At 48.6% G+C, this 57671-nt stretch carries 54 protein-coding genes, 1 other RNA gene and 2 pseudogenes (1 of these 57 running past the window's edge); 24 read left to right on the forward strand and 33 right to left on the reverse strand.

Features of this window, described 5'->3' with window-relative positions; genetic code table 11:
• From AC3WTP_RS19280 to AC3WTP_RS19290, 3 genes are all read right to left on the reverse strand, one after another.
• Positions 1–2254 (reverse strand): AAA family ATPase (locus AC3WTP_RS19280; protein ID WP_492396262.1); only part of this gene is annotated, 2254 nt, incomplete at its 3' end.
• On the reverse strand, positions 2251–3609 hold the full coding sequence (locus tag AC3WTP_RS19285; RefSeq protein WP_492396263.1) for a metallophosphoesterase family protein: 1359 nt from the start codon (positions 3607–3609) through the stop codon (positions 2251–2253). The genes AC3WTP_RS19280 and AC3WTP_RS19285, both read right to left, overlap by 4 nt.
• A 122-nt stretch (positions 3610–3731) precedes the next feature.
• Positions 3732–4868 carry a glycosyltransferase family 4 protein gene (locus AC3WTP_RS19290; protein ID WP_492396264.1) on the reverse strand — a complete coding sequence of 379 codons (1137 nt, stop codon included), beginning with the start codon at positions 4866–4868 and terminating at the stop codon, positions 3732–3734.
• A gap of 99 nt (positions 4869–4967) precedes the next feature.
• Here AC3WTP_RS19290 and AC3WTP_RS19295 point away from each other — a divergent pair, with 99 nt between their 5' ends.
• On the forward strand, positions 4968–6131 hold the full coding sequence (locus AC3WTP_RS19295; protein WP_492396265.1) for a GGDEF domain-containing protein: 1164 nt from the start codon (positions 4968–4970) through the stop codon (positions 6129–6131).
• Positions 6132–6198: 67 nt separating this feature from the next.
• Here the strand turns inward: AC3WTP_RS19295 and AC3WTP_RS19300 are convergent, their stop codons facing one another.
• The gene (locus AC3WTP_RS19300) at positions 6199–6960 is read right to left on the reverse strand and encodes an ABC transporter permease (RefSeq protein WP_492396266.1); all 762 of its coding nucleotides are present in this window, start codon (positions 6958–6960) and stop codon (positions 6199–6201) included.
• Positions 6957–7889, reverse strand: a complete 933-nt coding sequence (locus AC3WTP_RS19305) for an ABC transporter ATP-binding protein (RefSeq protein ID WP_492396267.1) — start codon at positions 7887–7889, stop codon at positions 6957–6959. Before AC3WTP_RS19305 ends, AC3WTP_RS19300 begins: the two co-directional genes overlap by 4 nt.
• Positions 7890–8089: 200 nt before the next feature.
• Here AC3WTP_RS19305 and AC3WTP_RS19310 point away from each other — a divergent pair, with 200 nt between their 5' ends.
• Both AC3WTP_RS19310 and AC3WTP_RS19315 read left to right on the forward strand, forming a co-directional pair.
• Complete coding sequence (locus AC3WTP_RS19310) at positions 8090–9553, forward strand: RsmF rRNA methyltransferase first C-terminal domain-containing protein (protein ID WP_492396268.1); 1464 nt, start codon at positions 8090–8092, stop codon at positions 9551–9553.
• A pseudogene (locus tag AC3WTP_RS19315) lies at positions 9554–9649 on the forward strand (exosporium protein C); the annotation flags it as partial.
• Between the two features lie 438 nt (positions 9650–10087).
• On the opposite strand, the gene AC3WTP_RS19320 reads toward AC3WTP_RS19315, so the two are convergent.
• The 3 genes from AC3WTP_RS19320 to AC3WTP_RS19330 are packed head-to-tail and all read right to left on the reverse strand — an operon-like array spanning position 10088 to position 13215.
• Positions 10088–10894: a Cof-type HAD-IIB family hydrolase gene (locus AC3WTP_RS19320; RefSeq protein WP_492396269.1), complete on the reverse strand. Its 807-nt coding sequence runs from the start codon at positions 10892–10894 to the stop codon at positions 10088–10090.
• Between the two features lie 35 nt (positions 10895–10929).
• Positions 10930–11670: a pseudouridine synthase gene (locus AC3WTP_RS19325; protein WP_492396270.1), complete on the reverse strand. Its 741-nt coding sequence runs from the start codon at positions 11668–11670 to the stop codon at positions 10930–10932.
• Between the two features lie 3 nt (positions 11671–11673).
• Positions 11674–13215 carry an RsmB/NOP family class I SAM-dependent RNA methyltransferase gene (locus AC3WTP_RS19330; protein WP_492396271.1) on the reverse strand — a complete coding sequence of 514 codons (1542 nt, stop codon included), beginning with the start codon at positions 13213–13215 and terminating at the stop codon, positions 11674–11676.
• Between the two features lie 199 nt (positions 13216–13414).
• Here AC3WTP_RS19330 and AC3WTP_RS19335 point away from each other — a divergent pair, with 199 nt between their 5' ends.
• The 3 genes from AC3WTP_RS19335 to AC3WTP_RS19345 are packed head-to-tail and all read left to right on the forward strand — an operon-like array spanning position 13415 to position 16618.
• Positions 13415–14152, forward strand: a complete 738-nt coding sequence (locus AC3WTP_RS19335; protein WP_492396272.1) for an ABC transporter ATP-binding protein — start codon at positions 13415–13417, stop codon at positions 14150–14152.
• Positions 14149–15504, forward strand: a complete 1356-nt coding sequence (locus AC3WTP_RS19340; RefSeq protein WP_492396273.1) for an ABC transporter permease — start codon at positions 14149–14151, stop codon at positions 15502–15504. The genes AC3WTP_RS19335 and AC3WTP_RS19340 overlap by 4 nt, the downstream gene beginning before the upstream one ends.
• A 31-nt stretch (positions 15505–15535) precedes the next feature.
• On the forward strand, positions 15536–16618 hold the full coding sequence (locus AC3WTP_RS19345; RefSeq protein WP_492396274.1) for an efflux RND transporter periplasmic adaptor subunit: 1083 nt from the start codon (positions 15536–15538) through the stop codon (positions 16616–16618).
• A gap of 66 nt (positions 16619–16684) precedes the next feature.
• Here AC3WTP_RS19345 and yjbM read toward each other — a convergent pair whose 3' ends face one another.
• Positions 16685–17500, reverse strand: a complete 816-nt coding sequence (yjbM, locus tag AC3WTP_RS19350) for a GTP diphosphokinase (RefSeq protein WP_492396275.1) — start codon at positions 17498–17500, stop codon at positions 16685–16687.
• Positions 17501–17563: 63 nt separating this feature from the next.
• Entirely contained in the window at positions 17564–18658 is a 1095-nt protein-coding gene (locus tag AC3WTP_RS19355) for a quinone-dependent dihydroorotate dehydrogenase (protein ID WP_492396276.1), read from the reverse strand.
• Between the two features lie 230 nt (positions 18659–18888).
• Here AC3WTP_RS19355 and AC3WTP_RS19360 point away from each other — a divergent pair, with 230 nt between their 5' ends.
• Complete coding sequence (locus tag AC3WTP_RS19360) at positions 18889–19026, forward strand: hypothetical protein (protein ID WP_492396277.1); 138 nt, start codon at positions 18889–18891, stop codon at positions 19024–19026.
• Positions 19027–19102: 76 nt separating this feature from the next.
• Here the strand turns inward: AC3WTP_RS19360 and AC3WTP_RS19365 are convergent, their stop codons facing one another.
• The 3 genes from AC3WTP_RS19365 to AC3WTP_RS19375 all read right to left on the reverse strand — a co-directional run bounded on the left by AC3WTP_RS19365 (position 19103) and on the right by AC3WTP_RS19375 (position 22343).
• Positions 19103–20509, reverse strand: coding sequence for a L,D-transpeptidase family protein (locus tag AC3WTP_RS19365; RefSeq protein ID WP_492396278.1), 1407 nt, complete (start codon positions 20507–20509; stop codon positions 19103–19105).
• A gap of 176 nt (positions 20510–20685) precedes the next feature.
• Positions 20686–20919 carry a ferredoxin gene (locus tag AC3WTP_RS19370; RefSeq protein WP_492396279.1) on the reverse strand — a complete coding sequence of 78 codons (234 nt, stop codon included), beginning with the start codon at positions 20917–20919 and terminating at the stop codon, positions 20686–20688.
• A 116-nt stretch (positions 20920–21035) separates the two neighbouring features.
• Positions 21036–22343 (reverse strand): DNA polymerase IV, encoded by a 1308-nt coding sequence (locus tag AC3WTP_RS19375; protein ID WP_492396280.1) that lies wholly within the window; start codon positions 22341–22343, stop codon positions 21036–21038.
• A 298-nt stretch (positions 22344–22641) separates the two neighbouring features.
• On the opposite strand from AC3WTP_RS19375, the gene cimA reads away from it, so the two are divergent.
• The gene (cimA, locus tag AC3WTP_RS19380; RefSeq protein WP_492396281.1) at positions 22642–24255 is read left to right on the forward strand and encodes a citramalate synthase; all 1614 of its coding nucleotides are present in this window, start codon (positions 22642–22644) and stop codon (positions 24253–24255) included.
• 112 nt (positions 24256–24367) lie between these two features.
• Here cimA and AC3WTP_RS19385 read toward each other — a convergent pair whose 3' ends face one another.
• Together AC3WTP_RS19385 and AC3WTP_RS19390 are read right to left on the reverse strand one after the other, a co-directional pair.
• Complete coding sequence (locus AC3WTP_RS19385; RefSeq protein WP_492396282.1) at positions 24368–25228, reverse strand: phosphotransferase; 861 nt, start codon at positions 25226–25228, stop codon at positions 24368–24370.
• Between the two features lie 435 nt (positions 25229–25663).
• Positions 25664–26218 (reverse strand): TlpA family protein disulfide reductase, encoded by a 555-nt coding sequence (locus AC3WTP_RS19390; RefSeq protein WP_492396283.1) that lies wholly within the window; start codon positions 26216–26218, stop codon positions 25664–25666.
• Between the two features lie 147 nt (positions 26219–26365).
• On the opposite strand from AC3WTP_RS19390, the gene AC3WTP_RS19395 reads away from it, so the two are divergent.
• The 4 genes from AC3WTP_RS19395 to AC3WTP_RS19410 all read left to right on the forward strand — a co-directional run bounded on the left by AC3WTP_RS19395 (position 26366) and on the right by AC3WTP_RS19410 (position 29581).
• The gene (locus AC3WTP_RS19395; protein ID WP_492396284.1) at positions 26366–27580 is read left to right on the forward strand and encodes an MFS transporter; all 1215 of its coding nucleotides are present in this window, start codon (positions 26366–26368) and stop codon (positions 27578–27580) included.
• Between the two features lie 42 nt (positions 27581–27622).
• A complete protein-coding gene (locus AC3WTP_RS19400; RefSeq protein WP_492396285.1) occupies positions 27623–28051 on the forward strand; it encodes a M67 family metallopeptidase in 429 nt (142 codons plus the stop codon).
• A 372-nt stretch (positions 28052–28423) separates the two neighbouring features.
• Positions 28424–28861 carry a MerR family transcriptional regulator gene (locus tag AC3WTP_RS19405; protein ID WP_492396286.1) on the forward strand — a complete coding sequence of 146 codons (438 nt, stop codon included), beginning with the start codon at positions 28424–28426 and terminating at the stop codon, positions 28859–28861.
• Between the two features lie 39 nt (positions 28862–28900).
• Positions 28901–29581, forward strand: a complete 681-nt coding sequence (locus tag AC3WTP_RS19410) for a zinc metallopeptidase (protein ID WP_458566595.1) — start codon at positions 28901–28903, stop codon at positions 29579–29581.
• Between the two features lie 57 nt (positions 29582–29638).
• Here the strand turns inward: AC3WTP_RS19410 and gltC are convergent, their stop codons facing one another.
• Together gltC and AC3WTP_RS19420 are read right to left on the reverse strand one after the other, a co-directional pair.
• On the reverse strand, positions 29639–30568 hold the full coding sequence (gltC, locus tag AC3WTP_RS19415) for a glutamate biosynthesis transcriptional regulator GltC (protein WP_492396287.1): 930 nt from the start codon (positions 30566–30568) through the stop codon (positions 29639–29641).
• Positions 30569–30643: 75 nt separating this feature from the next.
• Positions 30644–31246: a rhomboid family intramembrane serine protease gene (locus tag AC3WTP_RS19420; protein ID WP_492396288.1), complete on the reverse strand. Its 603-nt coding sequence runs from the start codon at positions 31244–31246 to the stop codon at positions 30644–30646.
• A 144-nt stretch (positions 31247–31390) separates the two neighbouring features.
• On the opposite strand from AC3WTP_RS19420, the gene tpx reads away from it, so the two are divergent.
• Positions 31391–31909 carry a thiol peroxidase gene (gene tpx / locus AC3WTP_RS19425; protein ID WP_492396289.1) on the forward strand — a complete coding sequence of 173 codons (519 nt, stop codon included), beginning with the start codon at positions 31391–31393 and terminating at the stop codon, positions 31907–31909.
• 69 nt (positions 31910–31978) lie between these two features.
• On the opposite strand, the gene AC3WTP_RS19430 is transcribed toward tpx, so the two are convergent.
• The 3 genes from AC3WTP_RS19430 to AC3WTP_RS19440 all read right to left on the reverse strand — a co-directional run bounded on the left by AC3WTP_RS19430 (position 31979) and on the right by AC3WTP_RS19440 (position 33672).
• Positions 31979–32371, reverse strand: coding sequence for a DUF1499 domain-containing protein (locus tag AC3WTP_RS19430; RefSeq protein WP_492396290.1), 393 nt, complete (start codon positions 32369–32371; stop codon positions 31979–31981).
• A 232-nt stretch (positions 32372–32603) separates the two neighbouring features.
• Positions 32604–32787, reverse strand: a non-coding RNA gene (ssrS, locus tag AC3WTP_RS19435) — 6S RNA.
• Positions 32788–32889: 102 nt separating this feature from the next.
• Complete coding sequence (locus AC3WTP_RS19440; RefSeq protein ID WP_492396291.1) at positions 32890–33672, reverse strand: YesL family protein; 783 nt, start codon at positions 33670–33672, stop codon at positions 32890–32892.
• Positions 33673–33836: 164 nt separating this feature from the next.
• Here AC3WTP_RS19440 and AC3WTP_RS19445 point away from each other — a divergent pair, with 164 nt between their 5' ends.
• A complete protein-coding gene (locus AC3WTP_RS19445) occupies positions 33837–33989 on the forward strand; it encodes a YjcZ family sporulation protein (RefSeq protein ID WP_492396292.1) in 153 nt (50 codons plus the stop codon).
• A gap of 215 nt (positions 33990–34204) precedes the next feature.
• On the opposite strand, the pseudogene ptsG reads toward AC3WTP_RS19445, so the two are convergent.
• The 3 genes and pseudogenes from ptsG to cshA all read right to left on the reverse strand — a co-directional run.
• Positions 34205–35755: pseudogene (gene ptsG / locus AC3WTP_RS19450) on the reverse strand (glucose-specific PTS transporter subunit IIBC); the annotation flags it as partial.
• Between the two features lie 312 nt (positions 35756–36067).
• Positions 36068–36640 carry a hypothetical protein gene (locus AC3WTP_RS19455; RefSeq protein ID WP_492396293.1) on the reverse strand — a complete coding sequence of 191 codons (573 nt, stop codon included), beginning with the start codon at positions 36638–36640 and terminating at the stop codon, positions 36068–36070.
• Positions 36641–36915: 275 nt separating this feature from the next.
• Positions 36916–38628, reverse strand: coding sequence for a degradosome RNA helicase CshA (cshA, locus tag AC3WTP_RS19460; protein ID WP_492396294.1), 1713 nt, complete (start codon positions 38626–38628; stop codon positions 36916–36918).
• Positions 38629–38895: 267 nt separating this feature from the next.
• On the opposite strand from cshA, the gene AC3WTP_RS19465 reads away from it, so the two are divergent.
• Positions 38896–39723, forward strand: coding sequence for a YitT family protein (locus AC3WTP_RS19465; protein ID WP_492396295.1), 828 nt, complete (start codon positions 38896–38898; stop codon positions 39721–39723).
• Between the two features lie 94 nt (positions 39724–39817).
• Here the strand turns inward: AC3WTP_RS19465 and AC3WTP_RS19470 are convergent, their stop codons facing one another.
• The 4 genes from AC3WTP_RS19470 to AC3WTP_RS19485 all read right to left on the reverse strand — a co-directional run bounded on the left by AC3WTP_RS19470 (position 39818) and on the right by AC3WTP_RS19485 (position 42607).
• Positions 39818–40024 carry a DUF3906 family protein gene (locus AC3WTP_RS19470; RefSeq protein ID WP_492396296.1) on the reverse strand — a complete coding sequence of 69 codons (207 nt, stop codon included), beginning with the start codon at positions 40022–40024 and terminating at the stop codon, positions 39818–39820.
• Positions 40025–40109: 85 nt separating this feature from the next.
• Positions 40110–41081 (reverse strand): 6-phosphofructokinase, encoded by a 972-nt coding sequence (gene pfkA, locus AC3WTP_RS19475; protein ID WP_492396297.1) that lies wholly within the window; start codon positions 41079–41081, stop codon positions 40110–40112.
• 23 nt (positions 41082–41104) lie between these two features.
• On the reverse strand, positions 41105–42130 hold the full coding sequence (locus AC3WTP_RS19480) for a tetraprenyl-beta-curcumene synthase family protein (RefSeq protein WP_492396298.1): 1026 nt from the start codon (positions 42128–42130) through the stop codon (positions 41105–41107).
• A gap of 159 nt (positions 42131–42289) precedes the next feature.
• Positions 42290–42607, reverse strand: a complete 318-nt coding sequence (locus AC3WTP_RS19485; protein ID WP_492396299.1) for a hypothetical protein — start codon at positions 42605–42607, stop codon at positions 42290–42292.
• Between the two features lie 219 nt (positions 42608–42826).
• On the opposite strand from AC3WTP_RS19485, the gene AC3WTP_RS19490 reads away from it, so the two are divergent.
• Positions 42827–44008, forward strand: a complete 1182-nt coding sequence (locus AC3WTP_RS19490) for an MFS transporter (protein WP_492396300.1) — start codon at positions 42827–42829, stop codon at positions 44006–44008.
• Positions 44009–44200: 192 nt separating this feature from the next.
• The gene (locus AC3WTP_RS19495; protein ID WP_492396301.1) at positions 44201–44851 is read left to right on the forward strand and encodes a nitroreductase family protein; all 651 of its coding nucleotides are present in this window, start codon (positions 44201–44203) and stop codon (positions 44849–44851) included.
• A gap of 625 nt (positions 44852–45476) precedes the next feature.
• Here AC3WTP_RS19495 and AC3WTP_RS19500 read toward each other — a convergent pair.
• The 5 genes from AC3WTP_RS19500 to AC3WTP_RS19520 all read right to left on the reverse strand — a co-directional run bounded on the left by AC3WTP_RS19500 (position 45477) and on the right by AC3WTP_RS19520 (position 49290).
• Positions 45477–46079, reverse strand: a complete 603-nt coding sequence (locus AC3WTP_RS19500) for a response regulator transcription factor (RefSeq protein ID WP_492396302.1) — start codon at positions 46077–46079, stop codon at positions 45477–45479.
• The gene (locus AC3WTP_RS19505; RefSeq protein WP_492396303.1) at positions 46076–47221 is read right to left on the reverse strand and encodes a sensor histidine kinase; all 1146 of its coding nucleotides are present in this window, start codon (positions 47219–47221) and stop codon (positions 46076–46078) included. Before AC3WTP_RS19505 ends, AC3WTP_RS19500 begins: the two co-directional genes overlap by 4 nt.
• A 3-nt stretch (positions 47222–47224) precedes the next feature.
• Positions 47225–47968 carry an ABC transporter permease gene (locus AC3WTP_RS19510; protein ID WP_492396304.1) on the reverse strand — a complete coding sequence of 248 codons (744 nt, stop codon included), beginning with the start codon at positions 47966–47968 and terminating at the stop codon, positions 47225–47227.
• A complete protein-coding gene (locus AC3WTP_RS19515) occupies positions 47965–48870 on the reverse strand; it encodes an ABC transporter ATP-binding protein (protein ID WP_492396305.1) in 906 nt (301 codons plus the stop codon). The genes AC3WTP_RS19510 and AC3WTP_RS19515 overlap by 4 nt, the downstream gene beginning before the upstream one ends.
• A 222-nt stretch (positions 48871–49092) precedes the next feature.
• Positions 49093–49290, reverse strand: coding sequence for a cold shock domain-containing protein (locus AC3WTP_RS19520; protein ID WP_492396306.1), 198 nt, complete (start codon positions 49288–49290; stop codon positions 49093–49095).
• A 206-nt stretch (positions 49291–49496) separates the two neighbouring features.
• Here AC3WTP_RS19520 and AC3WTP_RS19525 point away from each other — a divergent pair, with 206 nt between their 5' ends.
• The 7 genes from AC3WTP_RS19525 (at position 49497) to AC3WTP_RS19555 (ending at position 55715) form a co-directional block, all read left to right on the forward strand.
• Positions 49497–49730 (forward strand): hypothetical protein, encoded by a 234-nt coding sequence (locus tag AC3WTP_RS19525; RefSeq protein ID WP_492396307.1) that lies wholly within the window; start codon positions 49497–49499, stop codon positions 49728–49730.
• A gap of 15 nt (positions 49731–49745) precedes the next feature.
• Entirely contained in the window at positions 49746–49925 is a 180-nt protein-coding gene (locus tag AC3WTP_RS19530) for a hypothetical protein (RefSeq protein WP_492396308.1), read from the forward strand.
• A gap of 386 nt (positions 49926–50311) precedes the next feature.
• Positions 50312–52108 carry an oligoendopeptidase F gene (pepF, locus tag AC3WTP_RS19535; RefSeq protein ID WP_492396309.1) on the forward strand — a complete coding sequence of 599 codons (1797 nt, stop codon included), beginning with the start codon at positions 50312–50314 and terminating at the stop codon, positions 52106–52108.
• Positions 52109–52241: 133 nt separating this feature from the next.
• Positions 52242–52616 (forward strand): LapA family protein, encoded by a 375-nt coding sequence (locus AC3WTP_RS19540; RefSeq protein WP_492396310.1) that lies wholly within the window; start codon positions 52242–52244, stop codon positions 52614–52616.
• 63 nt (positions 52617–52679) lie between these two features.
• Positions 52680–53771 (forward strand): M42 family metallopeptidase, encoded by a 1092-nt coding sequence (locus AC3WTP_RS19545; protein WP_492396311.1) that lies wholly within the window; start codon positions 52680–52682, stop codon positions 53769–53771.
• 12 nt (positions 53772–53783) lie between these two features.
• Positions 53784–54809, forward strand: coding sequence for an oxidoreductase (locus AC3WTP_RS19550; RefSeq protein ID WP_492396312.1), 1026 nt, complete (start codon positions 53784–53786; stop codon positions 54807–54809).
• A gap of 186 nt (positions 54810–54995) precedes the next feature.
• Positions 54996–55715 carry a helix-turn-helix domain-containing protein gene (locus AC3WTP_RS19555; protein ID WP_492396313.1) on the forward strand — a complete coding sequence of 240 codons (720 nt, stop codon included), beginning with the start codon at positions 54996–54998 and terminating at the stop codon, positions 55713–55715.
• 505 nt (positions 55716–56220) lie between these two features.
• Here the strand turns inward: AC3WTP_RS19555 and AC3WTP_RS19560 are convergent.
• A protein-coding gene (locus AC3WTP_RS19560) for an ABC-F family ATP-binding cassette domain-containing protein (protein ID WP_492396314.1) crosses the window boundary here: on the reverse strand, positions 56221–57671 show its 3' portion. 502 nt of this gene lie beyond the right edge of the window; the window shows 1451 of its 1953 coding nt (coding positions 503–1953); its start codon lies off the right edge, out of view; its stop codon occupies positions 56221–56223.

The raw sequence follows: 57671 nt of genomic DNA on the forward strand, positions 1-57671 counted from the left end.
GGCCGCCGGCCTGCTGCGCGGCGGCTGCCTCGGCGGCGCCTTGCGCCAGCGCAGGCAGCCGCGCTGGCGCTGGCGCGTGCGCGTGCGGCTCGGCCGCGTGGAGAACGCACGCGCATGCCTCGCGGTACGCGTCGAGCTCCGCGCGCAGCCGCTCAGCGCGGGCCTCGAGCCGCGCATGCTTGCGCGCAAGCTCGCTCGCTTGCTCCACGCGGCGGGCATGCTCGAGCACGCCCTGCGGGCTCCACGCAGCGGGAAGGCCGCGCGTCTCGAGCCAGCGCTGCCATGCTATACGCTGCGTCTCGCGCGCATCCAGGGCGCGGCTCGCTTCCGCCTCAGCCGCAGCGGCTCGACGCTGGGCGAGCGCGCACGCCTCGTTCGCCGCCTGCTCTCGCTGCGCCAGCCGCTCGCGCTCTCTCGCCCACGCGCTCACTGCTTCCAGCGCCTCATCCAGGCGCTGGAGGCTCACAGCCGCGCGCTCTGCGCCACCAGCTCCCGCGCGGCTCGCACGCGCATAGGTTCCCGTCTCTGCTGAGCGGGAACGCAGCGCATGCTCGCCACACTGCTCCAACATCGGAGCCAGCTCCTGCTCCAGTGTGCGCAGCAGCTCCGCTAAACGCTGCTCTGCACCGCCAATCGTTGAGGCGGTCCCCCCCCTGCTCTTGCTCCTGCCGGATCTTCTGCCGCTCCACCATAACCAGCCCGCAGACGCCGCGCCCAGCACCGCTACTCCTGCTGCGCCCAGCATCTCTCCTGCAATAGCAAGTCCAATTGCACCTGCCAGACCTAATCCTCCGATGATATAAGGCGCTAGCGAATTATTAATAGACTTCACATTGACATCTATACCTATAGCAGCATGATCTAGGCCGGACATTAATTTATTTACTTCATCCCATGCGCGAAACAGTTTACTGACACTTGCATCATCAGGAGCATATCCGCTTCCCGATACGCCTGCTTTTACATGCTGGGTAAGTGAATCAGCCGCTGCTGACTTCGTTTCCTCCGCTAATCTAAGCTCGCCGGTCGCGCGTCGCAGCTCATCATCCGCTCGAACAGCAAACGTCTCTACATGCTCCAGCTCCTTGCTATATTCGCGTACCTTCTCCACTATGGTCTGCGATATATCGCTAGCGGCAAGCTCCGCCGGGGTCCATTCTGGTCCGCTCTGCCGCGCAAGCCGCTGCAGCTCGCTCTCCGCTGCCTCCAGCTCTACTTCCACTTCGCGCAGGTCGTCGCGCCAATGCTGCACGGTCTCCGCAAGGCCGATCAGCCTTCTCGATTCAGCGGCGCATCGGAGGAGCTCTTGTACGGGCTGATCTTCCGCAAGCTGCGTTCGCACCTCAGCTTGCTTCGCCTCCAGCTCCTCCAACGTCTGAGCTGCCTCCTTCAGCTGATGCTGCTGCGCTTGCTCGTTCTCTTTCCATTGCGGCTCCCAATACGATAGGTCTGGCAGCTCCTGCAGCTCGCTCCGTACCGCGACCAGCTTCACCCATACATCGCTGACGTGAAGCGCACGCTCCATCGTCGCCAGCTGACCGCGATCCTCATCACGCTGGATCAGCAGCTGTTCAAGCCGTGCGCGCTCCCGTTTCCATTCGGTCTCCGCTTCTAGCAGCCTGCTTGCCAGCTTTGCTTGTTCTCTCTTGCCTCGCTCAACTTCCTGCAGTCCTTTCAGCGTTTCATGCAGCTGCTGAGTTCGACCGCGCGGCTTATACAGCTTGTCCATCTCCGTCTGAAGCTTACGTTCACTGTCTGCTATCGATTTACCCGCATTAATGCCTGCATCATACAGCATAGATCGCAATTCCTCACCCTGCAGCGTATGAAGGGCATGCAGCTCGTCGAGTGTCACAGCAAACAGCTTGTTATATAGATCAGCGTGAAGACCGCCTAGCAGCTCCTGTTCAAGCTCCAGTTGATTGCGTTCCCGCATATTTCCGAACGGGTCCACATGCTGAATCCGTACAAATGGCCCATTGCTGCGCTCTTGACGCTCAATGATCCATCTTCCGCCATCTCGATCCTTAGCAGTCAGTCTCCCGGACATCGCCCCACCGTCCAGCGGCTCATAGCGTTGCTGTGCCGCCCCGCGTTTCGGCCAACCGTACAGCATCGTCCGAATATAAGACAAGACCGTGCTCTTCCCCGCCTCATTCGGTCCAACTATTATCGTCATTCCCTGTTCTGGCAGATCAAGCACACGCTGTTGAAACGAACCGTAGGCTTGCAGCTCCATTCGCTCAATTCTCATGTTGACGGCTCTCCTTCCAGCATGTCCACGACGAGACATAGGGCTTCATTCAGCAGCATGTCAACCTCTTCTGGTGCAAGCTGTTCAGTCCAGCGCGAGAGCTGCCGCTGCTGCATAAGCGGCTGCAGCACCTCGTCCATCCATTGCTTACGTATAACTTCATCCGTCATGGCATGCTCTGTCAGTCTAATCACTTCACCGATAAAGTGGTCCGTGTCCCGCCAAGCATCGAGATCGGTTGCCGAGCGGCTGTCTACACGCATGGATACAGGCCATACTGCGCGTTCCCCTTGTTCACTCTGCAATTGCTCCGCTTCATGCCACATCTCGATCAATTCCTCTTGCAGCGCACCGCTTGCCAGCTCCTTATGCAACGCACTGCGTCCCGCCAATGTGACCCGTACGAGCTGAAGCTGTACATCCGCCTCTTCTCGCCACTGGTCAATCGTCTCCCAGAGCTTATCGGTCAGTTGCTGCCGTGTATCGATGCCGTCGAGCTGCAACGTTTCATCTCGCCATCGAATAACATCCAGCCCGTGAAACTGAATTGTAGAGCTTCCGTCCTCCTCTACATCCACCACATAGGCGCCTTTCTCTCCCGTTTCTTTAATGTGCCGGCCTTGGAGATTGCCGGGATACACGATCCACGGCTGTTCATGAATGACTTCGCGCTTATGAATGTGACCGAGGGCCCAATAATCGTACCCTTTCTCGATCAGCTGCTGCTTGGAGCAAGGCGCGTAGGGATCATGGTCCTGCCTTCCGTCCACCGTGCCGTGAAGCATACCTATACGGTAGAGACGAGAAGAACGAACAGCGCCAGCAGAAGCATGAGCTCCATGTTCAGATGCCGACAGCTCGTCCATCTTCACGCTATGTTCCGGTATTGCAGGATACTTCAGCGCTAGATTATCATATACAGCTTGCTTGCCGTACGACATGCCGCTGACAACGGCTGCAGGTTCGCCTGCTCGATTCAATACAATATGACTTTCAGGCTGGTCCTTGCCAATCACTGTGACACCGGCAGGCCATTCCCAATCCATATTTCCGCTCATCGGATCATGGTTTCCATGGATGATGAATACGCTCACGCCTTCCTGAACCAGCTTAGCCGCGCCTTGCTGCAGCCCCCATTGCGACCTCAGTGATCTCGCATCCGAATCATGCAGATCTCCGCACAGCAAGAGCGCGTCCGCACGTGTATCCAGCGTCAACTGGACTAGCGCATCCCAAGCTTCCATTCCCGATTGAATCACTTGCTCCCGCAGCTGATCAGGCATCGGCACAAGTCCCCTGAAGGGGCTGTCCAGATGCAGATCCGCCGCATGAACAAAACGAAATGTCCTTGCCATTCGATCCCTCCTGATCCTTTGATGATACAGTTCAATCCGCTGTTTATGTACGTATATTGTCAACTTATAAGAGTAAAGGGCTGTCACCTCTATTACGCAAGGGACAACCCCGTTTCCTGTCTCTAATGAGATTCGTGCTCTCGATACTTCAGATACGCCAGCTTAAGCTCGTTCACTACGCGGCTTAGCGAGTACGCTTGTTTCGCCTTGGCAGATGCCGCGCGCCCTAGTTCATAACGGAACGCAGGATCCATCATCACCCGCTCCAGCGCTTCGCTTAACGCGATCGGGTTGTCAGCAGGTACGAGGAGTCCATTCACTCCGTCCTCGATCTGTTCTGGAATTCCACCTACATTCGTACCTACCAGCGCAAGATTGCATAATGCGGCTTCCGCAAACACAGAACCAAATGATTCCGCTCGTGATGGCAGCACAAAAATGTCCGAAAATGGCATGAATTCTTCCGGATGCAGCATGTAACCATAGAAGATGGTTTCATTATAGATGCCAAGACGCTGTGCCAGCGCTTCAAGCTCTTCACGAATCGGACCATCCCCGATAATATGCAGGACATAGGCGTGACCGCGGCGCTTCAATTCCGCACATGCCTCCAGCAGAATATCAATCCCCTTTGCCGGAACAAGTCTGCACACCGTAATAAGCTGCGGCACTTCATTCTCATGCGCGATAGGCTTAAATCGTTTCTCGTCATAGCCGTTTGGCAGAACGCTGATTCGATCCGCATGGTGAAGATACGATTTCATATACTGTTTGAACGCTTCAGATACCGTCATCATTTCATCCACTGACGCTTCCAGCTCTCTGTACAACGATGTTAAAAAGCGATGCTCCAGACCGCCTGCCTCAATCTTACCGTTCAAGATTAGCTCACGCTCATAACTGGAATGAATCGTCATAATAACTGGGGTGTTTGGATATAGGTGCTTCATCGCAAGTGCGGCAATCGGGTGATGCGCATGTATGAGATCATACGTCTTGGAAAGACGCAATTTTGTCCACCATATATAATCACGGAATGTTTGGATATATTTTTGAACAATTGCCGATTGCCCGTATTCCGTCCAATCAAAGGTCTTGAACTGAATATCTTCGCTGCCCTTTCCCCGAATGCGCTTAGGCAGTGAGAACAAGTCCATCTCCCAATGGGGAGGCTGAAACCGATCCATAATATAGGGAATCATGGAGGACACCCCACCCGGCTGTTCTGGCGGGAAAAACAAAGCTTGCAACAGTTTCATGACTGTCCCTCCTTTATATTCACTTCTCGCTCACCACTGTTTATGATATATTAGATTATATTTTGCCGTAAAGTTAAAATGGTTCTAGGAGCGTCAGATATGAGCGATTACTTGCAATTACTATTCCACGATGGGGATGTAGTTGCTGTCACAACGATTTGCTTGCTCTACGTTCTGCTGCTAATGCTGCTCATGGCTGTCAGGCTGATGTCCAAGCAGCGTTCATCCGCTTACATCATGCTGCTCGGCGGGTTGCTGCTCATGCTATTGGACAGTCTTCTTGCCGCCCTGGGTATTGCCGCAACGGATTCCGCGATCCGATTATTCGGGTTCGGACGGGCCTCACTAGCCGCCATATCCTTCATCTTGTTGAACATTGCCGTCCTGCGGCTATATAAACGAATCAATCGTGCGATGCGAATTCGTTTCACGTTGCTGACAATAAGTGTACCTGCAATGGTATTCCTGTCACTGCGCGTCTCAACAACTGACAGCGTGAATGCGCTTGCTTGGTTTCTCGCGATCTGGCAAGCTGCGATGGTATTCCTATGCTATATATGGATTGCGCCGAGGATTCTGCAGCGAACACGCTATACGGTCAGCCTTCTAGCTTATACAGGAGTTCTGACATCCATCCTTCTGAATGTAGTCATCTTCGATGGGATGAATCAATGGCTGAGTGCTAGTAAGCATCTCTTATCATTATTATACTACACCCTGCTCTTCTTTCTCATCTTCGAGCGAATTATTGAGCAATTACAGCAAACATACCGCTCATCTATTACGGACGGGCTGACCGGATTGTTTAATCGTACCTACATGTACAACCGTATGGCTCATTTTGTGAAGAAGAACAGCAAGTCTGCTATCCTATTTTGCGATATCGACAACTTTAAGAAGCTGAACGACACGCAAGGACATCTCTTTGCTGACGAGACGCTGAAGCAGACGGCTAACATTATTCAAGAAGAAGTAGATGATGTTGGTTTAGCGGGACGCTTCGGCGGTGAAGAACTGATTGCTTTTATTCATCATTCCCGCACGAAACCTGAAGTAATCGCAGAAAACATTCGCAAGCGAGTAGAAGCGGAGACTGCCGTTACCGTGAGCGTAGGCTACACTGTATACCATGAACGGCTTACGATTGAGCAATTTGTGAAAGAAGCGGATGAAGCGATGTATCATTCGAAGCAGAATGGTAAAAATCAAGTTACCGCATACCGTAATATTCGCAGAGATCATAAGATTTCTACGGGAAGTTAAGTGTGAAGTGAGTGAAAGAGGCTGCCCTTCGCGCAGACGTTGTCTGCAGCAAGGACAGCCTTTATCATTATTGAATGTCTCGTTTATTAAATATGAATATAGCGGCAAGGAGCATAATCATCATATATATGCAGTATATGAGGACAGCTAATCCAAGGGAAGCACCCGTGTAAGGGAGTCCATACCCTTCAATAAAGTAAGGCCTCCAATCCAAGTTAGGGAAGATAAGGAACATATACCACGACTTCTGACTCCAAAAGACAACGACCGACGCAATGATCGATTGCGTAATAATCGGTACCGTAATCGAAAGTCCGATACTTCTCGTTAACACTGCCATCAAGAAGGCCAGCAGACTGTAGAAGAACAAGCTGGGCAGGCTCAATATAAGGTCACGAATGACTTCCCCAAATGTAGCACCGTTCTCACCGCTGAACAGGATAAGGCCTGTGATCCAAGCAACGATCGTAGTGATCACATATACGACAATCGTAATCGTGATCAGATTAACGAGCTTAGACATCATAATCGTCGTTCGACTAGCAGGACGAATAAGCAGCTGCTTGATCGTGCCATCCTTGAATTCATCTGTTATCGTCTGTGCAGAGATAGTAATAATAAAGTACATCGTAATCGCTGCGGAAACACCCGCCATAATGTTCAGGAAATCGAGGGAACCGAACTCAGAACCGGACTCCATCATAAACAACCGCATTACCGTGCCGATTCCCACGACCATTAGGGTTAAAAATATAACATAATACGGAACTTGGCGCTTAGCAAATGTCTTCATCCATTCATTGCGCACTAGACCTGAGAAATAACTCATACGATTTGACCTCCTTTCGTCATCGACAAGAACGCGTCTTCAAGCGATTCTGCCACCTGACGAACTTCGTATATTTTCAGGCCATGCTGAACCATCAAGCTGACCAATTCGGGAATCTCCTCTTGCTGAAGCGTAACCGTCACTGAGCCCGCTTGCTGATTGATGGAGTATTGACATTGACGCTCTTGAAGCAGTCGTTCCGCTTCTTCCAGCTGAGCAACACGGAACTGTACAGCTTTGCCGGTTGCTTGGTTCACATCCGCATTCGGATCCAATATCCGCTCACCGACGAAGCGGCCATTTTGAATGACGACAACTCGATCGCACATCAATTCAACTTCGGACAACATGTGGCTGGATACCAGTATCGAGATGTTCTCAACCTTTGCAAGCCGGCGCAAATAGTCGCGCAATTCACGAATACCCGCAGGATCCAAGCCGTTGCTCGGCTCATCCAGCAGCAGAATCGAAGGATTATGCAATAATGCTTGAGCTACGCCAAGCCGTTGACGCATCCCGAGCGAGTAGTTCTTTACTTTTTTGTCAAGTGCTTGAGTCAATTCAACTAGCTTTACAATCTCATCTATGCGCTCCTGCGTCACTTTCGTTCCGCTCATTCTCGCAAAATGAATCAGATTCTGTCTCCCGGTCATGTACTTATACAGCTCAGGATTCTCTACGATCGCGCCGACATGCGCCATAGCCTTGGCTCGATCCGTCTTCACATTATGGCCCTCAATGATAACGTCCCCCGCCGTTAAAGACATTAAGCCGACCATCATGCGGATTGTCGTCGTCTTGCCTGCACCATTAGGACCTAGAAATCCATACACCTCACCACGGCGTACACTAAATGACAGATTATCAACAATAATTTTACTGCCGATCTTCTTGGTGACATTCCGTAGTTCTACTACAGCATCACTCATTGGCTTACCCCTCTCTCTACTCACAATCATCCAATTGTATTCTTCTCTACGTATATATAGTAAACGATTAATGCTAGTAATTGGCTTACATTTTCGTCACATAATAACTGAAATTGCATTTCCATTGCGTAACGACTGCATTTTTAGGTAAAATTAATGACACTTCTACATCTATACACCTCTTTAAGGAGTCATAAGCAATGTCACAACTCGATAATTCATTGCCTCCGGCATATGAACAACAGATGAGATCGATGCTGCAAGAAGAAGCCGATGCCTTCCTTGCAAGTTATTATGCGCCTCGCGCTTACGGTTTACGTATCCATACTCGAAAATGGCCAAAACACCACATCGCTCGCGAGCGAGCTGAAGCCCTGTTTCAGCTGCGATCGATTCCATGGTGCGATGAAGGCTGCTATTATGAAGCAGGCTCTCGCCCCGGCAAGCATCCTTATCACGCTGCCGGCCTCTATTATATTCAAGAGCCTTCAGCTATGTCCGCTGTAGCGCTGCTCGATCCGCAGCCTGGTGAATGCGTATTGGATCTAGCCGGTGCCCCCGGCGGTAAATCAACACAGATCGCGGGCAAGCTTCAAGGTGAAGGCCTATTAATCGCCAACGAAATACATCGCGAACGTGCCCGAATATTAGCTGAAAATGTAGAGCGGATGGGCTGGAGCAACGTCATCGTCACGAATTCGGATCCGGATACGCTCGCTGAACGATTTCCAGAAGCGTTCGACTGCATCATGCTCGACGCTCCATGCTCAGGAGAAGGCATGTTCCGCAAGGATCCAGATGCGATTGCCGAATGGTCGCCGGAACACGTCGCCTTATGCGCGGCGCGCCAATGGGACATCATTCAGGCGGCAGTTCGCATGCTTCGTCCCGGCGGGCGAATCGGCTATTCCACCTGCACCTTCAACGAGGAAGAGAATGAGCGCATCATCGCGCGCTGGCTGGAGAATTATCCTGCGTTCCAAGTCGAACGCATGGAACGCATCTGGCCGCACCGTCACGAGGGAGAAGGTCATTTTGTCGCCGTATTGCGGCACACGCATACGGATGGCGACCTTCTCGGTCTTGATGCTGCGGCCAATGACGACTCGCCCCCGCTCGCAAGTCATGAGCGGAAGCGAGACAAGAAGCGTGCTGGCGGTCGACCATCCCAGGTCGAGCGCACGCACGCCATGAGCGCGAAGGAGGCGTATGCGCTCTTCGCGAGCTGGGCGCGAGAGGCGCTGCCTGCGTGGGAGCCCCCGCCAGGAGAGCCGATCCTGTTCGGCGATGAGCTCTATTGGCTCCCCGCCTCCCCGGCTGCCAGCGCCCTGCGCATGCGGCACGAGCGCCTAAACGGGCTGCGCGTTCCCCGTCCCGGCTTGCACCTCGCGCATATGCGCAAGCAGCGTGTCGAACCCGCCCACGCGCTCGCGTTAAGCTTGAGCGGACCCGCCGACGCGGCAGTTGCGCTTGACTTGGATTCGCAGTCAAGCGATGTGTCAACCTACTTGAGCGGCAACACCCTGCAATTGCCTGAGGAGATCTCGAAGGCTAAAGGCTGGGTACTTGTAACAGTTGACGGCTTGCCGCTTGGCTGGGGCAAGGCTTCCGATGGCATCCTGAAGAATCACTACCCTAAAGGATTGCGTTTGCAATCTCTTTAATACACCGTAACCGCAGAAAATTTAACTCCAAATACTCGAGCAGATGTCGTCGGGCCGATTTCATTTAGTGGACTAGCTGTTGAAACGAGAACCTAATCTGAATACATCACAAAGACCGCTATTTCTCTGGATACAAACAGAAATAGCGGTCTCTTTGTTGTTATTCGGTTGATCGACGAACGCAGTGGATTGTTTAGGCTAATACCCAAATCCTTATCATACCGGGCAAATGTCCAATTCGAGTCAAGGCTACTGCATATGATACTCTATACCGAATGACGGACGTTTTCGATGCATCCGCCAATGCCAGAAACTACGTGTAACCGATTCGGTGTGGACCGACTAATTGCAAAGGGAGGAATAAATGATGAACGCTATTGACGGTAGACACCACCACCATAACCAATTAGGTATTATTTTGGTATTGTTCATCCTGTTGGTAATCATAAGCGTAGTGTTCTGCTGCTGATTCCAACATAAGAACACTACCACGTACAAGAAGGGGACTATGTCCCCTTCTTTCCTTGTGACGACCTATTTTTTGGAAAGAATATATTTCTGAAGTACAGCATGTACCCCATCTTCATTGTTGCTTAAGGTAACATCATCAGCCGCCGCTTTGACATCCAGCGGCGAATTGTCCATGGCAACCCCGATTCCCGCATACTGAATCATGGTTACATCGTTATAATAGTTGCCTATTGCCAATATATTTTCACGCGAAACTCGCTGCTGCTCCGCTAAGTTCATCAGCGCATTCCCTTTCGTCGCTTCGGGATGCATGACGTCGATGAAATAATCACCGGAACGAATAAAATGCAGCTTGTGATCCCAAAGATTCATCTCTGCCTCTATTTCGTCAATCTTTTCTTTTTCACCCGATATGGTTAGCTTCAGTACCGGCTCCTCCAATTGATCCCAACCTGGGAACAGCTTCGGCTTAATCAAAAATTGAGAATAGATGTGCAGCATCTCACTCGTCAGCACTTCCATGCTGTCCACATACAGATCAAAGGCCGTATTCACATCAAAGTGAATATGATGCTTACGGCAATAATCCATATATCTGTCTAAATCTTGACCCTGCAGCTCGAACAGATTAAGCTCCTTTCTGCTTTTGGATGCGACTGTAGCAGCGCCATTATGTGTAATAACAATGCCTTCTAAACCTAATTCATCCAGATACGGAAGCGTGCTGACCGGACTGCGCCCTGTGCACAGCACAATCTCAACACCAGCTTCTGCAACTTGACGAATAGTATCCGCATTACGCTTGGACAGAGTGTGATCATCATGCAGCAGTGTTCCGTCCATATCAATAGCAACAATCTGTATGCTCATTTCTCATTTCCTCCGTAACTTACTATTCCGTATAATTAATAATCGCCTCTTAGACCCGATAACTCAGCTGAGGTTAACTCCCGCCATTCACCAAGCTTCAATTCAGGATCTAATCTCAAGGATCCCATCGTTAATCTCTTCAGATACACTACCTTCTTGCCAACCGCTTCAAACATTCGCTTCACCTGATGGAACTTGCCTTCAGTTATCGTTACTTCGATGTGAGAGATGCCATCCACATCCGAAGCGGCATCGTATTCAAGAATAACGAGCTGGGCTGGCTGAGTATGGTATCCGTCGTCCAACACAACTCCTTGCTGGAACGCTGCGATGTCAGCCTCATCTACTCTTCCACTGACACGAGCGTAATAAGTCTTCGGCACATGCTTCCGCGGAGACAAGAGCTCATGCGCGAGCTTACCGTCATTAGATAATAAGAGCAGTCCCTCTGTATCCTTATCCAATCTTCCCACCGGAAATGGTTCAAACACCTGCATGTCCGCAGGAAGCAAGTCAATTACCGTTCGTTCTCGCGTATCCTCTGTTGCCGATATGACGCCCGGCGGTTTATGAAGCATGATATATACGAACTCTCGGTATTGAATCGTTTGTCCATCCAACTTCACGATGTCGATATCGGGATCAATCTGCTTGCCGCTATCCTTTACGACAGCTCCGTTAACGGTAATCAGTCCGATTTTGGCCCACTTTTTGATTTCGGAACGAGTTCCGCAGCCCATATGACCAAGTAATTTATCCAACCTAATCTTCGCCATCGGTCATGTCCACCTCCAAGCAGCTGGGTATTCATTTTTCAAGATGTGATCTAAGCGCTTCGCGAAGCCTAACGGACTCCCCTCAAGCATAACCAGCACATAGCCCTTGACTGCTTGGCTAGCATGTTCAAGTCCCAGATCTTCTCGATATGACAGTGTATCCCCTCGCAGGTAAGGAATGACATCAGGATCTGACGCGCTGAAATGGTATTCTCTCGCCGCATCACCTTGGCGGAGCCCCATCGCAAACGCATGTGCCGGCTCAAAACGTCCGTTCATGCACGTGCCTAGAAACCAACCTGGTCTTATTACTTTAAGCTTCGTCAACAATTCATGTGATATAGGACAGGAGTATAAATAGTCCTTAATCGTTACATTAGGCATAGTTGGAATACGGCTCATATTGTGCTCGCAAAATGTAGAAAAAGCATTTATCTGATCCTGATCCGGTGTTCGTAATCCCTTAGGACGCACCTTAGCTTTCATCATGCGCTTATCCTGCTGCTTCACGTCCCGCTTACTCTTCACTTCTATGAATGGAGCAGATGGCTCAGTAGGAATCGGCGGCAGCTGTGAATGATTAGCTTGAACCGGTTCGCCAAGCCGTTCCATAACAGCAACATAGTGCCCCTCACCTCGTACAAGATGAGGCCAGATACGAGCTGTACCTGCTACGGCTTCAATCGCCGAGGGTGAAGCTTCCCATTGATGCTCGCGTATACAATCCCGAGCCCAATCTACACGACCTGAAGCAAATCCATGATTCAGATCAATCGGAACCACTCGATAATCTTCATGCTTGGTCAAGAAACGAGCGATCGACGCCTCATTCTCTTCCGGCGAGAACGTACAGGTCGAATATACGAGTCTACCGCCAGGCTTCACCAATTGTGCTGCGCTGTCCAGAATCTCCTGCTGCATCTTAGCATATGTCAACACAGGCTCTCGCTCCCAGGCACGCACCATATCGGGATCTTTGCGAAACATACCTTCCCCGGAGCAAGGCGCATCGACGAGCACCTTATCAAACCACTGGGGCAAAGCCTCAGCAATACGTTCCGGCCGCTCATTAAGCACAACAGCGCGAGTAACGCCGTATAGCTCCATATTGCGAGCAAGCACCTTCGTGCGATCAGGATGAATATCGTTGGTGACTAACACACCCGATTCCCCTATCCCTGCCGCTATCTGTACAGTTTTGCCTCCTGGAGCCGCGCACAGATCAAGAACACGGTCCCCTTCCTGCACTTTCATCAAATTAACAGGTGCCATAGCACTCGGCTCTTGGATATAATAGAATCCGGCGTGATAGAATGGGTGCTTGCCGGGCCTTGCTTCCGACGGGATGTAATAACCATCCTTCGTCCAAGGGATTCGTTCAGTAAGTTCAGGCATCAAGACTGCAAGTTTATCCATATCCAGCTTGATTGTATTGATGCGGAGCCCTGGTGCTGGCTCTTCATTATAGCTGTTCATAAAGGGGGAATATTGTTCCCCCATTCGGTGTTTCATCGCTTCCACAAATGCAGTCGGTAGCGCAATCATGCTTTCATCCTTCCATTAATGCGATTAGCCTATCTATGCCATACCGTAACAGCATATCATGATTCGCTGCTGGAATAAAAGTTTGAAGGAGAGCGGGCAAGTAATATCGTCACATCTTCATGTTCTTATCGTAATTCCGACTTATTCTATCACCGCTTATACATACAACGAATTTACAAATTCAGAAAGGGGGAACCGCATGCTCACAGTTGAACATCTGTCACACACGTTTCAGAACGGATCGGAGATGACGAAAGTGCTTCACGATCTGAATTTTCATGTTGAACAAGGCGACATGGTCGCACTGTTAGGCAGCTCTGGATCAGGGAAGTCAACACTGCTTAACCTGATGGCAGGCTTGATGAAGCCTACTGAAGGTCGCATTTATATAGCAGGTCGCAATATCGTCGAAATGAATGAAAATCAGCTTGCTGAATTTCGCCGCTCTCATATCGGCTTCATATTTCAGTCCTATGAGCTAATTCCCAATCTCACGGTTCGAGAAAATATCGAGCTTCCGCTCGTATTCCAAGGCGTATCTCCTAGTAAAAGAAAAGATAAAGCGCTCAAGCTTCTGGAACAGGTTGGACTTCCTGATAAAGCTGAGATGTTTACCTCCCAGCTCTCAGGCGGTCAGCAGCAGAGGGTTAGCATCGCGCGATCGCTTATAACGGAGCCTTCCGTTATATTTGCGGACGAGCCTACCGGAAATTTAGATACGAAGACTGAACAGGAAATAATCGCAATTCTGAAGCATTTGAATAAGACTATGGACACGACCTTCATCATCGTCACACATGAGCTTGAGGTTGCTGCTCATACGGAACGTGTGATCACGTTAAGAGACGGTTATCTCGTCGAAGAAGGCGCACTTGAACCTTCAGACGCACCTACCGAAGAGGCAATTCTAGTACCTACAGGAGGCGCGACTTCATGAGATTCCTCGATTACATGCGCATCTCCGGCGACCAGCTGCGGCGCAGAAAGGTCGTCACCGCTCTATGCGCCATAGGCATCTCCATCGGATGTTCGGCTATCATCGTCGCTTTAAGTTTGGGTGAATCGGCGCAATCGTACGCTGAGAAGCAGATGAACTCCTTTTTCAAAGTCGATGAAATAACAGTCACTCCCGCTTCCGCCATCAGCAAGGAAGATGCGGATCCCGATCTCGTCAAGCACGGGATGCTTACGAAGCAGAAGCTTGAGGTCATACGCAGCTTGCCGCATGTGACGGCCGCTGCTCCATTCGAGCGATTGGACTATATGAACATTTACACTAGCGATAACAAGAACGGTTTCGTAGAAGTCATTGCGACCGATCTGAATGAGCTTCCGGCATTCGGTCATCAATTTAATCAGGGTGGTCCTTCCGATGTGCCTTATACCGGTATTGCGTCCTACGGCGCAACGTTCGGACTTGTCAATCCTGAAGCTATGGAGGCGCTGCAGCGCAAGATGGATCAGGATCCGTTCAATGACGAGTACTACCAGCAATGGCGGCAGCTTAGATCCTTGCCTACTCCAATCTATCAGAAGCCGCTTCGTCTTGAACCTATGGCAATGACTTCGGATGGCAAGCGATTGTCCGCGAATATTCGAATAACTTCTGTGCTGCAGAAGCCTCCAAACGTTACGGATGACATGGCTCGTGAAGATAAAAAGCTGTACGTGTCGGAAGAAACCGCGCAAATGTTGGTTGAACAATTGAAGCTGCAGCGTGAAGGCGATGCTGCTAAGACTGAAAAGGGTACATATAATACGGTCCTCGTTAAAGTCGATGATCAGAAGAATGTGGAACAGGTAGAAAGACAAATCAAAAAATTAATGTTGGATACCAGCACTAACTTGCACCAGATGGATCGACTCGAGGAAGAATTCTCGATCATTCGGACGGTTGCATTAGGTGTAGGATTGTTTGTACTCTTTATCGCCTCGATCTCTATCGTAGTCGCCATGACGATGTCAACTTATCAGCGCAGACGTCAAATCGGCATTATGAAGGTTCTCGGTGCTAATCTGAGGCAGATTCGAAACATGTTTATAATAGAAGCTGCCTTGCTCGGGCTGCTCGGTGGTCTTATTGGCGTATTGTTCTCCTATTGGATCGTTTGGGGAATAAACGGAGCGGCTGCTATGGCAACTTCCTCCGGTGAGAGCTTTATATTTATTCCAATGTACGTTATTCCGGTCGGACTATTTTTTGCAGTGCTTACAGGAGTGCTATCTGGTATCTATCCTGCCATCACTGCATCCCGAACAGACGCATTGACCGCCATCAAACGTGATTAGCAGCGGAAACAATCAGGGAGGTTATAGAAAGATGAAGAAGAAGATCAAGTGGATGGCCGTCATCCTTATCATTGGCGCAATCAGCTATGGCCTATATCAATTCGGCAATCCATCCAAATCCGATATGGCAGCAAATACTGCGGAAGAGCAGATTACATTTCCAGTTACACAGGAAACTTTAATCAATACGATTGAGATAAAAGGAAAGTCCAGCTACGAGAAGGAAACAATCGTGTACGCACCTTTCACTGGAAAGGTGAAGCAATGGAGTGTGAAGGATGCGCAGCAGGTAAAGAAGGGTGAACTCCTGTTCAATCTGGACCCTTCAGACTTACAGAAAGAAATAGCCCAGAGCGAAGCTTCCTTGAAGAAGATGAAGCTGGAGGATCAATTGAGCGAATTCCAAGCTTCGATCGGGGAAGAAGGGGAAGTAAGCGCCACGACCGAAGCGGAGTCCAAGAAGCAATTTATCGATAAGGAAGCAGCTAAGCTCCAGCGCGAGCTTAATCAGGTAAATATATCGATTCAAGAGCAAGAGATCTCTGAGAAGCGCAGCAAGGCTGAAACGGCCACCTATTATGCTCCGGCTGATGGAATATTTCTATATGACGATGCGGCAAACTTGCCGCAATATGTACAGGAGAATGCTCGAATCGGCAAGATTGTGGACACGAAGAAGCTACAGCTTGTCAGTCTTGTCGGAGAACAGGATATATTCATGATCAAGCCGGGCATGCCTGTTGATGTCAAGATCAATGCGCTAAAGGACGTCCCACTTAAAGGCACCGTCGCAAAAGTATCCAAGTTCGCGAAGCCGGGAACCGACCAAGCTGCGAATCAAGCCGCGCAATTTGAAGTGATCATCAGCTTGGAGGCTAACGAGAATATGATTGCGGGTTTGAGTCTGACCGGGCTCGTAGAAACGTCGCGCATCGAAAATGCCATTGTCGTACCCACGATTGCAGTCATGAAGGACCAGGAAGGCTCATATGTAATGCTTAAGCTGCCTGACGGCTCAACGGAGCGCCGTTCGATTGAGACCGGAATGGAAACACCGGAAAAGACTGAAGTGTTGAAAGGCCTTCAGCCAGGAGACACGGTAGTATTGCAATAGGCACAAAAAAAAGGTACAGAAGCCCTAATCAACATATAGGGGTCTGTACCTTTTTTCTTGCTTCCTTTATTCCTCTGTCTTAGGCTCTGGCTCTGTCTTCGCCTTACCAATTAACTGCAGCAGATCTTCCTCTAAACGCTTCAAGCCGATCATATCGTTCTGCTCCCAGAGCGCAATGAATCGACTCTGGAATTGAATCGCTTCGGATATCTTATGATGATAATACAGTTCTTGAATGAAGGTTAAGCAGTTCTGAACAATCTTCGACTTATCTTCAAAGCTCCGCTGCGCGTCCAGTATCTCATGGCGGATGCTTGTCATCTCGTTATCAAGAATAAACGCTGCTTCCGCAGCTTTCTTCAAACGCTTTTTCACGTGCTCCGGCAAGCTGTCCTTGTATTTGTAATTCAAAGAATGTTCAATGGTAGCCCAGAAGTTCATGGCCAGCGTGCGGATTTGAATTTCCGCCAAGACCATCTTCTGCCCGACAGCTGTCTGGACCGGATATTCAACGATCATATGGAAGCTTCGGTAGCCGCTCTCCTTGAAATTCGTGATGTAGTCTTTCTCATACAGCACGTTCATATCTTTGCGCTCACGAATCAATTGGGCGACATAGCGAATATCCTCAACGAATTGACACATAATACGAATTCCAGCAATATCCTCAATGCCAGTGTCTATATGTTCGAGCGGCACATTCAGCCGCTTTGCTTTCTCCAGAATGCTGGATATCCGCTTCACTCGTCCAGTTACGAATTCGATTGGCGCATATTCTTCACGCTTCTTCAATTCGGTACGCATCGTTTTGAATTTGACCTTTAGCTCTTCGATGGCCTGCTCATAAGGCAACAAAAATTTTCCCCAGTCTATTCCGTCCATATGAATGCCTCCTGTCCGTTCCAACCGCTCATCGCCGTACCGGCTCACGGTACTGTGTACATATTATTTATGGTCTCTCCCTACCGCTTCCGAGATATGCTTGTATCCGTCTCTCTGCAACAGCCGTTTCAGGCCTGCAGCCAGTTCACGGTTCACTTCAGGTCCGCGATAGATCAAAGAGGTATATATTTCAACTAAACTTGCGCCTGCACAAATATGTCCGTAAGCATCTTCAGCACTAAAGACCCCGCCGGATCCGATGATCGGCAGCTGGCCATCCGTCATGCGATAGATCTGCTTGATCACGTCTCTAGATCGTTCCGTCAACGGTTTACCGCTTAAGCCGCCGTTCTCAAGACGATGCGGATGAGTGGCTCCCATACGCGATAACGTCGTGTTCGTCGCGATAATTCCCGATACGCCGCTTCCGTTAATCGTCGCTATCATATGCTCCAGCTCTTCTTCCGTCACATCAGGCGCAACCTTTACCAGTATGGCTTTGCTCTTGCCGTTTAAATCATTCTGAGCCTGCATTTCCTTAACGGCAGCTTGCAGCAGCGTGCGGAGCTCATCACCATGCTGCAAATTGCGCAAGTTCGGCGTATTAGGAGAGCTGATGTTAATGACAAATAGATCCGCTTCATGATACAGCTCACGAATACACTTCAAATAGTCCTCTTGGGCTTGCTCGTTAGGTGTAACCTTGTTCTTGCCGATATTGACAAACACAGGTATCGGACGCGCTTTCAGCTGTGATAATCTTTCACGCATTTTAACAGCGCCTTCATTATTAAATCCCATTCGATTGATTAGTGCATCATCCGGAGGCAAACGGAACAAACGCGGCTTATCATTGCCTGGCTGTCCTACCGGCGTTACGGTACCTACCTCCATAAATCCGAAGCCTATGGATGAGAAGCCTTCAACAGCTTCCGCATTCTTATCCAATCCAGCCGCTAAACCTATTGGACTATGGAAGTGCAGTCCGAATAGATCACTTGCGAGCATGGCATCCTCTTGTACACCGTACATGCCGCGCAGCATCGAGAGCGTACCAGGCAGTTTAGCGGCTGCAGCCATTCCGCCTATAACGAGATGATGAGCCCGCTCTGGATCCAGCTTAAAAAATAACGGTTTACCAATATTGCGATATAACAACGATTCCACTCCGTTCTTGATTGTCGATGTTATCTATTCTAACATAGAAATAGTTTTTAGGTTAGAGTAAGCTGCCAAGTCCCCCCTTAACATTTACCCTATGGAACAGTTTACTGTGTTCATGCTGAAAAGAAAAGAGTTTACCTCATGCTCTATGTACTAGTCATATCGCGCAAAAGCGTATACAATATTCTGTATAATACATAATCGGTGAAGAAAGGTGATTAGCTATGACAACTAAGCGTATGCCCCCTACTAGAACTACGAAACAGGATGAAGCTCCTAATAAGAAAGCTATGATCTGGGTCGGTTCCATCGTTCTGTTGCTCATCGTTGTCATTTCGGTGTTAATTATTGTTAATGGTTAAGCACTACCCGTACTTATATATAGTCATGAAGGGGGTGTCCCTAAGTCTTTTGACTTTTGGGACATCCCCTTTAAATTCACCCCAACCATTTATATACTTTATTCGGATTCTCTTGCCCAGATGTAAGAGGAACTTGATATCGATCTTCTTTCGTCGGCTTATGCTCCTTAACAGGAAGTTTGCCATTTGTAATTTGTACCTCGGTGCCGATAGGCACCAAATCAAACAATTCCTCAATGTCTTCCTTCGACATGCGCACACAGCCTAATGATTCGTTCTTGCCTACACTATCCGGCTCATTCGTGCCATGAATGGCATATAACGTATCGGAAAGCGTCATCCCCCGGCTGCCAAATGAACCATTCGCACTTCCATTCGGATTCACAACCTTCTCCGTGATGATAAAGCTTCCTTCCGGGGTACGCTCTCCGCCTAAGCCAACTGAATAATTGCGGATAATCTGATCGCCGCTGATGACCGCGAGCCGCATGGTCTGCTTGTCTACAACGATGCGCAGTGCCTCTTGAAAAGGCGAATCCAGCGCTTCAGGCGATCCGAACAGCTCTTTTTCAGCGAGCTTAGCATCGGTTGGAGAGCCCGCGGCCTTCCACGCCTCTACAGCATGCTCGTACAGCGGGGCTAATTCCGGATCAACGCCTGCAATCGTGTTGTTGGGGTATCCACCGGCCAACTTCCCCAACTTAGTCGGCGGGGCTGTGCCCATGCGAACTGCAGCAACGACGATAGATCGTGCCTGCAGCTGCCGCTGCTCCTGCATAGCCCAGTTCCCCGCTAAGGTGCTGACACTGCTCTGCTCCGCTTCACAATAGCAGTCCTTCGCACTGAGCGCTCTTACCTCAGCCTCGCTCGTCTTGTCCGACGGCTCAACGATATACCATGGTTTTGGTTGAAGAGTCCATAGCTTCCAAGAACCCTCCTCAGGCTGCGTTACTACATATGAAGGCTTGTCCGAAGCAGTAGTGCGCTTGACAGCGCTTAACAATGAGGCGGCAAGCTCTTTCTCCTTCTCACCGCTTAGATACATGCCTGCACCAAGCGTCGTTTCAGGCGTGGCTGCTGGAACACTCGGTTCGATGTTCGGTGCAGCTGGCGGCTCGCTCGGAGCTTGAGCCTGTTCACTTGGCAGTGAGGTCAACAGCCCAGCGAGCAGCAGCAGTAACAATGAGGCGCGCACGATCCGTCTTCTGCGTATCGCCTTCTGCTCACGCAGGCGCTTGGCTTCCTGTTTCATAATCAGCCTCTCGGCTGCCGCTTCTATAGGAAGCGGTACATTTTCAAAAGCCTTGTATATGTCTCCAGCTTGATTATAACAATAATGAGCTTTGCTCATCTCACCCGCGCGTTCATACTGCTTCCCCAACAGATACCATGCCATACGGTTGTCGGGATGCGCTTCTATATACTTTTTCATATAGGCTTGATCTTGCTCGGTAAACTGAGATTTACCCGCTTGCTTCGACATGAGTATCCCCCTATCCCGAAGGCAGCTAGCAGCCATACTGCACCCTTCATGTTATGTATCGGCATTTTCCTTTAAATGTTCAATACCGCGATCATGATCTCTTACCATTAACGCACAAAAACTCTGCCGGGGGCAGAGTTTTTAATAAATAACCGATGAGGTTAGAGTGCAATGATTTAGTTGAATGGTGTATCCGCAATCTTGATCGAATCAGTAGGACAGCCATCGCATGCATCTTGCATATCATCATGAAGATCTTCCGGAATTTCTGTCACACCTTTGTTATCATCGCCTTCATATATAACTTCAGCGATACCCTCGTCATCATAATCATAAATATCAGGTGCAGTCGCTCCACAAGCCCCGCAGGCGATGCATGTATCTTTTTCAACCCAAGTATATTTTGCCATTATATATTTCCCTCCTGAATGAGTACAACTTTATCTATGTCACACGATATCAATATAATACAAACAGTGATGGAATTCAAACCCTAACCATACTTTTCTAGAAAAAGAATGTCTTCTTAATCCTCTTGCTCAGCTTCCCACTCTCGCAAAAAATCAGTCTGCAGTGAAGTCCCTCGCCGTTGATGGTTGCGAAGCAATGAAGAAGAATCCTCACCGACCATCCCGAGCGTAATTAACGCATTCTCCCCGAATTTGTCTCGGATCTGATCCATGATCTCATTCAATTTCTCTTTCTTCGGCGCCTGCTCGTATGAAAATAAGTCCAACTGAACAGCTGCCTCATCCTTCTGTACCAGGTTCTGTCCTGTAATACCCAACAGCCTGATCGGCTTCCCAGCTTCCCAATGCTTAAGATAGAGCTTCCACGCCTCATCCATAAACACCCCGCTGTCATCGCTTGGCGCGTCTAACGTATGTGAGCGCGTAAAGGTCTTCATCTCCGGCGTTCGCAGCGTTAATTGTACGGTGTACGCCATCATTTGCTGCTTGCGCATCCGTCTCGTCACCTGATCCGCCAGATTCAGCAGCACGCGCCGAACATCCTCCGGTGTATCTACATCACGCGGCAGCGTGGTTGTATGACCTATCGATTTGCTCGGTTCCCGTTCCGGGTTCACGAGATCGTCATTCCATCCGTTCGCCGCCTGCCTCATCGCATCGCCATAGATGCCAAATGCGTTGCGGAGCCGTTCTTCGTCCGCATGGGCAAGCTCTCCGATTGTACGAATGCCCATCCGCTCCAGCTTGTCCGCCGTCTTCTGACCGACGCCGAACAGCTCATGGCATGGCCGTTTCCACAGCAGGGCAGGCACATCACGGATTCGCAAAACCGTGATTCCATTCGGCTTCTTCATATCCGAAGCCATCTTCGCAAGCAGCTTATTCGGAGCAATTCCAATCGAGCATGGCAGCGACAGCTCCTCGCGAATTCTGCGCTGCAGTTCTTCCGCTATTCCCATCGGCGTGCCAAACGACTTCGAGCCTGTGATATCCATATAACACTCGTCTATCGATACCGCCTCCACTAGTGGTGTATACGAATGAGCGATATCCAGAAAGGCGCGCGAATATTTGCGGTATAGATGAAAATCCGGTCGGATTAAGATAATTCCTGGACAGAGCCGCTCGGCTTGTCTTACCGTCATACCGGTTCGCACACCCCGCTTCCGGGCAGCGTAGGAGCAGGTGACGATAATCCCTTTGCGAAGTTCGATGCTGCCAGCAACCGCGGTAGGCTTCCCTTTATATTGTTCCGGATCCTCAGCGTCATGAACAGAACAATAGAAAGCATTCATATCGACGTGAAGTATTACCCTTCCCTTGGTTGGATAATAGCTGTTAACATCTCGCTGGTTCTTGTCCATGACCCACCCTCTCTTTCTTCGACTTGCGACAGCTCTCACCTTATTATTGTAGCGAAATGAAAGACATTTGTGTGTATTTGTCCTCAACATTACTAAAAGTTTTAACCTTTCTTCCGAATAGTCTATACATCCCGTTTGCGAGTGCTATAATATGAAAATAATTGCCATGTACGTTATCTGTACAGTTTCAGACCACGCATTCTCTTTAGTCATGTACCACGTCAAAACGTTTCATCAGCGTATAGAATCGATTACGCCACTATCATGGCAATCCGTTTCATCAGAGGAGGGTATTATGATGTCTACTTCAATAGCTATTTTCGACACCACGTTAAGAGATGGTACTCAAGGTGAAGGCATTAGCCTTTCTGCTGACGATAAGATTAAGATCGCCCGCAAGCTCGATACGCTTGGCGTTCATTATATTGAAGGCGGCATACCAGGGAGCAACGGCAAGGACATTGAGTTCTTTAAGCGAGTGAAGAATTATAATTGGAATGCGAAGCTAACCGCATTCGGCAGCACTCGACGGAAGCAATCCTTAGCCGAGCATGATACCAGCCTTAATCGGATCATCGAAGCCAATGTGCCTGCCGCTACTCTAGTCGGCAAGTCGTGGGACTTTCACGTTCACACCGCTCTGCAAACGACCCTGGAAGAGAACCTTTCGATGATCTATGATTCGATCGCCTACTTAAAGCAGGCAGGACTTGAGGTTATGCTGGACGCCGAACATTTCTTCGACGGCTATAAACATAATAGCGAATATGCGATGTCCGTCCTCGCTAAAGCCAAGGAAGCAGGCGCCGATTGGATCGTCATGTGCGATACAAACGGAGGCACGATGCCGCATGAGATTCGCTCCATCGTACAGGTTGTCGCCGAATCAGTTGATGTGAAGCTCGGCATTCATACGCACAATGACTGTGAGCTGGCTGTCGCCAACGCATTAGCCGCAATCGAAGTCGGAGCTCGCCAAGTACAGGGGACGATCAACGGCTATGGCGAACGCTGCGGCAATACGAATCTGTGCTCTATCATTCCTACGCTGCAGCTTAAGCTTGGTTACGACTGCTTGCCTGCGCAGAAGCTAAGCCAGCTTACTGGAGTCGCACGCTATGTCAGCGAGATTGCCAATGTCCATATGCCCGTGAATCAGCCTTATGTCGGCAACGCGGCTTTCGCCCATAAAGGCGGCATTCACGTGTCCGCTATTCTCAAGGACTCGCGCACCTACGAGCATATTCAACCTGAGCTCGTTGGCAACAAACAGCGCGTGCTTGTCTCTGAGCTAGCGGGTCAGAGCAACGTGCTGTCTAAGGCGCAGCAGCTTGGCTATGAGCTTGATCCGAGCAATCCGCAAACGCGCAGTATCATCGATCGGATCAAGGAGCTCGAGCATCAGGGCTATCAATTTGAAGGCGCCGATGCTTCACTTGAACTGCTGCTTCGCCAAGCAACAGGTGTCGAGCAGGAGCCATTCTCCTTCGCTTCCTTCAAGATCATGGCTGAGAAATCACATGAACGTGCTGTTGGTTCTGAAGCCATTGTCAAGCTTACGATCGACGATGAACAGCTTCACACCGCCGCAGAAGGAAACGGTCCGGTCAACGCGCTCGATAACGCATTGCGCAAAGCGCTGGAGCGGCATTATCCGTCCATTCATGACATGCACCTTACCGACTACAAGGTGCGCGTATTGGACGAAAATGATACGACAGCCGCTAAAGTTCGCGTCTTAATTGAATCAACGGACTTCAACACTACATGGAGCACCGTTGGCGTATCGTCCAATGTTATTGATGCCAGCTGGGAAGCGCTCCTCGACAGCTTCCGTTATGCGCTTATCGGCAAGGAGAAGCTTACTCCTCTTACCGAGCGCAAAGAGAACTTTGGCATTGCGAATCACTGATTCGTCTATGCTTAACATTTACACAATATGAAGAGTACCTGCTCCATTACTCGGTGCAAGCGGTCGCCTAACCCTTGCTCGAGTGCAGCAGGTACTCTTTTGCGTTGCTTCGTTATTTCAGGTGCGATTTCCAATAATCCCAAGCTTGTAAATAGTCATTTAGATCATGCGGATGAACGCGCGCACAGATCCCTATACGGCAGTACAATTGAAAAATAACCTCGTCGATCAGTCTTGCTCTGTCAACCGACTTGTGCGTGAGCAGATCATAAGCGCTAAATAACGTATCCAGATTCAGCTCGTCAGGCGAGGAACAATAAGCATAGATGAAGTCATATATCAACGGACCTGCCAATGGAGATGGATCAATGACACCTACTAATTCCGATTCTTGATACACAAAGTTGTGGACGCCCGTATCGCCATGCAGCAAATATTTGCGATCCATATGAGAGATGTTATCTACCAGAGCTTTAACTTTATCATAATCCTCGATCGACAAAATATCTCCTACATTACTCTTCGCACCTTCCAGACTCCGTTCATTGAATTCACGCCAAGAATCGCGCGGTATCGTTAATCTTCCTATTTTATCTATGTGGTCAGCGGTCTCATAATGATTCAGAAGCTCTGTAACTAAGTGAGACATCCATCTTCCTTTGGAGCCGCGATTATAATGTGTTGTACCTTCTATATAGGAATACACGATAAAAGTCTCAGCGGGATCTGTATAGATAAGCTTAGGCAAAAGAGTACTTTTGATCGTAGCTTGATGAAATCGTTCAACAAAACCGATGCTCTCGGTATCATCCATCTTCAATACATACTTAGGTTCTTCGTTTACAGCTAATGTGTACACAAGCCCATCCGTTGTTCCACTCAATTTGGCCATCATTTCAGCCTTGTCGTCAATCACTCCGCTTTCATGCAGCCTTCTTATGATTTCGTTAACATTGTGTTTATGTAATGTCACTGAACTTTACCTCCTATGAAATTCCATATGCACATTATAGGACAACGAACCACATGAATACGAAGCATCATTTACTTATACTCAAATATTCCATATCCAGCTAATCATGTCATTCCCAGCGAACAAACAAACGTGCCTTTGTAGAAATGGACTCAGGAGCCGCTATTTGTGAGCATTACCGTGTATTATGGGACTTTGCGGACTCAGAAGACCTTATTTGCTGCAAAATGATCCATTACCAGTAGATTTCACTCAAATAGCGGAACCACAGTCCGATCGGTTTACGATTATGAAGCTTTCGACAGAAATAACGGCCTGTGTGTCCATTTCGCATCAACTCAACTCGCATTGCCACCCGAACATACCGAACACGACCTCCAATAAACAAATAAACAAAGGGATGTCTCCCTTAACCGGAGACACCCCCTTCCTTCATCAGCTCTCGTTAATGAGCGCTTCGATTGCCTTCTCTATATCCTTCATAGGGCGCAAGCCGATATACACTTCACGAATCACACCATTCTTATCGATCAGAAAGTTAGTCGGAAATGCAATACCATTATAAGACTGAAACACGTTGCCCTTCATATCCATCGGGACAGGGTTGATCATATCGAACTCATCGATGAATCCACTAGCTTTCTCAGCGGAATCGCCGCTTGAGGTCACGTTGACCGAGTACATATCGAGATCGTCCTTGTATTTGGCATACAATTGGACTAGATCAGGAGCCTCCGCCTGACACGGTCCGCACCATGAAGCCCAGAAGTTGAGAAATAGCGGCTTATCGCGCTTGCCGCCGACTTTATAAGTCTCCCCATCCAAACCAACCAACTCAAAGGATGGCGCCATATAACCGACACGAGGCGCTTCTTCTTGTGACACCTGAACTGGACTAGCAGCAGCTCCTCCTGCAGTCCCAGAGTTGTCCCATATACCAATTGCAACACACACTATCGCTAATAAAAGTACCCATGTACTCTTCTTCATCGCCTATATCTATCCCTTCATTTACCACTGATAGATTACATTATACCCTTATTTTCTCAAAAACACGACAAGCATGATCAATGATCGAGGAGGACAATATAAGTACGAACATGTATACGCGGTAACTCAATCACAGGAGGAAAAGACATGTCTTCAACTTCAAGCACCAAGCGCTCTCCATGGTTGGAATATGCTGCACTTGCGTCTGTTCCATTAGTTCTTGTTCTTGGAAATTCCCTGCTAGTCCCCGTGCTGCCGGATGTAAAGCGCCACCTTAATCTCACAACTCTTCAAACCAGTCTAATTATTACTTTATTCTCAGTTACAGCTGGAATCATTATCCCGTTTGCTGGATACTTATCCGATCGCTTTGGCCGCAAGAAGGTCATGATCCCAGCCTTGATCATATATGGCGCAGCAGGTATACTTGCTGGATTCGCAGCGGTATGGGAATCGTACAGTATCCTGATTACAGCGCGGGCTCTGCAAGGATTAGGCGCAGCAGGGACTGCACCCATTGCGATGGCGCTTGTAGGCGATATGTACGACGGTGCGGAGGAAAGCCGCGCATTAGGTCTTATCGAGGCATCTAATGGTACTGGCAAAGTCATTAGTCCGATACTTGGATCCGCGCTTGCACTATGGAGTTGGGTGGTGCCGTTTTTTGCGTTTCCATTCTTCTGTCTGGCTTCGTTAGTTATGGTGATCTGGTTGATTAAGGAACCTAAACAAACTGAAGAACCACCTAAGATTCGAGAGTATATAGCGAACATCGGCAGCATATTTAAAGAGCATGGCAAGTGGCTTATCCCCGCCTTCATCGCTGGATCCTTTGCATTATTCATATTGTTCGGCATATTGTTCTACTTATCCGATGTACTTGAAGAGATGCCGTACAACATTAAAGGCATCAAGAAGGGGCTCATACTCGCCATTCCCTTGCTATGCATGGTTATAACTGCCTATACAACCGGAAGTTTAATTAAAAAGAATGGCAAGCTCATTCGCCTGCTGTCCAATCTTGGACTTGCGCTTATGGTTGTCTCGCTCGTAATCAGCATATTCTGCTACAATTATATGGCGGTGTTCATTGGGCTGATCACGGTAAGCTCGATCGGCACCGGTCTGCTGCTGCCAGGCTTGAATACGATGATAACTGGCGCGGTTGAGAAGACGGAACGAGGGATGATCACTTCATTATACAGTTCCATGCGCTTTTTAGGCGTGGCATTAGGGCCGCCGCTCTTTGGTTGGATGATGGGAATATCCCCGCGAATCATCTTCATTACGGTATCTTCTCTTTCCTTTATTGCCCTGGTACTCGTTTTTATGTTTGTGAAGCCAGAAAACGAAGTTGCCTAAAGATGTCCTAATATGCTCCAATAGATACAGAGGTGGAGGTTCATGTCAGAAATAGTCGATGAGATTGTCCATATGGAATCCATACGAATCACAAAAGAAGCGCAAGAGGCGCTTCTTCATCATGCTAGGAGCCTATATCCGCACGAATGCTGCGGAGTGCTGTTGCGTTCGAATAACGAAGCACAGGAAGCTTTCACTACATTTTTCCCAATGAAAAATAAAGCCAAGAACACATTACACAACTTCGAGCTTGAGCCGACCGAGCTATTACATATCATATTTCACTATCCGAAGGATAAATGGGACATGCTGTTTGTTCATTCTCATCCGAATAAAGCACCTAGACTGTCGGATGCCGACATAGTTGGGATGTCACTGTCCTCATCGCTGTTCTACGGGCTGCTTGTTATTTCATTTCAGAATGGACTATACGATCCCGTATACGCTTACTATAACTCCGTGAACGGCTGAAACCATTTAGCTAACAGCAGAGTACCGAGCATATGACAGTCCCAAGTTCATTTCTTCGTAATATCGCTACCTCGTACAGACAAACCATCGCGATCACCGCTCCTGTAACGCCGAATGTTCTCAGTAAGCTATGTCATAATTCATGACACAAATTACATTATTTATGTCACATTACGCACAAAGAGTCTTATTCAGATCATCTATAATCACTTCATGTCATCATTTTCATAAATAAAGTGCAGAATGGCAAAAACCTATGTCATGTTTAATCACAACACTTCGAAGTGGAACGTTTGACTGTATGGTTTACGATGAAGTATGATATATGTCATAGACTATGCATAATAAGACTTGAGCGAGGTGAACAGTGGTGTGGATAAGCAATATTTTCGAATAGGTGAACTAGCACGTGAATCATGTGTCAGTCAACGGACTATTGACTATTATACATCAATCGGTTTAATCGAGCCTGCCAAGCGTACAGATACCAACTATAGGTTATATCATTACGAAACGTTAGACAGATTAAAACGTATTACACAATTAAAGCAGGAAAAGTACTCTCTCGATGAGATACGAGCCTACTTCGAGCAATTGAAGCATGTTGCCTCTGAATCCGATATCGCTAATCGGCTAACCAACTTGCAGGTACACCTGCAGCAGGTAGAACGTGACGCCAGAGAACTGAAGCCTATACTGGAGCGGATGAAGCCGAAGCAGTTACAATCGCTCATGCAGCGGATCGGCCCGCAAAGCGCGGCTTGCATCGAGGTACTAATCGATCTGCTTGATAAGCAGCAGATGTTTTAATCTCACACAACTATGAACTAAATTCAGGGAGGCTGTTATATGAATACCAGTTTTATGTACCTATTAATTCTTCTAGCATTCGGCTTGTCGATCTGGGCGCAATTCCGCGTCAAAGGGACGTTCAAGGAATTCTCAACGACACATATCGTAAGCGGAATGACAGGATATGAAGCAGCACGCCGCATGCTTGATGCCAACGGCCTTCACGACGTGCCTGTCGAGCCGGTACAAGGCGCACTGACCGACCACTACGATCCGATTCATCGTGTTGTTCGTCTGTCCGAGCCTGTATATTATGAGAACTCGATCTCTGCGGTTTCCGTTGCATGCCACGAAGTAGGTCATGCGATTCAGCACAAACTGTCTTACCCGATGCTCGTCCTGCGCCACCGTATGTTTCCTGTCGTTAACTTCGCATCGGGACTTGCGCCGTTTCTCTTACTCGCAGGGTTTCTGTTCAATGCAATGAACCTTGTCGGCGTTGGTATCATCTTCTTCTCGGCAGCAGTAGCATTCCAGCTGGTTACACTCCCAGTTGAATTCAATGCCAGCAGCCGAGCTCGCAACTTAATGATCTCCGAAGGCTTCATCACGAACGATGAAGAACGCGGGGTTGCGAAGGTATTGAACGCCGCTGCTTTAACTTATGTTGCAGCAGCCTTGATCTCCGTACTCGAGCTCATTCGATACATTATGATCTTCCTCAATAACCGCGACTAATTCAATTACAACAACAAAGCCCTGATCATCCACCTTGTGGATGTGTCAGGGCTTTTATCATTTGTTCTTTATGCCGTATTTCTGTTCAATGTTCTGAATATGTTCCTTAAAGTAATCTAATAGAAAACGATAGAATGCCTGAGTAACAAGCGGCAGCTTCTCATCCGCTCTGCGAATTAAACCTACAGTTCTGGTAACCTCAGGCTCCGAAATACGCACACACACCGGCTGAAGCTCAGAGGTGTGCTGAAGCGCCATATCAGGCAGCAGACTGACCCCCATTCCAGCAGCAACTAAACCGCGAATCGTATCCGTCTCCTGCCCTTCAAATCCAATTCGCGGCGTGAAGCCCGCCTTAATACATGCGTCCCACACGATCGGCCGCAGAGAGTAGCCTTGACTGAATAGTACAAATGTATCATCCTTCAGCTGTGACAGCTTAATTTCACTTTCTCCAGCCAATGGGTGATTAGGAGGCAATATGGCCGATAACTGCTCAGTCAGAATAATATCGCCCGTAACTTCATCAAGATCTTCTGGGACCGGCGAGATAAACGCCAGATCAACCTCAGCGCGAGTAATATCACGAATTAAGGAGGGATACATTCCCTGCTTAAAACGGAACTTCACATTAGGATGATGCTTGCGAAATGCCGCAACTACAGATGGTATGAGATGGACGCCTAAGCTGTGAGGAAAGGCAATTCTGATCTCCCCCAGCTCCGGATCCATAAATTCCTGAACTTCTTGCACTGCTCGATCCAGCTCTTTCAGAATGACTTCTGATCGTTTCAAGAACAGCTGTCCAACCGGTGTTAATTGCAGGTTTCTCCCTTTCTGCAAGAACAGCTTTACCCCCAGCTCCTCTTCGAGTTGATGAATCTGCCTGCTAACCGCTGATTGGGCAACATGCAGTTCTTCTGCCGCTTGAGTGACATGTTCCTTTTGTGCAACCTTCACAAAATAAACTAACTGCCTTAACTCCACAATCGATCAACGCTCCGTTTCTCATATTCTCGATCCATGTATGCCATAAGCATTTGATAAATGGTGGTCATTCCATTAACGTCGATGCACGAAACGCATTAATCCCATGATGATAAACCCAGCAGCTAATCCACCGAGATGCGCGCTCCAGCTCACATTCGTCATGATGAACGACTGGATCACACCGATTGCCAGTATCACGTATATCGTTTTACGCGAAGCTTCATCCAAGGCTCTCCGTTGAAATATCCCAATAAACAGATAAGCGCCGTACACGCCGAATATTGCGCCGGAAGCCCCAGCGGAAATCGTCCCCCAGTCAGACAGCCATAATGCCGCTGCGTTGCCTAAAACACCGCTCAACAGATAGAGAACAGCATATCTAAAGTGTCCTAACGCGCGTTCCAACGGCGGAGCAAATACGAACAATGCAAACATATTGAACAGCAGATGTTCAAACCCGATATGCAGGAACATCGCAGTAAATAATCGCCAGGACTGATTTGCAAAATAATCAAATTTACCGACCGCGCCAAATTCCATCAAAGTGCGCATATTCGTTGACCCGCCGTTCAAGCTTAACACGATAAACATCGCGATATTGATGATCAACAAGGCAGTCGTAATTGGATACTGCTTAATGTAGGTACGCCAATTCTCATACCGAATAAATATCATATCGTTTCCTCGCTTTCTTGCAATTAATCGTTCTATATCGGACACCTTAATGATAGCGATGCGACATTGGACATCAGCAAGCGCCTCGCGATATAATAAAAAAGAATTACCATAAATTTGATCTATAATTAGGAGGCTTTAATCATGACAACCGAACGCACTGGCGTTGCTACATTGAAAGGCAATCCCATCACTCTCGTAGGACCAGAACTGAAAGTCGGCGACCAAGCTCCTGATTTTCAATTGAACAAGTCCCTTATGGACATCGTAAGCCTGAACGATTTTGCAGGCAAGATCAAGTTGATCAGCGTAGTACCGTCAATTGACACTGGTGTTTGCGACATGCAAACTCGCCGATTTAACGAAGAGGCCGGTAAACTTGGAGAAAGTCTCGTTGTACTGACTGTCAGCGCAGACCTTCCATTCGCGCAAGCTCGCTGGTGCGGAGCTGCCGGCGCAGACCACGTCGTTATGCTCTCTGATTACAAAGACAATAACTTCGGTAAGGCATATGGCGTTCTGATTAAAGAAATACAACTCGACATGCGTTCCATCTTCGTTCTTGATGCGAACAACACGATCCGTTACGTTGAGTACGTAAGCGAGATGTCAGAGCATCCGAATTATGAAAGCGCGATTGAAGCGGTGAAAGCTCTCGTGTAATACCCCATGAGACAAAAAGCGAGAGAAGAGTATAATCTCTCCTCTCGCTCCTTACTTCTTATATGGACCTTAGCTTGAAGTTTTGAATGCTGAGAGTTTCTTATCCAGGATCGAGAATATTTCCAGAATCACACGATAGTTCGCCCCCAGATCCCCTAAACCTCCGCGCGATGCAGAATATACATCCACTGCAGATCTGACAGGTCCTACCGATACGATCGACACCGTAATATCCATCGTACGACCAAAAAAAGTGCGTTTCTCCAGTGTAATTTCACCGACATTTTGCACTTCGTGCAGTATCTTGTAGCCCTTAATCTTCTTCAAGGTCGAAGTTACTTCATCCCAAGCCTTATCCTTGGATAATTGATAGTAATGCGTTTTCAATTTCGGATCTTTTGCACGGTCACTGCTCGTCTCAAAGCTTCGAACAATACCTGCAAGCGTACGTTTGAGTGACAAAAGCTTGCTCCTCCTTTACTCAACTGCCGTTGCTCACTTCATTCAGTTTATCATTGAATAGCCTTGGAAGGAAGAGCAAATGCGCACCATTATGAAAACGAACCAAGAATTTTGCGAACTATTTTCAATAATTTTCCTTTATATTGATAATATTCCGTCTTTCCGTTTCATGTATGCATATAAAAAGCACCCTCAACATGAACCTAGTTCACATTAAAGATGCTCTTTCAAGTACTGCCCCGCCAATGCCGTTCGACTTTTATGTTCCTGAACCCGCTCTCGCAGGTGGGTGTCCGCAAAGACAACTTTGACTACTCGCTCGCAACGAGCTTGCCAGCATTGCCTCAATATTGAACTCCCGGGAAACAAACATTGGTTCAAAACAACGAAAGCCGTCACGCACATCGCAGGATTTATCCTTATTATAAGCTCACTTTCGACAAAAGTAAACCCAGGGTGCTTGTCGAAATAATAATATCATAATCCGAGCTCGTCCTATCTAAAGAGGATCAATCAGCTTATTTTACTTCCCCATCACTCTCAAGATTCAATTCATCCGCTTCTTCAGCCGCTTTCTCTTCCGCTTCAGCCGCCTTATACTTCTCATGCTTATCCTGCATCTTCTGATAAGTCGCATAGAAGTTAAAGAATGCATAGTAAGCGATTACTGCACCTGCGAAAAAGATAAGAACAACCGGGTATTTAACCCCGATAAAGAGTACGCCTACGCTGACAATAGTAGTCAAGACGACACGCAGTGGACTAAACAAGGTAATCAACACACTGTTCTTCAGAAGCTGAAACGATTTCATATGGTAATGAGCTACCATCGAGAAGAAGTTAAACATCGATATGAACAGCATAATGAGCAATCCAAGCATAACCCAGCCAACGATCTGGAGCGATTGGAACTGAGTCATGTAAACGGTGTAGTCAATATACATGATAACAATCAGCAAAGTGTAGAATATGCCGCCGATCATGGCTTGCTTGTAATTTTCTTTGTACGATTTGAAAAATGTTCTTAGCAGTTTAACATCCGTATCTCCCATTACCCATTTACGCGCTACCGAGAACATGGCGGCTGTAGCTGGAAATAAGGTGAACGGGGCAGATATCCCCATCGCCCAGCTCATTTGCAACGACTCGTTAGGATAGTTGTTTGCTATCATCGCAAGTTTCGTGAACAAAAAGAAGAAGAACGGCACCGAACACAGCAACCACAGCAAATTGATCACTGTGAAACGCATAATCCATTCTGAAACGCGATAAAAACCACCCATAATTCCTCTAAATTCCAATCCAAACTCCCCTTCCTACATCCTGTCTTTATTACTATAATACAAACGCAAACCGTAAACCAGTGCCTATTTTAACACATCTAGGTATTGGTCTATGCCAAGCTAACGTCTATTCCATATATTGTATCGTGTTACAGAGTATTAAAAGCTAAGGAGGTTGTAACATGAACCAAATCGGTTGCGGTGGCGGTTGTGTTAGCCCGGGTTTTGGAGGAGGCTTTGGAGGAGGCTTCGGCTTCGGTGGATGTAATTCACTCGGTGCAATTCTCGTCTTGTTCATCCTGCTCGTAATTATTAGCCGGGCGTTCATTTTCTAATCACCCTGTCTACAATCGAGTTGGAGGGGACAACTGCCCCCTCCTCTCACACCACCTAGCATGCGAATTCATTCTATACGGTTACAATAGATTAACGTAGTTTCAGGTAAGTCGTCCGACTACCTCGACAAGTCGTATACATGACGTCCATGCTGGACTTAAAAGAAAACAGGACAGATCTTTGGATCTGTCCTGTCCTGTGTTTAATGATTAATAGCAGCTTCATTCATATCCGCCTGCTGTGCTTTGCCGTTCATAATATCGAAGATTTGCGATTTGATCGTATCAGAACGCGTCCCGAAGATCGCCTGAATATTGTTGCCGACTTCAAGCACGCCAGCAGCCCCCAGATTCTTGAGTTGGTCCTTGCTTACATTGCCTTTGTCCTTCACTTCAACGCGCAAACGAGTAATGCAGGCATCGAGGTGAACGATGTTTTCTCGACCGCCGAGCGCGGATAAAATATTGCGCGGCAGTTCATCCTGCTGAGCGGCTCCTCCTCCCGCACCCTCTGTCTCGGTTTCCGAATCTTCCCGTCCCGGAGTTTTGAGGTTGAATTTGCGGATTACGAATCGGAATCCAAAGTAGTAGATAACCGCGAGAATCAAACCGACGATGATAACGTACCACCATTCGGTCCGGTTTGGAATTACCCCGAAGATCAAGAAGTCGATCAAGCCTCCGGAGAAGGTCATCCCGATCTTAACACCAAGCAGTTGCATCGTCATGAACGACAATCCAGCGAAAATGCAATGCACCGCAAACAAAGCTGGAGCGACGAACAGGAACGCGAACTCGAGAGGCTCTGTAATTCCTGTCAAAAACGATGTCAGTGCGGCCGAGCCCATAATCCCAGCCACGTACTTTTTGTGCTGTGGTTTGGCTTCGTGATAGATCGCAAGTGCCGCAGCTGGAAGCCCGAACATCATGAACGGGTATTTACCAGTCATAAAGGTACCTGCTGTAAACTCCACCCCATCGCGAAGCTGGGCCATAAAGATTTGCTGGTCCCCGCGAACCAACTCTCCAGCTTTATTAACGTACTCGCCAAATTCGAACCAGAACGGGGAGTAGAAAATATGATGCAAGCCAAACGGAATAAGCGCTCGTTCCACTGTCCCGAATATAAATGCGGCCAAGGTAAGGTTTTGCTCCAGCATGAAGTGGGAAGCCGCGTTCAAGCCGTGTTGAACCTGCGGCCAGACGACTACCATCAGCAAACCAAGCAGCAGCGAAGTGGCCGCCGTCATGATCGGAACGAACCGTTTGCCTGCAAAAAATCCGAGATAGGACGGAAGCTCAATCTTAAAGAAGCGGTTGTACATAGCGGCAGCCAATATACCGACGATAATCCCGCCGAATACGCCAGTAGCGAGCGTTGGAATACCCAATACGTTGGCATAAGCAGGATTGGTGCCGATCATATCCGGCGTTATGCCGATGACCGAGCCCATCGTCACGTTCATGACGAGGTATCCAATGATCGCAGCTAGACCGGCAACACCCTCGCCTCCGGCCAAACCAACAGCAACGCCGACAGCGAATAGCAAAGCCAGGTTCGTGAACACGATCTGCCCTGCGTTCATCATAACGGTAGCCACAGAATGGACGACACTGTTATCCAATGCCGGGACTAAATCTAAGAAATCAGGACTGACCAGCATGTTGCCGATCCCGAGCAGCAGTCCCGCGGCGGGAAGCAGCGCGACTGGCATCATCAGCGCCTTACCGACTCTTTGCAAAACACCAAATAATTTCTTGAACATTAATATCCTCCTATTAATAAATAACTGTTTTCTTTACCTTCTCATTGGTACCGTTCACATCTGATCGAGGTCGGGTTAGAATTCTGATCGCCAGAAAAATCGCATCCCGACTTAAAGATCCAAACAAAAAAAAGCCAAGAGAAGAAGTCTATGTTAAATAGATCTACTTCTCTTGGCTCATGCCCATTAGTGTAACGGTAACACGCCAAATGTTAATCCGGTATTTAGTTCCTTGAATATAATAATTCAAGCATCTGACTTCGTCAATAGGAAGAATGAAAGCGCTATTATTTACCAAAACTCAACTAAGGATTAGGATGATGCCGCTAAACCTTCTGATGCCCCTGCCAAACGTACAGCGTCTCTTAAGTCACCTTTATAAATCAGCTTAAGTCGGTTGCAGTTACGAAAATCTTCCGGAATGACGAATTCAGCATCCTTCTCAATGAGAGGATCACCATTATCCTGAAATAATGATGCAACGAATTGCGAGCAGAAATAAGCATTCCTACGCGCGATCTTAATCCGAAGCGCGATCCCGAATATTCCTATTAAATTGTACCGGTACCTCTTGCGGTTCTGTTCGATGTATTGGACACGACTATAAATCCTATTATACATCGCTTCATTGACCGTACAGCTATAAATTGCGCACCTTGTGGTCCTATTAGCGGAGCGGATGAGATCACCCGCCACTTGCTCACGAAGAAACCCGCCTGACAGCGGATTCCAACGCTGAGTTCGTCCGAAGCTGTATATTTCCGATAGCTGCAAATCAAATGCTACGGATGCATGATTGAGCTCATGCCTCGTATATAACTTTATCATTTGAGAAAAGTAGGTACCCGTATCAGTTAGTAATATAAAAATTTCCCTCTCGCCCACAATACCCCACCAACTTGTATAATTTAATTAATTCCATAATAAGGCCATTGCATAAGTTGATTAAACGACCTTAAGTCTTAAATCAACCTGGACCAAAGTTGGATTATAAACCAATTAAACCACTTATTAACTCAATTATACAGATATAGTTGACGAAATGGGTGTCGTTTTTGATATAAATATCTCATGTTGTGAAGAAGCCAGTGTAGTGGAAGACCGAAAATAAAAAAAACAGTCAACCGATATGATTACCAGTTGACTGTTTCATGCTGTAATTATTCGGAATCTGAGCGATTGCTCTCACGATTCTCATTTGAACGGCGAGGACGACGATCTCCGCGATCACTGTTATTCCAATCACGGCGCTCACGATTGTCACGGTTGCCGCCGCTTCCATTGCTGCTTCCATTGCCGCGATAACCGCCGCCAGAGCGGTACCCATCACGATTGCCGCCATCGCGGTTGCCGCCTTCACGGTTGCCGCCATCGCGATTATAACCGCCGCTGTTGCTGCCGTAGCCGCCTCGATATCCACCGCCACCGCTTCCGTTTCCGCCTTCACGGCGACGATCACCTTCGCGATAGCTGCCTCCTGAGCGTCCACCGCGTCCGTAAGGATTCGACATCTTACGTCCATTCGAACGCACATCCGGCTTGCGGCGCTTCGCGCGAATCGGATCTTCCGGCGTCAATTGAACGTTTACTTCCTTCTTATCGCCAGTCAACAGCTTGAACGCTGCAGACAGCAATTGAACGGAATCGTATTGATCAAGCAATTGGATCGTAAGCGCCTTATACTCGTTAAGATCACCTTGCTCCAACACTTCCAACAAACGCTCGCCGATAATGCGTTGCTTGCCTTCGATCGCTTCAGCTAAGCTAGGTACAGGCTTGCGCGTAATGCGGTGGCGAGTAACACGCTCGATGAAGTTCAGGTGGTCAATCTCACGCGGTGTCACAAAGGACCACGCGCTTCCTTCTTTACCTGCGCGTCCTGTACGGCCGATACGGTGCACATAGGATTCTGGGTCCTGTGGAAGGTCAAAGTTAATTACATGCGTTACGCCCGATACGTCCAAGCCGCGCGCAGCAACGTCTGTAGCGACGAGCACGTCGATGCTGCCATCGCGGAACTTGCGCATAACCGCGTCACGCTGATTCTGTGACAGGTCGCCATGCAATCCGTCAGCGGAGTATCCGCGCTTCTGCAAGCCTTCAGCGAGCTCATCAACACGGCGCTTCGTACGTCCGAATACGATCGCAAGCTCAGGTGATTCCATATCCAGCAAACGGCTCAGTGCATCGAACTTCATACGTTCAGGCACTTCGATGTACGCTTGCTCGATCAACGGAGCGCTAACTTGCTTCGGCATAACGGAAACATGTTGCGGCTCTTTAAGGAAAGTATTCGCCAACTTCTGAATGTTAGGAGGCATAGTTGCGGAGAACAGCATCGTCTGGCGCTCTTCAGGCACCAAGCTTAAGATGCTCGTAATATCCTCCATAAAGCCCATATCCAACATTTCATCTGCTTCATCCAATACGACTGTTTGTACATCATCAAGACGAATTGTCTTGCGGTTGATGTGATCTAGGAGACGTCCTGGGGTTCCGATAATGATCTGAGGGCGCTTCTTCATGGCGCGGATCTGACGGCCGATATCTTGTCCACCATAAATCGGCAAGGAGCGGATTCCTTTGAATCGGGAAAGCTTCCCGATCTCTTCCGCTACCTGTATAGCAAGCTCACGTGTCGGTGTCATAATTAATGCGACTACGCGTTCTTCTGCAGGGTCAATCTTCGTAATAAGCGGAATACCGAATGCCGCTGTCTTACCTGTCCCTGTCTGTGCTTGTCCGATCATATCGCTGCCACTCAGCGCAATCGGAATAGCTTTCTCTTGTATCGGAGTCGACTCTTCAAACCCCAACTCAGTGATGGCTTGTAGAACCTTCGGCTCCAAACCAAATTCTGCAAATGTCTTCAAAATATTCAAACTCCTTCATTGTGGACAATCCACTCACATATCTGTATTCTTAAGTAGCGTCTTATAGGTGACGGAAAGCACATCAAGGCTGCCGTCTCATCATATACAATGCGGTTATGAAACATATTCCATTCACCCGCGTATTCGTTCATGTGTACAATTCAAATATTGAAGCATACTCAAGAATATCTAAATCATTATAACACAAATCTAAACTTTAATACCAGTAAGTAAGTCACTAATTCCATTAATTCGGGGTGAATCAGTTTGAAAAGGCTGTTAGAAGTGCTCGTCATCATAGCGGGAGCGGCCTGCATCGCTATTGCGTTTAATTTTTTCCTTGTTCCGCATCATTTTCTGAGCGGCGGTGTATCCGGCGTATCCATGATTACGAACTATCTCACCGGCGCGAATATCAGCGTGATCTATTTCGCGCTCAATATTCCACTTGTCATCTGGGGATGGTTCATACTCGGCAGAAAATTCATTACTTACAGCCTGATAAGTGTAGTTGCTGCAACTTGGTTCATCTCCATCATTCCAGTCAAGGCATTGTCTCCAGAACCGCTGCTGAGCGCGGTGTTTGGCGGTACGTTCGTCGGAATCGGGGTCGGTATCTCACTTCGAGTTGGCGGTTCAACAGGCGGATTCGATATCATTGGTTCAATTATTACGCGCTATCGTGATTTCCCGATCGGGAATATCTCCGTTACACTGAACTGTATCGTGATCCTTACTCACGGCCTCATTTCTCAGAATTGGGAGCTTGTGCTGTACTCGATGGTGTCAATCTACACAACTGGCAAAATAATGGACACGATCTTCATCAATCACTACAAGGTTACGGTATATATCATCACCAATCACAAGGATGAAATGCTGGAAAAGATGTTATGCCTGCCGCATGGTGTTACATGCATCAAGACACAGGGCGCCTTCTCCAATGTGGAACGAGATATGCTCATGACCGTAACGACACGATATGAATTGCAGGAGCTGAAGCGAGTCATAATCGAAGCTGATCCGAAAGCATTCGTCAACATTGTCGAAACAGTCGGCGTACTCGGTAACTTCCGTAAGCCGCGTTCGATTTAATATACCCATACTACACATAATAAGTACAAAGGAGCTCGCCCCTAAGCAGATACCGCTGCTTTAGAGACCAGCTCCTTTTTCATGTAAATTCATACTATGATTTGCGCGCTACGACGTAGCCAGCACCCTTTACGACCCGCTTCTTCTCCACGATCGAGAGCTGATAGCTTGATCCACTCAGCTGATTCTTATCCAGCAGCGCTTCAGCCTGCTCAAACGCCGCCTCATCCGTTTCCGCCAACACTAAACAATCCATAATGCCCTCAATTGATTCCGCTTCCACATGGTATAGGTACATCATCGTCTCCCTCCCAGCGCGAATATGAAGCAACAGGCTGCCTCTACCGAATGGAGAGACAGCCTGTTGTGTGATTCGTGCTGTATAATTATTGGGACAAACGGTTAGCGAGGTCGTATAGCTCCATGTTGAATTCTTTCTTCGTGTTGACAACGAGATCGATATCCGTAGCCACAAGCTGTCCGTTGATAATACCGCAGCCTTTGCCGGAATCACCTTCCATAAGACGGCGAACGGCGAAGTCGCCCAAGCGGCTTGCAAGAATCCGGTCTGTCGGTGTAGGCGCTCCACCGCGTTGAATATGGCCAAGAACGGTAACGCGCGGCTCAACAGATGGTGCGCGTTCAATGATGCCATTAACGATATCCTCACCTTTGCCTACGCCTTCTGCCACGATAACGATGCTATGACGCTTACCCGCCTTAAAGTTCTGTTCCATACGGCTTGCTACATCGTCAAGGCTGAACGGTATTTCAGGCACGAGAATCGATTCCGCGCCACTCGCGAGACCCGCGTAAAGAGCGATGTCACCGCAATGGCGACCCATCACTTCTACGACGGAAGAACGCTCATGCGAACTCATCGTGTCACGAAGCTTGTTAACCGCATCAACAACTACACTGACAGCAGTATCGAAGCCGATTGTATAATCAGTATACGAGATATCGTTATCAATAGTACCTGGTAGGCCCATTGTTTTGATTCCCAGCTTGCTAAGTTTGTTAGCTCCTTGATAAGAGCCGTCGCCGCCAATGACGATCAAGCCGTCAATGCCGTGGGAGCGCAGGACTTCCGCACCCTTTTGTTGTCCTTCAGCAGTTCTGAACTCCGTGCAGCGAGCAGATTGCAAGATAGTTCCACCGCGTTGAATGATATCACCTACGCTGCGAATATCCATTTGACGCAGATCATTGTTAAGCAAGCCTTGGTATCCACGTTGAACACCATATACCTCTAGCCCGTGGAATAGCGCTGTACGTACAACAGCACGAACAGCAGCGTTCATCCCTTGAGAATCTCCTCCGCTCGTGAGAACGGCAATTTTTTTTACAGCAGACATGGTATTTCCTCCCTCTATTCTCTTTACATATGATTGCGTATCCAGCGGCTGTTCACCCAGAAAAACACCCTCATCAGAGGGCTGCCCTTCATTAAGCGCTTGGATACATGGTGCACCTCAGTTTGTTCTCTCACTTTCGGATCCGATAAGTACAAGGCGAGTAGACCTTCAATAACCATCCGATGGAAGCGGTGATGCTCCAACTCCCGGATACTTTCAATCGCTCTCTCTGCAAATTGCTCGATCCGCATAATGACAGTCTCATCATCTTCGTAGTAATTACAGAAATTCAAATCGCCGCCAATACGGTCTTCTTCCTGGTCTATCAAATAATCAAGCAGGATGTGAAGCCCATTCACATAAGGAAAGTATGCGTTTCGGATACGCACCGCATCCTCTGCGCAAGCATCCTTGTTAAGTGCAGCAGCAAACAGCTGGAACATGCCAAGCGTTGAACCTGTAGCAGCAGCGAATTCATTCCATTTGATATCTGGATAGATCGCAGCATGTGGCTCCCACCACTCCCACAGCTTCGCTTCTCGCTCATTTCGGTGGATATGCTTATAAATCTGCAGCTCGGTGTACAGCTTAACTAGAGGAACCAATTCACCTCTTACCGCCTTATACCCCGGCAGCAAAGCAATGCTGTCTCGACACTGCTGAACGAGCGAATGCAGATACCCGCAGTCATCCTGATCGTCCCGCAGAGCATAGTAATTGACAAGCTCAACTTCTGGTTGAACCGCATCAAGCATCGATTGATGAAGCAACCGAAAATCCTCAGGGTCCAACGATGTGCTTCGATCACATAGATTGTCTAAATAATCACTAATGGTTTGAAAAGCGACAATCAGTGGTATAAGAATATGACGGCCGCTTGGCTGCAACGCAGCATACACTGCTCCACCTTGGCAATGAAACTGTTTGGTTTCAATACTGGCTAGCGCCTGTTTCTTTAATTCCTCATTCGATATTGAATCCGCAAGACGTGTCCATCGGGTCAACTCGGACCGAACTTCCGGCAATATGTACTTGTACACCTGAAACATTAGCCCCAAGGGCCCCTTAGGTGCTCCAATATGTGTTTGCCCTTGACGATCCAAGAAATTCCTCCGTTCTACACGCTGTCTAAACCGTGTGTTCATCCACTCATTTTAGTCAAAATCTATTATATTACGAAGTGACAGATTGCACAAACTTTCTATACACTAATGGTGAATCTTAGTATCCATGTCTTGTTGAGTGCGATACCAGATATGAAGATCATTGATAATACTCGCATATTCTGCGATTTCACTATTTAGTTTGCACGATTGTTCAAAATTTTCTTCATGGTACAGTTCATTCTGTTTGCGGATAATTATTTTTTCTATAGCCATGATGCGATCAGGGATGCGCCCTCTAATCTGCTCCCACATCTCCAGAATACTGCACTGCTCCTGCAAGCTCAAATGTTCCCATGGTTCGTTCAATTCCGGTAAAGGTATGCCTAATCGTTCGTTCATCTGAAAGTAACTGCTGACCACACATAATCCCCCAATTCAAACATATAGCATGACTATACAAGAGAAAGCTGTGTCTGCAAACTACTCCTGTATATGGAACCGTGATATACTGAATATTGCTTTATAATCCGAACAGCCCTCGACAATGTTGCTTCATTTAATGAACCTGTTCATCAAGCAGCAATAATGTTACCGAAATGCGTAGCATGCAAACGAGTGGCCCAAAGGAGCTCACCCATCATGATCACTTCCAAACAGAAAGAGATTCTATCACTGCGTGTATTTACATTTTCCGTATTTATGACATCAGCAGTCATTGTTTCCTATATGCCTCTATACTTTAAATCACTTGGATTCACAAGTGTACAGATCGGACTGCTCTATTCTTTGGGACCGTTAATTTCTATTGTATCAAACTTTATATGGGGCGTCACAAGCGACCGTATGCAAACGATAAAAAAAGTGCTTCTCATCCTGCTCCTTAGTCAAATCGCGATCTCAATTGTTCTAGGCATTGCGACGACATACGGTGCTGTGATTGTGCTGTTAGCAGCTTTCAATTTCTTCTACTATCCAATATCACCATTGACTGACAGCTTGGGTATCGTTACTGCGCAAGCACACCGCAAGAGCTTCATCAGCATAAGGGTATTCGGCTCTATAGGTTTCGCTTGTTCTGCGCTGCTGTTCGGCTTCATTCTAGGTTCGCTAGGCGCATCTTATACCATCTATGTCGTGCTTGGATTAGGGATTACTTCATTGATTCTAGGGTTGTTTATCACGGACAAGCAGGCTTCCATCAAGAAAATGGAGTTCGGTGGGCTATATCAGATTCTGATGCAGCGTGAAGTGCTGCTCTTCTTCTTATGCGTACTGCTGCTCGCTATCGCTCATCGCTTAAACGAAGCGTTTCTAGGTCTCGGTCTCGTGCAGCTCGGAGGTAAAGAATCGATTGTCGGATGGGCGTGGATGGTATCTTCTGTGAGCGAGATTCCGATATTCTTCCTGCTCAATGCTTATGGTGAGAAGTTTAAGGAGCTCCCCTTATTGACCTTAGCAGCAGGCATGTATATGGTGCGCCTGTTGATCGCGGCTCTCGTTCAGGATCCGTTATGGCTGATGAGCACTCAGGTGATGCACGGCGTATCGTTTGGCATCTTCTACTTTGTGGCGATCCGATACTTAAATCGAGTTATACCAGATCAATATCGAGCAACCGGCATGGCCGTATACACGGTGGTATGGTCTAGTGTTGCAGGACTTCTGAGCGGTACGATCGGAGGTCCTTTGATGGAGGCCTACGGTAAAGATGCTGTATACTTTACTGGCGTTGGCTTTGCAGCATTAGCAGGCATAGGCTTCCTTCTGCTTTCCTGGTTTTCGATGAAGGATAAGACCATGCGCAAGAAGTTGCATGCATAGTTCCGATAAAGACCATGCACAAGAAACTGCATGCACAGTTCTGATAATTGGCATAAATATCCTGCATTAGCGATTGCAATTTATGAAGCAGCTACTATAATAAGGAGTAGGTATTAGTATTTGGTACTAAAATGATGGAAGTATATTCAAGCTCTTATGTACATAGAGCCTCAGTCTCTGGAGGAACCGACTATGATTTCATATGAATCCGTCAAGGAACTTATTCAAGGTCGCCGCAGCGTACGCCGGTACCAGGAACGCGACATCACAGTGGAGGATGTCCGCGAATGCATCGATTGTGCGCGCTATGCGCCAAGCGACACCAACTCACAGACATGGGAATTCATCGCCGTCATGAACCGCGATATTCTGAAGCAGATCGAACAATTGACCTGGGATGCGATTCACGCTCGTGCAGCTGCTGCCGAAGAGCAAGGACTGCAGCGTGAAGCGAAGCTGCTGGTCAAGTCGTTCGGCCCTTACGCTACTGCATTTTCCGATGCGCCTGCGTTAATTATCTGTCTCGCGACACCGTACAACTCCAAGTTCCGCGAGAAGATCTTTGATCCGATCGCGCTAGTTCCAGAGCACATCTGGGAAGAAGAGGGCATCAAGAGCAGCTGTCTGGCTGTGCAGAACCTGATGCTAGCCGCACATGCCCGCGGCCTCGCGACATGCCCGATGACCGGGCCGGTGCTGTTGGCAGAAGAAGCGATCAAAGAGCTTCTTCACATTCCAGCGGACCGCGCGATGAACATGGTGCTGTCCATAGGACACCCGGTTGCCGTACCGGACAAGCTGCCGCGCAAAGACATCGATGAGATATTAACGTTCATCGAGTAGATATTAAGGCGCAAGGAAAGTTCATAAACACAGCAGTTGGCGAATACGCTGGCTGCTGTGTTTTTGCGTAGAGCTCGAATCTGTGGATGGCTCGGCGCTAGCTGTTGCGGGGGCGCTTGCTCGGTAACGGGGCTTTTGCCCGTTACAGCGCGATTATGTGCCGGGCTGGACGCGTTAACGGGGAATAACCCCGTTACGGATGCTGGGGCGCTGGCTGTTGCGGGGGCGCTTGCACGGTAACGGGGCTTTTACCCGTTACAGCGCGATTATACGCCGGGCCGGTCGCGTTAACGGGGTTATTCCCCGTTACGGATGCTCGGGCGCCGGCTTCTGCCGGTTTGATTGCCCCGTAACGGGGTTTTTACCCGTTACGGATGCTGGGGCACTGGCTGTTGCGGGGGCGCTTGCCCCGTAACGGGGTTTTTACCCGTTACAGCGCGATTCTGCGCCTGGCCGGTCGCGTTAACGGGGTTATTCCCCGTTACGGATGCTGGGGCGCTGGCTGTTGCGGGGGCGCTTGCACGGTAACGGGGTTTTTACCCGTTACAGCGCAATTATGCGCCCGGCCGGTCGCGTTAACGGTCTTATTCCCCGTTACGGAGGCTGGGCCGCTGAGCTATGCTGCTCAGAGCCAGCCCTTCTCTTCCGCTTTCGCCAGCGCTTCAATTCGGTTCTTAACACCCAGCTTGGAAAATATCTCCGAGGTGTAATTTCGCACGGTGCCGGACGACAAATATAGCTGCGCCGCGATTTCCTTCGTGCTCTTGCCTTCCGCTATGCATTGCAGAATCTCCCTTTCTCTATCCGTCAGCGGATTGACTCCCTTAACGATATGGTAGATGAGCTCTGGCGCAATCTGCCGTTTACCCTGCATCACGCAGCGGATGGATTCCGTCAACTGCTCGATCGGACCGTCCTTCAGCAGATAGCCGCTTACCTCCGCTTGAATCGCTCTTTCGAAGTAACCCGGCTTCGCGAACGTCGTCAGCATAATGATGCGGCAGTTCAAGCCTCGCTCCTTCAACGTCTCCGCCACCTCAAGTCCAGAACGATGCGGCATCTCAATATCCATCAGCACGACGTCAGGCTGAAGCCGCTCGATAATCGCGATTGCTTCATTGCCATTCGCCGCTTCACCGATCACTTCCATGTCTTCCTCCAGATCAAGCAGAGAGGCAAACGCTCCTCTCAACATCCGCTGATCCTCTACTATCACGATCCGAATCACAATACCGCCCCCTCCGCCTGCTGCACGATTGGAATGTAAAAGGCTACCTGTGTTCCTGTAGAATGGCTGTCTTGCTTCCAGCAGATATCCCCGCCAATGACGCCAAGCCGCTCCTTCATCCCTTTCATTCCGTTGCCTGGCACATTGTCTGTTCGTATGCCAATTCCATCATCCCTTACACATATAGATAATGCGCCTTCGTCGATCTGAACATGGAAGCTGCACACTGACGCCTGACTGTGCTTGACAATATTCGTAACCGCTTCGCGAATACAGTAGCTGGCGATATTCTGATTCAATGCTGACAGATGGTCGAAGCCTCTATCACCTTCATAACGGAAATCAATTCCTGCCGCTAACAGAATCTTCTCAACTTGCGCCAACTCCTCCTTCAAAGTGAGCGTACGCATATCAGCCACTAATTCCCGCATCTGCTTCAAGGCCGCACGCGAAGTCTGTTCCATCTCCTTCATCTCAAGGCGAGCGCGTTCCAGGTCTTTGTCCAGCAGCCGATCTACCAATTGGCTCTTCAGCGTCAACAAAGATAAGGTATGCCCGAGCGTATCATGAAGATCTCTTGCAATGCGCAGTCGTTCCTCGCTCTTAACCAGCTCACTGATCTTTTCTTTGGCGGAATCCAGCTCCTTCTCCAGTTCGGAATGCTTAAGCATAGAGCGAACGCCATATGGCGATAACAGCATCACGATAACAAATGGGCTCAAATTAAAGAGTGTCTCCATGAGTTCCAACTGATGCAGATTCATAACGATTGATAGACCGATCGCTCCCGCAAATTTTATAAAGATACGCCGAAATTGAATCTTGTCCGAAAACCATCCAATAAAGTTCGAAGTAAAGAATCCCATAAAGATGAACGTTATGCTGTACAAGGAGCAGAGTATGATAATGATAGCAAGTTGGAGATATATGAGTCCTCTAAACATCCGATCACTTTCTATAAAATAAAGCGCTCGGTAGCTCCATATAAACACAGCAAGCATCAAGTAGCCGATGACCATCTTAAGCCCTGTTTCTAATGACATCTGATAGATCGGCAAAAGAAAATAAAAGAGAAACACGACTGGAAAATAGCCGTACTTCTCTGGAAACAATCGAAATCGAGTGAAACGCTCCATTTTCATAAATTACATGCTCACCACTTCCTGTTTCTTCCTTATATACGTCGATATTAGCATGAATATAATCAGGTAACCAAGTAGAATTACTACATCTCGCCACTCTGGAGCAGTCCCTTCAACCAGCAGCCATACCCCATTCCGATACGAGTGGGAAGGCAGCCATTCACCGATGCTTCGCATTACTTTCGGTAAAGTCTGCGGCGGCATCCACATCCCGCCACATATCGCGAGAGCAAAATATATGAGATTGCCCACGCCTACAGCCAAGTCGATGCGCTTCATTAAGCCGAGCAGAGAGCCGAGCGCGAGAAACGCGCACGAGCCGAAAAGGATCCACACTGCGCTCATCACCCATGTCGTCCATGGCAATGAAACTCCATTTACGAGAACACCGATTATGAACATGGAGATGATGGAGAATAGATGAATGAGCGATTGACCTGCCATTTTCCCGATAAAATAAACACTTCCAGGCAAAGGCGTGACCCGAACCAACGTCGTGTATCCTTGTGAGGCCTCCTCCACATTACGCGCGCATAGCGTTACGATCGCTGTTCCCATCACACTGAACGATGTCATGGACATCAAGGCATAGGTCTTCCACATCCCAGTAGGATCATTGCCCATTGGAATGACATTCGTGTATAGGAGATAGAAGCCAGTAGGCATCAGCAGCGAAAATATGATATAGTACGGGTTCCGCAGCATCCTTCTGATCTCCATCTGAATCTGCATCCACATTCGATTCATACTGCCGCCTCCTCTTGTGATTTCGTTAGTTCCACAAATGCGTCATCCAAGCGACCCTGCTCAATCTGCAGCGACTTCATGCGAATTCCCATCGAAAATAGTGCATAGACGACCGAGTCACTATCGTTGGTCTGTATGACAATTCGCTCCTGATTCAGCTTCACTTCTAATACTTCCGGCAGCATCTTAATCCTATTGATAGTAGACTCATCCTGGTCCGCTGCGAAGGATACAGAGGCTGTGGTCAACTGTGCCTTCACTTCATCTGGACTCCCGTCTGCAATGACCGTCCCTCGATGAAGCATCACGATGCGATCCGCTAAGTCTTCCACCTCACGCAGATCATGACTCGTGAACACAATCGTCGTTCCTTTGGCGGCAAGTGCCCTAATCTTATCCCAGAACAAACGTCGAGACACGACATCCATGCCTACTGTCGGCTCATCCAGAAACAGCAGCTTCGGATCGCCCGCCATCGCTAGCGCGAAGCCGAGACGTCTCCGCTGACCTCCAGACAACTTGCTCGTCAGCTTCTTCCGCTCCTGCTCTAAGCCTGACACTCGGAACAATTCAGCCTTAGACATTGGATTAGGATAATAGCTGCGGAATAGATCTATAATCTCTTCCACCTTCAACCCATCCAGGATCTTCACAGTTTGCAGCATGACTCCGATCTGTTCGCGCACAGCTGTAGCCGTCGGCTCCTTTCCAAAGATGCGCACGTTCCCCTGCGTACATTTCACTAACCCCAGCATCATCGAGATCGTCGTCGTCTTCCCTGCTCCATTAGGACCGAGAATCGCAGTTATCGACCCGCCTTGAATATCTAGACTGACATCGCGAACCGCATGCTTGCCTTTATACACCTTGCTGATTCGATCCAGCTTCACTACTGCACACATCGCATTCCCCTCCTGCACCTTATAAGTACATTGTAGATGCGCTGCGTTCAGGTGATTAGTGAGTGAAGTAACAAAAAAAGATGACAAATGTCATCTTCTGAATACGTCAATGTCTTAGTTACAAAAAAAGAGCAGCTGCGCTCGATTGCTCGATGCACAGCCGCTCTGCGTTGCTATTGTACACTATTTATAAATGATAATCCCCGTTACAGGGCGATCTCATTATAATTTAATGACATTAGCAGCTTGTGGTCCACGATTTCCTTCGGAAACCTCGAACTCAACCGCTTGGCCCTCTTCCAATGTTTTGAAACCATCAGTTTCGATAGCTGAGAAGTGAACGAATACATCTTCGCCGCCCTCAGCGGAGATAAAGCCGTAGCCTTTCTCAGCATTAAACCATTTTACAGTACCTTTCAAGGTCATAACCTCCTCACATCTTCGCCAATATCAGGCGAATATTTACATTATACTGAAGTAGTTATTTGTTTGCAACTTCTATTTCATACAATATCATTTGATTTCGCCCATTTGCTGGGTTATGATGAACGGTAAAGAGGGCTCTATTTGTCCGTATATAACGGTCATCTCAGCTGCTTCTCCAGACAGAAATGAGGTTTAACAACATGCAGAAAAAACACGAGATCTACAAGAAGGACAAATGGAATATGTTGACGGTAGAAGAACAAGGCCGCCAGCTTGTACTCCGAGAAATTTCCGATCAATGGGGCGAGGATTGCCACACCTTCATCAGTCGTCCTGAGATGATGGCTTGGGTTGAACGCCGTTTTCCTAAATCCGACTTCATTAATAATGAGGCGGAATGGGAAGAGATTATGGCAGCGTTCAAAGAAGTATAAAGGCGGTTAGCGGTCATGAACACAACGATTAGTGTAGCTTTTATCGTACTTGCATTTGTGTTTGGCGGAGTACTTATTTGGAAGAAAGAAACGATCCCTAATCAATTGCGCCGCATCATGGCCTGGTGCGCCCTCATATTTATTGCATTTGCCTTCTTCTTGATCGTCTATACGCTTACTACAGCTAGCATATAGCGCCGCGATCGCTTCAACACGCAACATATTAAGGCTGCAAGCCATAACTAGAACAGAATAATTAAGGCCATACTACTATTCGGACCTTGCTAACTTTGCGATGGTTCGATTATTTGGTGGAATGTGAGCAGGCGGTATCTATTGCTTAGCTAGTGGTAGATCGACCGCCGCCCTCATTCATCCAGGAGGTATGTATGGTGCGCCACAGTTTCATGCTAACGTGCTGTCTCCTATCCGCACTCTTGCTGACAAGCAATGGGCTGTCTGCATGGGCTGCTATCTCAACGCCGCAGCGTGTTGACAAGGAGTTCACGACATACACATCCACAACTCGAAATGGAGATCCCTACTCGCGATCACATTTCGATTTACAAAGGAGGATATTCATGCAACAAGTAATGAAACGTTCTGAAGTAGCAGAAGAGAACCGTTGGAAACTTGAAGATCTATTCGGTTCTACAGCGGAGTGGGACTCTGAATATGCGCTAGTGCAGCAGTTGCTTGAGAAGATGCAGCAATACCAAGGCAAGCTGACTGAAGCAGCAGCGTTGAAGGCATGCTTCGAGCTTGAAGATGATATTTCCTTACATACCGAAAGACTATATGTATATGCAAACATGCGTCATCATGAAGACACGGCGGATCCGAAGTATCAAGCGCTCTCCGAGAAAGCGAAGAAGCTGAGCGTTAAAGTTAGCGAGTCCCTGTCCTTCATTTCTCCAGAAGTTCTGTCCCTATCAGATGAACAGCTTGATGCTCTAATCGAAAATGATGCATTGAAAGCATACCGCTTTACTTTGGTCGAGATGAAGCGTCAGAAAGCACATGTCTTATCCAAGCAAGAAGAGGCGCTGCTCGCTCAAGTAGGCAACCTTGCTAAGGCTCCAGAAACTATTTTCAGCCTGTTGAATAATGCCGACATGAAATTCCCTAAGATTAAGAATGACAAAGGCGAAGAGGTCGAATTAACTCATGGCCGCTATATCCAGTTCCTTGAGAGCCGCAATCCGGAAGTACGCAAGGCTGCATTTGAAGCCATGTACAATACTTATCGCAAGCAAAGCAACACGATTGCCGCCACATTGAGCGCAAACGTAACGAAGAACCAATTTTACGCTAATGCTCGCAAATATCCTTCTACCCTAGAGATGTTCCTTTCCGGCGACAATATTCCGAAGGAAGTTTATACGAATCTGATCAACACCATTCACAAGCACCTGCCGTTGATGCATCGCTACATGAAGCTGCGCCAGAAGCTGTTGAAGGTTGATGAGCTTCATATGTATGATCTGTTTGCGCCGATCGTCGAGCAGTTTGATATGGATATTACGTACGAGCAAGCGAAGGAAACGGTTAAAGAAAGCTTGAACCCGCTTGGCCCAGACTATCTAAGCGCCCTTCAAGATGGATTCGACAACAGCTGGATCGATGTATATGAAAATGAAGGCAAACGTACCGGCGCATACAGCTGGGGAGCCTACGGCACGCATCCTTATGTTCTGTTGAACCATAAAGATAACTTGAACAGCATGTTTACACTTGCTCATGAGATGGGACACGCACTTCACTCGTATTATTCAGACAACAATCTCCCATATCGCGACGCACAATACACCATCTTCCTCGCTGAAGTGGCTTCTACGCTGAACGAAGCGCTGCTGATGGATTACATGCTCAAGAAAACGACTGATCCGAAAGAGAAGATGTATCTTCTTGCCTACTATATCGATCAGTTCCGTACAACGGTATTCCGTCAGACGATGTTCGCCGAGTTCGAGCTGCAGATTCATGAGCACGCGGAAAAAGGAGAAGCGTTAACTCCACAACTGCTTAATGAGCTCTACTACGAGTTGAATAAGAAATATTATGGCGACGATATGGTCGTTGACAAGGATATTGAGATGGAATGGGCGCGTATTCCGCACTTCTACTCCAGCTTCTATGTCTACAAGTACGCAACAGGCTTCTCCGCTGCACAAAGCTTCGCGAAGCAAATTCTCGATGAAGGCCAACCAGCGGTTGAACGCTATCTTGGATTCCTGAAGAGCGGCGGCAGCGACTACTCGATTAACATCTTGAAGAAAGCTGGCGTCGATATGTCCACTCCTGCGCCGATCGAGGAAGGCATGAGCGTGCTGGAATCGCTTATCGATGAGATGGAAAAGATGGCAAACGCGAAGTAATTCAGAAGTAAGGACTTCGGATGGAACTCCTCATAATAGAAGGCAGGCGGGGATCCTCCCCGCCTTTTACTTGTGAATTCCGAAGACAGTCTACTCATTTACATCCAACACAATACTTGAAGGGAGATGCCACATGTTATTCAAAAAGTCTCAGCCCCATGATTCAAGCACCACACCCGTACGTATGCAGTGGACCCTCATTGCAGCACTCGTATTTGCATTAATTATAGCCATATTTGCGGTTATTAACGTGAATCCTGTTCCAGTTAATTTGCTGTTTGGCACCTTTGATGTTCCGCTTATTCTGCTCATCCTAGGATGCACTTTGCTGGGCGCGATCATTGTTGGATCATACAGCATCTACATTCAGTATCGCACACAGCGTAAAGTAAAGCTCTTGGAAGCGCAGCTATCCCAAGTGATTAGCGAAACAGGATACATATTTCCAATTGTGGAGACCGTATCCCAGTCAGATCAGTCCTCGAACTCACATGACAAGACTATATAGAACTAAGATTAATGATATCGTATGAATGAACAAGTTGAGATGGTGGAAAGGAGTTCTTCTATAATGAGTAAAATATTTTCTAACCCTTACGCAGAAGTTGGCAGAGAGGCGTTCAACCTCCAGATTGACAAGCAATATGTCATCGATCTGTTGATGGAGCTTCTGAGTGCGCCAAGCCCTACCGGCTATACGCATGATCTGATGAACCGTATCGCGGACGAAGCTGAACGCCTTGGATTCCAGATGGAACGCAATGCGAAGGGCTGCGGTTATATCCGAGTTACTGGTAGCGAATCGAGCCCGAACCGCGTTATCGCGCTGTCAGCGCATGTGGATACACTGGGCGCGATGGTTCGTTCTATCAATGGTGACGGCACCCTGCGCATGACTTCCATTGGCGGATATATGATGCAATCGATGGAAAATGAATACTGTAAAATACATACCCGCTCCGGCCATACATATACTGGAACCATTATGAGCAATCAGCCGTCTGTACATGTGTTTCCCGGCGCGCGCGATCTGAAGCGCGAAGAATCGAACATGATCGTACGGATCGACGAGATTACGTACAGCAAGTCCGATACTGAGAAGCTGGGGATCAATACCGGCGACTATGTGTCGTTCGAAGCTCGTCCTGAACATTTGCCAAGCGGATATATTAAGTCCCGCCATCTGGATGATAAGGCGAGCGTAGCAGCCTTGTTCGGGCTTCTGCACAGCATGAAGCAGCATAACTGGCAGCCTAAGCATGATATCATGATCATCGTAACGAATTATGAGGAGATCGGTCATGGAGCTTCCTATATCCCGCAGGATATCACGGAGATGATCGCTGTCGATATGGGCGCTATGGGTGATGACCTGAGATGTAAAGAGACGGATGTATCCATCTGCGCGAAGGATTCTTCCGGTCCGTACGATTACTTCATGACAGGCCGACTGATTGATCTCGCGGTGCGTGAACAGATCGCGCATGTCGTTGATGTGTATCCACAGTACGGCTCGGATGCTTCCGCCGCGCTGCGAGGCGGCAACAATATTCGCGCTGCGCTTATCGGACCGGGAGTTCATGCATCGCATGCGATGGAACGTACTCATGAGCAGGCTGTCATCAATACAGCGAAGCTATTGGCTGCCTACATAACCGAGTAGGAGGTGCTCTTTATGAATGATAACAACATGAATCCGCTAACTATAGAATCATTTTCAGCATTCGTTCTCGAACAAGACTCTGATGGACAGATCAATACCGGGGTGAAAGACATTACGATGGAGCAGCTGCCTGCAGCAGACGTTACGATTGAGGTGTCCTACTCCGGGATCAACTACAAAGATGCTCTCGCCTGTTCATCCAATGGCAGCATCGTCAAGCAATATCCGTTCGTACCAGGCATCGATGCCGCCGGCGTCGTCGTCGCTTCCGCGGACGAGCGCTTTCACCCCGGTCAGAATGTGATCGTGACCGGATATGAGCTCGGCGTTAGCCACTACGGCGGGCTGAGCCGATATATTCGCGTGCCCGGCGATTGGATCGTACCGCTGCCGAAGGGCTTGAGTCTGCGCGGCGCGATGATCTTCGGCACAGCGGGCTTGACGGCCGCGCTCTCGGTTGAGCGCATCGAGCAGCACGGCGTGAAGCCGGGGGACGGCAGCATCCTCGTCACCGGAGCGAGCGGCGGTGTCGGCTCACTCGCGGTAGCGATGCTTGCCAGCCTCGGCTACCACGTCACGGCCGCCACTGGCAAGGCCGAGGCGGAGCCGCTGCTGCGCCAGCTTGGCGCGCAGGACATCGTCAGCCGCGAATCGTGGCTGCCCGAGCGGCCGCGCTCGCTCGACAAGCAGAAATGGGCGGCGGCCGTCGATGTGTGCGGCGGCGATATTCTGGCCGCGGCGCTCGCCTCGATCAAGTACGGCGGCTGTGTGGCCGCGAGCGGCATGACGTCTGGCGGCACATTGCCGACGACGGTGTATCCATTTATTCTTAGAGGAATCACGCTCTATGGGATTGATTCCGTTTATGCATCGCAGGAGTGCAGAATGCACCTCTGGGCGCGAATCGCCCGTCAATGGGGACACATCGCTGAGCTTGAGCAGAACGTCAATATTTGCTCGCTGCATGATGTGCCGGAGCTGAGCGAGAAGATGCTAAGAGGCGGAGCCGTCGGTCGCTCGATTATAAAGCTATCATAAATTTACTTTGAAATTGATTAAGTTGACGTAGAGCCCAGCTAGCAGTTTAGCTGGGTTCTACTGCATCCTCACCTACTCTCCATTCATTCAACCGTTAGTTGAATTTCAGTTCAACTATTCGTTTATTGTGGTATTTTTCGCTAGCAACTATAGTGGAGACAACCAAATCGAAAGGGTGGTTTACGAATGACTGAGCTTAGAATCGCAAGCAACCTCGTCTATTTACGCAAGGACATGAAGCTGACGCAAGACGCAATGGCGGACAAACTGGGAGTAACCTTCCAGGCAGTATCCAAGTGGGAGAATGGACAAGCTTATCCAGATATCACTCTGCTGCCTGAGCTATCGAAGCTATTTAAACGCAGTATTGATGATCTCCTTCTAAATGATGTCTCTCAGCTGACTTCTGAAGCAGCACAGCATGGGCATATAGCTGCCGATACTTCAGGTGGCTCAAACAACAATGAGTTCACAAGCTCCGCCGATGGACAATACAGCATCAAACTGTTCCATAACGACGTAGAAGTGGCAGCTTTCAGTGAACTAGATGAGCGAATTGACATCAACTTGACGGGAACTATGAACAGTGTCGATTCCGCCTTTTCGATCACATGCGATAATATCGAAGGAAACGCCAACGCTGGCGGATCAATCACATGTGATTCAATCGAGGGCGATACCAATGCTGGAGGAAACATCAACTGCGATTCAATCGAGGGTGATACCAATGCCGGAGGAAACATCATTTGCGATTCAATCGAAGGCGATGCCAATGCCGGAGGAAATATCACTTGCGATTCAATCGAAGGCGATGCCAGTGCTGGGAACACGATTCAATGTGATACAATCCAAGGAGATGCATCAGCCAGCTTTCAAATCATTTGCAATGAGGTTGCGTCTCAATAAATTAAGCGCTGCCGCTTTTCGAGAATTCGTACTGAAATATTGTTCGAAATCGAGCTAGGAAGTGCGAGTTAACGGGGTATAGACAGCTTACGGTATCCAGCAGAGGAAGATCGGAGCTTCCCGCATCAGTTAACGGGTTTTTACCCCGTTACGGCTTGAATTTGAGCCATGCGACGCGAGTTAACGGGGTTTTTCCCGCTTACGGAAGCTAACGGATGTGCGGGCGGGGCTTCTCGTGCAAGTTAACGGGTTTTTTACCCGTTACAGCACGAATTTGAGCCACACCGCGAGAGTTAACGGGGTTTTTACCGCTTACGGAAGCCAACGGACGTGCGGGCGGGGTTTCTCGCACCAGTTAACGGTTTTTTTACCCGTTACGGCATGAGTTTGAGCCACCCAGCGCGAGAGTTAACGCGGTTTATCCGACTGGGGTCTAGTTGAGAGAGCGCAAGCGCCATACAAATAAAATGAGCGGCACATAATGTGCCGCTCATTTATTATTGTATCAGCCCCGCTTTGCGGCCTCGATCTGCTCTGCAAGCTCACTTAGCTCGGTCCAGCGGTCGATCAGCTCGTTGAGCTTCGCTTCCGCCTCTTGCTGCTCCTGCATCAGCTCCTGCAGGCGCTTGGAGTCGCTGAAGGCGACCTCCATGTCAGAAGTTATGCGCTCTAACTTCGCTTCTGCAGCTGCAACCAAGCCTTCGATCTGCTCGTACTCGCGCTCTTCCTTGTACGACATCTTCAGCTTCGGCTTGCGTTCCCCTCTTCCGCTTTGCTCGGACTCCTCCGCCGAAGCAGCCTGCGGCTTGCTCTCCTGCTTCACACTGTCAGCAGCCTGTACGGCAGTGAGCGATTTCATGCCATTCTTGTCACGCCACTCCGCATATTCCGAATAGTTGCCTACATGATGATGAATCTGGCCGCCTTCAAACGACCATATGCGATCCACAACACGGTCGAGGAAGTAGCGATCATGGGATACCGTGATCACGACTCCTGGGAAGTCATCCAGATACTGCTCCAATACAGCGAGCGTCTGAACGTCTAGATCGTTCGTTGGTTCGTCGAGCAGCAATACGTTAGGCGCGGTCATTAGCATACGCAGCAGCTGTAAGCGACGCTTCTCTCCACCTGAGAGCTTGCCGACGAGCGTCCATTGCATCGATGGACTAAATAGGAAGCGCTCCAACATCTGCGCGGCAGATATCGTCTGACCTTCACCCGTCTTGACGGTTTCTGCCGCTTCACGAATGTATTCGATCACGCGCAAGGATTCATCCATCTCTTCATGCTCCTGCGTGAAGAATCCGATCCGAACCGTCGGTCCCAGCGTAATCTCTCCACCATCTGGCTTACGTTGACCAGCAATAATATGCAGCAGCGTAGACTTTCCGCTGCCGTTCACACCGATGATGCCGATCCGATCTTCGGGTACCGCGATATAATTCAAATCTTCAAACAGCGTTCGTCCATCCACGACCGCCTTCAGCGACTCAAGCTCCATAATCTTCTTGCCCAATCGGCTGCTCGCAGCCGACATCTCCACCGCTTTATCGCGATGACCAGGGCCTTGTGCCTGCAGCGCTTCGAAGCGGTCGATGCGCGCCTTCTGCTTCGTCGACCGCGCCTTGGCGCCGCGGCGAATCCATGCCAGCTCTGTGCGCAATATATTTTGCCGCGTCTGCTCAGAAGCCGCTTCACGTGCCTCGCGATCCGCCTTCAACTCCAAGAAGCGCGTATAGTTCGCTTCATAGAAGTACGGTCTGCCTTGATCCAGCTCAATCATCCTATTCGCTACGCGATCGAGAAAGTAGCGATCATGCGTGATCATGATCAGCGCGCCAGTACGCTTCAGGAGCATCGACTCGAGCCATGATACCGTCTCGTGATCGACATGGTTCGTCGGCTCATCAAGCAGCAGGACATCCGCTTGATGGATCAAGCCAGCCGCAAGCG

The organism is Paenibacillus sp. EB106-04-04-XG159, assembly GCF_058791835.1.

Excerpts from the sequence above, each read along its gene's own strand:
- AC3WTP_RS19285 (WP_492396263.1), bottom strand. The coding sequence starts at position 3,609 with ATGGCAAGGACATTTCGTTTTGTTCATGCGGCGGATCTGCATCTGGAC.
- AC3WTP_RS19290 (WP_492396264.1), bottom strand. The coding sequence starts at position 4,868 with ATGAAACTGTTGCAAGCTTTGTTTTTCCCGCCAGAACAGCCGGGTGGG.
- AC3WTP_RS19295 (WP_492396265.1), top strand. The coding sequence starts at position 4,968 with ATGAGCGATTACTTGCAATTACTATTCCACGATGGGGATGTAGTTGCT.
- AC3WTP_RS19300 (WP_492396266.1), bottom strand. The coding sequence starts at position 6,960 with ATGAGTTATTTCTCAGGTCTAGTGCGCAATGAATGGATGAAGACATTT.
- AC3WTP_RS19305 (WP_492396267.1), bottom strand. The coding sequence starts at position 7,889 with ATGAGTGATGCTGTAGTAGAACTACGGAATGTCACCAAGAAGATCGGC.
- AC3WTP_RS19310 (WP_492396268.1), top strand. The coding sequence starts at position 8,090 with ATGTCACAACTCGATAATTCATTGCCTCCGGCATATGAACAACAGATG.
- AC3WTP_RS19320 (WP_492396269.1), bottom strand. The coding sequence starts at position 10,894 with ATGAGCATACAGATTGTTGCTATTGATATGGACGGAACACTGCTGCAT.
- AC3WTP_RS19325 (WP_492396270.1), bottom strand. The coding sequence starts at position 11,670 with ATGGCGAAGATTAGGTTGGATAAATTACTTGGTCATATGGGCTGCGGA.
- AC3WTP_RS19330 (WP_492396271.1), bottom strand. The coding sequence starts at position 13,215 with ATGATTGCGCTACCGACTGCATTTGTGGAAGCGATGAAACACCGAATG.
- AC3WTP_RS19335 (WP_492396272.1), top strand. The coding sequence starts at position 13,415 with ATGCTCACAGTTGAACATCTGTCACACACGTTTCAGAACGGATCGGAG.
- AC3WTP_RS19340 (WP_492396273.1), top strand. The coding sequence starts at position 14,149 with ATGAGATTCCTCGATTACATGCGCATCTCCGGCGACCAGCTGCGGCGC.
- AC3WTP_RS19345 (WP_492396274.1), top strand. The coding sequence starts at position 15,536 with ATGAAGAAGAAGATCAAGTGGATGGCCGTCATCCTTATCATTGGCGCA.
- yjbM (WP_492396275.1), bottom strand. The coding sequence starts at position 17,500 with ATGGACGGAATAGACTGGGGAAAATTTTTGTTGCCTTATGAGCAGGCC.
- AC3WTP_RS19360 (WP_492396277.1), top strand. The coding sequence starts at position 18,889 with ATGACAACTAAGCGTATGCCCCCTACTAGAACTACGAAACAGGATGAA.
- AC3WTP_RS19365 (WP_492396278.1), bottom strand. The coding sequence starts at position 20,509 with ATGTCGAAGCAAGCGGGTAAATCTCAGTTTACCGAGCAAGATCAAGCC.
- AC3WTP_RS19370 (WP_492396279.1), bottom strand. The coding sequence starts at position 20,919 with ATGGCAAAATATACTTGGGTTGAAAAAGATACATGCATCGCCTGCGGG.
- AC3WTP_RS19375 (WP_492396280.1), bottom strand. The coding sequence starts at position 22,343 with ATGGACAAGAACCAGCGAGATGTTAACAGCTATTATCCAACCAAGGGA.
- cimA (WP_492396281.1), top strand. The coding sequence starts at position 22,642 with ATGTCTACTTCAATAGCTATTTTCGACACCACGTTAAGAGATGGTACT.
- AC3WTP_RS19390 (WP_492396283.1), bottom strand. The coding sequence starts at position 26,218 with ATGAAGAAGAGTACATGGGTACTTTTATTAGCGATAGTGTGTGTTGCA.
- AC3WTP_RS19395 (WP_492396284.1), top strand. The coding sequence starts at position 26,366 with ATGTCTTCAACTTCAAGCACCAAGCGCTCTCCATGGTTGGAATATGCT.
- AC3WTP_RS19400 (WP_492396285.1), top strand. The coding sequence starts at position 27,623 with ATGTCAGAAATAGTCGATGAGATTGTCCATATGGAATCCATACGAATC.
- AC3WTP_RS19410 (WP_458566595.1), top strand. The coding sequence starts at position 28,901 with ATGAATACCAGTTTTATGTACCTATTAATTCTTCTAGCATTCGGCTTG.
- AC3WTP_RS19420 (WP_492396288.1), bottom strand. The coding sequence starts at position 31,246 with ATGATATTTATTCGGTATGAGAATTGGCGTACCTACATTAAGCAGTAT.
- tpx (WP_492396289.1), top strand. The coding sequence starts at position 31,391 with ATGACAACCGAACGCACTGGCGTTGCTACATTGAAAGGCAATCCCATC.
- AC3WTP_RS19445 (WP_492396292.1), top strand. The coding sequence starts at position 33,837 with ATGAACCAAATCGGTTGCGGTGGCGGTTGTGTTAGCCCGGGTTTTGGA.
- AC3WTP_RS19470 (WP_492396296.1), bottom strand. The coding sequence starts at position 40,024 with ATGATGTACCTATACCATGTGGAAGCGGAATCAATTGAGGGCATTATG.
- pfkA (WP_492396297.1), bottom strand. The coding sequence starts at position 41,081 with ATGTCTGCTGTAAAAAAAATTGCCGTTCTCACGAGCGGAGGAGATTCT.
- AC3WTP_RS19480 (WP_492396298.1), bottom strand. The coding sequence starts at position 42,130 with ATGTTTCAGGTGTACAAGTACATATTGCCGGAAGTTCGGTCCGAGTTG.
- AC3WTP_RS19490 (WP_492396300.1), top strand. The coding sequence starts at position 42,827 with ATGATCACTTCCAAACAGAAAGAGATTCTATCACTGCGTGTATTTACA.
- AC3WTP_RS19495 (WP_492396301.1), top strand. The coding sequence starts at position 44,201 with ATGATTTCATATGAATCCGTCAAGGAACTTATTCAAGGTCGCCGCAGC.
- AC3WTP_RS19505 (WP_492396303.1), bottom strand. The coding sequence starts at position 47,221 with ATGAAAATGGAGCGTTTCACTCGATTTCGATTGTTTCCAGAGAAGTAC.
- AC3WTP_RS19510 (WP_492396304.1), bottom strand. The coding sequence starts at position 47,968 with ATGAATCGAATGTGGATGCAGATTCAGATGGAGATCAGAAGGATGCTG.
- AC3WTP_RS19515 (WP_492396305.1), bottom strand. The coding sequence starts at position 48,870 with ATGTGTGCAGTAGTGAAGCTGGATCGAATCAGCAAGGTGTATAAAGGC.
- AC3WTP_RS19525 (WP_492396307.1), top strand. The coding sequence starts at position 49,497 with ATGCAGAAAAAACACGAGATCTACAAGAAGGACAAATGGAATATGTTG.
- AC3WTP_RS19530 (WP_492396308.1), top strand. The coding sequence starts at position 49,746 with ATGAACACAACGATTAGTGTAGCTTTTATCGTACTTGCATTTGTGTTT.
- pepF (WP_492396309.1), top strand. The coding sequence starts at position 50,312 with ATGCAACAAGTAATGAAACGTTCTGAAGTAGCAGAAGAGAACCGTTGG.
- AC3WTP_RS19540 (WP_492396310.1), top strand. The coding sequence starts at position 52,242 with ATGTTATTCAAAAAGTCTCAGCCCCATGATTCAAGCACCACACCCGTA.
- AC3WTP_RS19545 (WP_492396311.1), top strand. The coding sequence starts at position 52,680 with ATGAGTAAAATATTTTCTAACCCTTACGCAGAAGTTGGCAGAGAGGCG.
- AC3WTP_RS19550 (WP_492396312.1), top strand. The coding sequence starts at position 53,784 with ATGAATGATAACAACATGAATCCGCTAACTATAGAATCATTTTCAGCA.
- AC3WTP_RS19555 (WP_492396313.1), top strand. The coding sequence starts at position 54,996 with ATGACTGAGCTTAGAATCGCAAGCAACCTCGTCTATTTACGCAAGGAC.